Annotated in this window: 66 protein-coding genes (1 of these 66 running past the window's edge); 26 read left to right on the plus strand and 40 right to left on the minus strand. The window is 63.2% G+C overall.

All coding sequences use genetic code 11. The features are described 5' to 3' along the window. The 6 genes from AC2FM3_RS07955 to pip form a co-directional block, all read right to left on the minus strand. Window positions 1-429 (minus strand): translation initiation factor IF-2 associated domain-containing protein (locus AC2FM3_RS07955; protein WP_496680461.1); only part of this gene is annotated, 429 nt, incomplete at its 3' end. Between the two features lie 8 nt (window positions 430-437). Then, complete coding sequence (locus tag AC2FM3_RS07960; RefSeq protein ID WP_496680463.1) at window positions 438-1,061, minus strand: RNA-binding protein; 624 nt, start codon at window positions 1,059-1,061, stop codon at window positions 438-440. Between the two features lie 22 nt (window positions 1,062-1,083). After that, window positions 1,084-2,766 (minus strand): transcription termination factor NusA, encoded by a 1,683-nt coding sequence (gene nusA / locus AC2FM3_RS07965; protein ID WP_496680464.1) that lies wholly within the window; start codon window positions 2,764-2,766, stop codon window positions 1,084-1,086. Beyond that, window positions 2,766-3,356: a ribosome maturation factor RimP gene (rimP, locus tag AC2FM3_RS07970; protein ID WP_149775996.1), complete on the minus strand. Its 591-nt coding sequence runs from the start codon at window positions 3,354-3,356 to the stop codon at window positions 2,766-2,768. The genes nusA and rimP overlap by 1 nt, the downstream gene beginning before the upstream one ends. A gap of 182 nt (window positions 3,357-3,538) precedes the next feature. After that, a complete protein-coding gene (locus AC2FM3_RS07975; protein WP_496680465.1) occupies window positions 3,539-4,360 on the minus strand; it encodes an ABC transporter substrate-binding protein in 822 nt (273 codons plus the stop codon). After that, entirely contained in the window at window positions 4,357-5,334 is a 978-nt protein-coding gene (gene pip / locus AC2FM3_RS07980; RefSeq protein ID WP_496680466.1) for a prolyl aminopeptidase, read from the minus strand. Before pip ends, AC2FM3_RS07975 begins: the two co-directional genes overlap by 4 nt. Window positions 5,335-5,382: 48 nt before the next feature. Between pip and ubiG the strand changes: the two genes are divergently transcribed. Next, the gene (gene ubiG, locus AC2FM3_RS07985) at window positions 5,383-6,129 is read left to right on the plus strand and encodes a bifunctional 2-polyprenyl-6-hydroxyphenol methylase/3-demethylubiquinol 3-O-methyltransferase UbiG (protein ID WP_093963628.1); all 747 of its coding nucleotides are present in this window, start codon (window positions 5,383-5,385) and stop codon (window positions 6,127-6,129) included. Window positions 6,130-6,132: 3 nt separating this feature from the next. Here the strand turns inward: ubiG and AC2FM3_RS07990 are convergent, their stop codons facing one another. The 4 genes from AC2FM3_RS07990 to AC2FM3_RS08005 are packed head-to-tail and all read right to left on the minus strand — an operon-like array spanning window position 6,133 to window position 8,477. Then, window positions 6,133-6,573, minus strand: a complete 441-nt coding sequence (locus AC2FM3_RS07990) for a MarR family winged helix-turn-helix transcriptional regulator (RefSeq protein WP_093963629.1) — start codon at window positions 6,571-6,573, stop codon at window positions 6,133-6,135. A gap of 14 nt (window positions 6,574-6,587) precedes the next feature. After that, window positions 6,588-7,418 carry a carbon-nitrogen hydrolase family protein gene (locus tag AC2FM3_RS07995; protein ID WP_496680468.1) on the minus strand — a complete coding sequence of 277 codons (831 nt, stop codon included), beginning with the start codon at window positions 7,416-7,418 and terminating at the stop codon, window positions 6,588-6,590. Continuing rightward, window positions 7,418-7,675, minus strand: a complete 258-nt coding sequence (gene grxC / locus AC2FM3_RS08000; RefSeq protein WP_005979317.1) for a glutaredoxin 3 — start codon at window positions 7,673-7,675, stop codon at window positions 7,418-7,420. The genes AC2FM3_RS07995 and grxC overlap by 1 nt, the downstream gene beginning before the upstream one ends. 37 nt (window positions 7,676-7,712) lie before the next feature. Further along, window positions 7,713-8,477: a double zinc ribbon domain-containing protein gene (locus tag AC2FM3_RS08005; RefSeq protein WP_496680469.1), complete on the minus strand. Its 765-nt coding sequence runs from the start codon at window positions 8,475-8,477 to the stop codon at window positions 7,713-7,715. Between AC2FM3_RS08005 and AC2FM3_RS08010 the strand changes: the two genes are divergently transcribed. Next, window positions 8,458-9,288, plus strand: a complete 831-nt coding sequence (locus tag AC2FM3_RS08010) for a methyltransferase domain-containing protein (RefSeq protein WP_496680471.1) — start codon at window positions 8,458-8,460, stop codon at window positions 9,286-9,288. The genes AC2FM3_RS08005 and AC2FM3_RS08010 overlap by 20 nt on opposite strands. Window positions 9,289-9,344: 56 nt before the next feature. After that, complete coding sequence (gene hemH, locus AC2FM3_RS08015; RefSeq protein ID WP_496680472.1) at window positions 9,345-10,394, plus strand: ferrochelatase; 1,050 nt, start codon at window positions 9,345-9,347, stop codon at window positions 10,392-10,394. Window positions 10,395-10,468: 74 nt separating this feature from the next. Here the strand turns inward: hemH and AC2FM3_RS08020 are convergent, their stop codons facing one another. Further along, entirely contained in the window at window positions 10,469-10,651 is a 183-nt protein-coding gene (locus tag AC2FM3_RS08020; RefSeq protein WP_010442520.1) for a hypothetical protein, read from the minus strand. A gap of 140 nt (window positions 10,652-10,791) precedes the next feature. Further along, complete coding sequence (locus tag AC2FM3_RS08025; RefSeq protein WP_496680473.1) at window positions 10,792-11,391, minus strand: L,D-transpeptidase; 600 nt, start codon at window positions 11,389-11,391, stop codon at window positions 10,792-10,794. Between the two features lie 167 nt (window positions 11,392-11,558). Between AC2FM3_RS08025 and dalA the strand changes: the two genes are divergently transcribed. Continuing rightward, on the plus strand, window positions 11,559-12,077 hold the full coding sequence (gene dalA, locus AC2FM3_RS08030) for a divisome-associated lipoprotein DalA (RefSeq protein ID WP_496680474.1): 519 nt from the start codon (window positions 11,559-11,561) through the stop codon (window positions 12,075-12,077). A 51-nt stretch (window positions 12,078-12,128) separates the two neighbouring features. Here dalA and ptsN read toward each other — a convergent pair whose 3' ends face one another. From ptsN to AC2FM3_RS08065, 7 genes are all read right to left on the minus strand, one after another. Continuing rightward, complete coding sequence (ptsN, locus tag AC2FM3_RS08035) at window positions 12,129-12,593, minus strand: PTS IIA-like nitrogen regulatory protein PtsN (protein WP_496680476.1); 465 nt, start codon at window positions 12,591-12,593, stop codon at window positions 12,129-12,131. A gap of 59 nt (window positions 12,594-12,652) precedes the next feature. After that, window positions 12,653-13,216, minus strand: a complete 564-nt coding sequence (gene hpf / locus AC2FM3_RS08040; protein WP_496680477.1) for a ribosome hibernation-promoting factor, HPF/YfiA family — start codon at window positions 13,214-13,216, stop codon at window positions 12,653-12,655. Window positions 13,217-13,468: 252 nt separating this feature from the next. Next, window positions 13,469-14,227: an LPS export ABC transporter ATP-binding protein gene (lptB, locus tag AC2FM3_RS08045; protein WP_496680478.1), complete on the minus strand. Its 759-nt coding sequence runs from the start codon at window positions 14,225-14,227 to the stop codon at window positions 13,469-13,471. After that, window positions 14,227-14,718, minus strand: a complete 492-nt coding sequence (locus AC2FM3_RS08050) for an LptA/OstA family protein (RefSeq protein ID WP_496680479.1) — start codon at window positions 14,716-14,718, stop codon at window positions 14,227-14,229. The genes lptB and AC2FM3_RS08050 overlap by 1 nt, the downstream gene beginning before the upstream one ends. Before the next feature lie 3 nt (window positions 14,719-14,721). Further along, entirely contained in the window at window positions 14,722-15,321 is a 600-nt protein-coding gene (gene lptC, locus AC2FM3_RS08055; protein WP_496680480.1) for an LPS export ABC transporter periplasmic protein LptC, read from the minus strand. 12 nt (window positions 15,322-15,333) lie between these two features. Next, entirely contained in the window at window positions 15,334-16,302 is a 969-nt protein-coding gene (locus AC2FM3_RS08060; RefSeq protein ID WP_496680482.1) for a KpsF/GutQ family sugar-phosphate isomerase, read from the minus strand. Next, window positions 16,299-16,913, minus strand: a complete 615-nt coding sequence (locus AC2FM3_RS08065) for a ribonuclease D (protein WP_496680484.1) — start codon at window positions 16,911-16,913, stop codon at window positions 16,299-16,301. Before AC2FM3_RS08065 ends, AC2FM3_RS08060 begins: the two co-directional genes overlap by 4 nt. 230 nt (window positions 16,914-17,143) lie before the next feature. Here AC2FM3_RS08065 and AC2FM3_RS08070 point away from each other — a divergent pair, with 230 nt between their 5' ends. The 7 genes from AC2FM3_RS08070 to AC2FM3_RS08100 all read left to right on the plus strand — a co-directional run bounded on the left by AC2FM3_RS08070 (window position 17,144) and on the right by AC2FM3_RS08100 (window position 24,049). Continuing rightward, window positions 17,144-18,463: an MFS transporter gene (locus tag AC2FM3_RS08070; protein ID WP_496680485.1), complete on the plus strand. Its 1,320-nt coding sequence runs from the start codon at window positions 17,144-17,146 to the stop codon at window positions 18,461-18,463. 56 nt (window positions 18,464-18,519) lie between these two features. Then, window positions 18,520-18,948 carry an Lrp/AsnC family transcriptional regulator gene (locus AC2FM3_RS08075; protein WP_496680486.1) on the plus strand — a complete coding sequence of 143 codons (429 nt, stop codon included), beginning with the start codon at window positions 18,520-18,522 and terminating at the stop codon, window positions 18,946-18,948. A 70-nt stretch (window positions 18,949-19,018) separates the two neighbouring features. Beyond that, window positions 19,019-19,726 carry a lytic transglycosylase domain-containing protein gene (locus tag AC2FM3_RS08080; RefSeq protein WP_496680487.1) on the plus strand — a complete coding sequence of 236 codons (708 nt, stop codon included), beginning with the start codon at window positions 19,019-19,021 and terminating at the stop codon, window positions 19,724-19,726. A 63-nt stretch (window positions 19,727-19,789) separates the two neighbouring features. Further along, the gene (flhA, locus tag AC2FM3_RS08085) at window positions 19,790-21,817 is read left to right on the plus strand and encodes a flagellar biosynthesis protein FlhA (protein ID WP_496680582.1); all 2,028 of its coding nucleotides are present in this window, start codon (window positions 19,790-19,792) and stop codon (window positions 21,815-21,817) included. Next, window positions 21,814-22,587 (plus strand): flagellar biosynthetic protein FliR, encoded by a 774-nt coding sequence (locus AC2FM3_RS08090; protein WP_496680488.1) that lies wholly within the window; start codon window positions 21,814-21,816, stop codon window positions 22,585-22,587. Before flhA ends, AC2FM3_RS08090 begins: the two co-directional genes overlap by 4 nt. After that, window positions 22,584-23,672: a flagellar type III secretion system protein FlhB gene (gene flhB, locus AC2FM3_RS08095; RefSeq protein WP_496680489.1), complete on the plus strand. Its 1,089-nt coding sequence runs from the start codon at window positions 22,584-22,586 to the stop codon at window positions 23,670-23,672. Before AC2FM3_RS08090 ends, flhB begins: the two co-directional genes overlap by 4 nt. 29 nt (window positions 23,673-23,701) lie before the next feature. After that, the gene (locus AC2FM3_RS08100; protein WP_496680491.1) at window positions 23,702-24,049 is read left to right on the plus strand and encodes a hypothetical protein; all 348 of its coding nucleotides are present in this window, start codon (window positions 23,702-23,704) and stop codon (window positions 24,047-24,049) included. Window positions 24,050-24,079: 30 nt separating this feature from the next. On the opposite strand, the gene AC2FM3_RS08105 is transcribed toward AC2FM3_RS08100, so the two are convergent. From AC2FM3_RS08105 to AC2FM3_RS08145, 9 genes are read right to left on the minus strand one after another with little or no spacing between them, the layout of a single operon-like run. Next, window positions 24,080-24,622: a flagellar basal body-associated FliL family protein gene (locus AC2FM3_RS08105; protein WP_496680492.1), complete on the minus strand. Its 543-nt coding sequence runs from the start codon at window positions 24,620-24,622 to the stop codon at window positions 24,080-24,082. Window positions 24,623-24,634: 12 nt separating this feature from the next. After that, a complete protein-coding gene (flgH, locus tag AC2FM3_RS08110; RefSeq protein ID WP_496680493.1) occupies window positions 24,635-25,360 on the minus strand; it encodes a flagellar basal body L-ring protein FlgH in 726 nt (241 codons plus the stop codon). Window positions 25,361-25,362: 2 nt separating this feature from the next. Next, window positions 25,363-25,779 (minus strand): flagellar basal body P-ring formation chaperone FlgA, encoded by a 417-nt coding sequence (gene flgA, locus AC2FM3_RS08115; RefSeq protein ID WP_496680494.1) that lies wholly within the window; start codon window positions 25,777-25,779, stop codon window positions 25,363-25,365. Next, the gene (gene flgG, locus AC2FM3_RS08120; protein ID WP_496680495.1) at window positions 25,779-26,564 is read right to left on the minus strand and encodes a flagellar basal-body rod protein FlgG; all 786 of its coding nucleotides are present in this window, start codon (window positions 26,562-26,564) and stop codon (window positions 25,779-25,781) included. The genes flgA and flgG overlap by 1 nt, the downstream gene beginning before the upstream one ends. 24 nt (window positions 26,565-26,588) lie before the next feature. Then, complete coding sequence (locus tag AC2FM3_RS08125) at window positions 26,589-27,299, minus strand: flagellar hook-basal body complex protein (protein WP_496680496.1); 711 nt, start codon at window positions 27,297-27,299, stop codon at window positions 26,589-26,591. Then, on the minus strand, window positions 27,299-27,571 hold the full coding sequence (locus tag AC2FM3_RS08130) for a flagellar biosynthetic protein FliQ (RefSeq protein ID WP_496680497.1): 273 nt from the start codon (window positions 27,569-27,571) through the stop codon (window positions 27,299-27,301). The genes AC2FM3_RS08125 and AC2FM3_RS08130 overlap by 1 nt, the downstream gene beginning before the upstream one ends. 3 nt (window positions 27,572-27,574) lie before the next feature. Next, window positions 27,575-27,865, minus strand: a complete 291-nt coding sequence (gene fliE / locus AC2FM3_RS08135; protein ID WP_496680498.1) for a flagellar hook-basal body complex protein FliE — start codon at window positions 27,863-27,865, stop codon at window positions 27,575-27,577. 12 nt (window positions 27,866-27,877) lie between these two features. Then, window positions 27,878-28,264: a flagellar basal body rod protein FlgC gene (flgC, locus tag AC2FM3_RS08140; RefSeq protein WP_496680499.1), complete on the minus strand. Its 387-nt coding sequence runs from the start codon at window positions 28,262-28,264 to the stop codon at window positions 27,878-27,880. A gap of 10 nt (window positions 28,265-28,274) precedes the next feature. Then, window positions 28,275-28,664, minus strand: coding sequence for a FlgB family protein (locus AC2FM3_RS08145; RefSeq protein ID WP_496680501.1), 390 nt, complete (start codon window positions 28,662-28,664; stop codon window positions 28,275-28,277). An 87-nt stretch (window positions 28,665-28,751) separates the two neighbouring features. On the opposite strand from AC2FM3_RS08145, the gene AC2FM3_RS08150 reads away from it, so the two are divergent. From AC2FM3_RS08150 to AC2FM3_RS08175, 6 genes are all read left to right on the plus strand, one after another. Continuing rightward, on the plus strand, window positions 28,752-30,095 hold the full coding sequence (locus tag AC2FM3_RS08150; RefSeq protein WP_496680503.1) for a FliI/YscN family ATPase: 1,344 nt from the start codon (window positions 28,752-28,754) through the stop codon (window positions 30,093-30,095). 85 nt (window positions 30,096-30,180) lie between these two features. After that, complete coding sequence (locus AC2FM3_RS08155; protein WP_496680505.1) at window positions 30,181-31,020, plus strand: flagellar motor protein MotB; 840 nt, start codon at window positions 30,181-30,183, stop codon at window positions 31,018-31,020. Window positions 31,021-31,117: 97 nt separating this feature from the next. Then, on the plus strand, window positions 31,118-32,413 hold the full coding sequence (locus tag AC2FM3_RS08160; RefSeq protein ID WP_496680507.1) for a flagellar hook protein FlgE: 1,296 nt from the start codon (window positions 31,118-31,120) through the stop codon (window positions 32,411-32,413). Between the two features lie 32 nt (window positions 32,414-32,445). Beyond that, window positions 32,446-33,897 carry a flagellar hook-associated protein FlgK gene (flgK, locus tag AC2FM3_RS08165; RefSeq protein ID WP_496680509.1) on the plus strand — a complete coding sequence of 484 codons (1,452 nt, stop codon included), beginning with the start codon at window positions 32,446-32,448 and terminating at the stop codon, window positions 33,895-33,897. Between the two features lie 2 nt (window positions 33,898-33,899). Beyond that, window positions 33,900-34,907 carry a flagellin gene (locus AC2FM3_RS08170; RefSeq protein ID WP_496680511.1) on the plus strand — a complete coding sequence of 336 codons (1,008 nt, stop codon included), beginning with the start codon at window positions 33,900-33,902 and terminating at the stop codon, window positions 34,905-34,907. Continuing rightward, window positions 34,904-35,998, plus strand: coding sequence for a flagellar basal body P-ring protein FlgI (locus AC2FM3_RS08175; RefSeq protein WP_496680513.1), 1,095 nt, complete (start codon window positions 34,904-34,906; stop codon window positions 35,996-35,998). The genes AC2FM3_RS08170 and AC2FM3_RS08175 overlap by 4 nt, the downstream gene beginning before the upstream one ends. A gap of 48 nt (window positions 35,999-36,046) precedes the next feature. Here AC2FM3_RS08175 and AC2FM3_RS08180 read toward each other — a convergent pair whose 3' ends face one another. Together AC2FM3_RS08180 and AC2FM3_RS08185 are read right to left on the minus strand one after the other, a co-directional pair. Further along, window positions 36,047-36,691 (minus strand): DUF1523 family protein, encoded by a 645-nt coding sequence (locus tag AC2FM3_RS08180; RefSeq protein ID WP_496680515.1) that lies wholly within the window; start codon window positions 36,689-36,691, stop codon window positions 36,047-36,049. Between the two features lie 10 nt (window positions 36,692-36,701). Continuing rightward, window positions 36,702-36,968: a hypothetical protein gene (locus AC2FM3_RS08185; protein WP_496680516.1), complete on the minus strand. Its 267-nt coding sequence runs from the start codon at window positions 36,966-36,968 to the stop codon at window positions 36,702-36,704. A gap of 240 nt (window positions 36,969-37,208) precedes the next feature. On the opposite strand from AC2FM3_RS08185, the gene AC2FM3_RS08190 reads away from it, so the two are divergent. Then, window positions 37,209-38,684, plus strand: coding sequence for an NAD-dependent succinate-semialdehyde dehydrogenase (locus AC2FM3_RS08190; protein WP_496680583.1), 1,476 nt, complete (start codon window positions 37,209-37,211; stop codon window positions 38,682-38,684). A gap of 136 nt (window positions 38,685-38,820) precedes the next feature. On the opposite strand, the gene AC2FM3_RS08195 is transcribed toward AC2FM3_RS08190, so the two are convergent. From AC2FM3_RS08195 to AC2FM3_RS08220, 6 genes are all read right to left on the minus strand, one after another. Further along, window positions 38,821-39,288 carry an Hsp20 family protein gene (locus AC2FM3_RS08195; RefSeq protein ID WP_005979400.1) on the minus strand — a complete coding sequence of 156 codons (468 nt, stop codon included), beginning with the start codon at window positions 39,286-39,288 and terminating at the stop codon, window positions 38,821-38,823. A gap of 121 nt (window positions 39,289-39,409) precedes the next feature. After that, window positions 39,410-40,228, minus strand: coding sequence for a trypsin-like serine peptidase (locus AC2FM3_RS08200; RefSeq protein WP_496680518.1), 819 nt, complete (start codon window positions 40,226-40,228; stop codon window positions 39,410-39,412). Continuing rightward, window positions 40,225-41,016 carry a trypsin-like serine peptidase gene (locus tag AC2FM3_RS08205; RefSeq protein WP_496680520.1) on the minus strand — a complete coding sequence of 264 codons (792 nt, stop codon included), beginning with the start codon at window positions 41,014-41,016 and terminating at the stop codon, window positions 40,225-40,227. Before AC2FM3_RS08205 ends, AC2FM3_RS08200 begins: the two co-directional genes overlap by 4 nt. Before the next feature lie 120 nt (window positions 41,017-41,136). Continuing rightward, entirely contained in the window at window positions 41,137-42,459 is a 1,323-nt protein-coding gene (gene glcF, locus AC2FM3_RS08210) for a glycolate oxidase subunit GlcF (RefSeq protein ID WP_496680521.1), read from the minus strand. A gap of 4 nt (window positions 42,460-42,463) precedes the next feature. After that, window positions 42,464-43,564 (minus strand): FAD-binding protein, encoded by a 1,101-nt coding sequence (locus AC2FM3_RS08215; protein ID WP_496680523.1) that lies wholly within the window; start codon window positions 43,562-43,564, stop codon window positions 42,464-42,466. 25 nt (window positions 43,565-43,589) lie between these two features. Then, a complete protein-coding gene (locus AC2FM3_RS08220) occupies window positions 43,590-45,038 on the minus strand; it encodes an FAD-linked oxidase C-terminal domain-containing protein (RefSeq protein WP_496680524.1) in 1,449 nt (482 codons plus the stop codon). Window positions 45,039-45,119: 81 nt separating this feature from the next. Here AC2FM3_RS08220 and AC2FM3_RS08225 point away from each other — a divergent pair, with 81 nt between their 5' ends. Beyond that, window positions 45,120-45,830 (plus strand): DUF599 domain-containing protein, encoded by a 711-nt coding sequence (locus AC2FM3_RS08225; protein WP_496680525.1) that lies wholly within the window; start codon window positions 45,120-45,122, stop codon window positions 45,828-45,830. Between the two features lie 35 nt (window positions 45,831-45,865). Then, entirely contained in the window at window positions 45,866-46,213 is a 348-nt protein-coding gene (locus AC2FM3_RS08230) for a hypothetical protein (RefSeq protein ID WP_496680526.1), read from the plus strand. A 3-nt stretch (window positions 46,214-46,216) separates the two neighbouring features. On the opposite strand, the gene AC2FM3_RS08235 is transcribed toward AC2FM3_RS08230, so the two are convergent. From AC2FM3_RS08235 to AC2FM3_RS08250, 4 genes are all read right to left on the minus strand, one after another. Beyond that, window positions 46,217-46,702 carry a flavodoxin family protein gene (locus AC2FM3_RS08235; RefSeq protein WP_496680527.1) on the minus strand — a complete coding sequence of 162 codons (486 nt, stop codon included), beginning with the start codon at window positions 46,700-46,702 and terminating at the stop codon, window positions 46,217-46,219. Window positions 46,703-46,707: 5 nt separating this feature from the next. Next, window positions 46,708-47,178, minus strand: a complete 471-nt coding sequence (gene rlmH, locus AC2FM3_RS08240; RefSeq protein WP_496680528.1) for a 23S rRNA (pseudouridine(1915)-N(3))-methyltransferase RlmH — start codon at window positions 47,176-47,178, stop codon at window positions 46,708-46,710. A 44-nt stretch (window positions 47,179-47,222) separates the two neighbouring features. Continuing rightward, complete coding sequence (rsfS, locus tag AC2FM3_RS08245) at window positions 47,223-47,582, minus strand: ribosome silencing factor (protein WP_149775947.1); 360 nt, start codon at window positions 47,580-47,582, stop codon at window positions 47,223-47,225. 164 nt (window positions 47,583-47,746) lie between these two features. Next, window positions 47,747-49,060, minus strand: a complete 1,314-nt coding sequence (locus AC2FM3_RS08250; protein ID WP_496680584.1) for a mechanosensitive ion channel family protein — start codon at window positions 49,058-49,060, stop codon at window positions 47,747-47,749. 157 nt (window positions 49,061-49,217) lie between these two features. Here AC2FM3_RS08250 and AC2FM3_RS08255 point away from each other — a divergent pair, with 157 nt between their 5' ends. The 6 genes from AC2FM3_RS08255 to AC2FM3_RS08280 all read left to right on the plus strand — a co-directional run. Further along, window positions 49,218-49,316: an isopropylmalate isomerase gene (locus AC2FM3_RS08255; protein ID WP_496680530.1), complete on the plus strand. Its 99-nt coding sequence runs from the start codon at window positions 49,218-49,220 to the stop codon at window positions 49,314-49,316. A gap of 51 nt (window positions 49,317-49,367) precedes the next feature. After that, window positions 49,368-50,771: a 3-isopropylmalate dehydratase large subunit gene (gene leuC / locus AC2FM3_RS08260; protein WP_496680531.1), complete on the plus strand. Its 1,404-nt coding sequence runs from the start codon at window positions 49,368-49,370 to the stop codon at window positions 50,769-50,771. A 38-nt stretch (window positions 50,772-50,809) separates the two neighbouring features. Continuing rightward, entirely contained in the window at window positions 50,810-51,355 is a 546-nt protein-coding gene (locus AC2FM3_RS08265; protein WP_496680532.1) for an HdeD family acid-resistance protein, read from the plus strand. 43 nt (window positions 51,356-51,398) lie between these two features. After that, on the plus strand, window positions 51,399-52,004 hold the full coding sequence (gene leuD, locus AC2FM3_RS08270; RefSeq protein WP_496680533.1) for a 3-isopropylmalate dehydratase small subunit: 606 nt from the start codon (window positions 51,399-51,401) through the stop codon (window positions 52,002-52,004). A gap of 328 nt (window positions 52,005-52,332) precedes the next feature. Further along, the gene (locus tag AC2FM3_RS08275) at window positions 52,333-53,163 is read left to right on the plus strand and encodes a hypothetical protein (protein ID WP_496680535.1); all 831 of its coding nucleotides are present in this window, start codon (window positions 52,333-52,335) and stop codon (window positions 53,161-53,163) included. Then, a protein-coding gene (locus tag AC2FM3_RS08280) for an endonuclease/exonuclease/phosphatase family protein (protein ID WP_496680537.1) crosses the window boundary here: on the plus strand, window positions 53,160-53,627 show its 5' end (the start). It continues 591 nt past the right edge of the window; only the first 468 of its 1,059 coding nucleotides appear in the window; the start codon lies at window positions 53,160-53,162; the stop codon falls past the right edge of the window. Before AC2FM3_RS08275 ends, AC2FM3_RS08280 begins: the two co-directional genes overlap by 4 nt.

A 53,627-nucleotide genomic window follows, 5' to 3' on the forward strand; every position in this document is an offset into this window, starting at 1 on the left:
CGTCTCGGCCTCTTTGCGCTGGCGCTCTTCTTCTTCCGCCTTCTGGCGCGCTTTTTCTTCGGCCTCGCGCTGTTCGCGCTCCTTGGCCTCCTGTTCGGCGCGACGGCGCTCGCGCTCTTCGGCGCGCGCCTTTTCTTCGGCCTCACGCTTGGCGGCCTCTTCGGCCTCGCGTGCCTTTGCGGCCTGCAACGCCTTCAGGCGCCGCGCCATTTCGGCGTCGGAAATCCCGGCCGGCCGACGCGAAGGATCACCCGCCGGCGCAGCGCCGCCGCTGGGTTTGGTCGCTCCCGGCTTGGGAACCACCACGCGTTTGCGTTTGGTTTCCACCACGACATTCTTGGTCCGTCCGTGGCTGAAACTCTGTTTCACGTTCCCGGGGCGTGCCCCGCCACGCAGACCCAATGTCTTTTTGCCGTCACTATCGCTCATAAAGCTTCTTACCCTTCCGCGCGGCTCTTGCCGCCGTCATCCGTTTCGCGCAAGCCACGCAGGCGCTGCGCTTCCTCTACAACACGTTTGGCGAGTCCGCCAGAGGCGAGCGCCGCATGAATCACCGTTTGGCGCCCAAATGCCTGTCCAAGCTCGTCCGCGGTCAGCCAGCCGATGTATTTGCCGAAATGCGGCGTGCTCAGCTTGGACTTGCCGCGCCCCGACCCGTCAACCGCCTGGATCAGCACCCAGGCCTGTTCCCGGTCCAGCCAGGTCTTGACCTTTTCATAGCCCGCGACCGCGTCACCCGACTTGCGCGCCAGACTGATCAGCTCGACCACCCGGCGCGACAATTGTCGTTCGACCTCGTCCACCAGGTTCTGCGGCACGGTGACCTGCGCCTTGAACCCGCGCGCGAACAGCTTCTTGCCGACAGCCGTATCCAGCGCCTTGCGGTCTGCCGAGACATAGACCCCACGCCCCGGCAGTTTTGCCGCGACGTCCGGAAACACCTGACCGTCCGGGCCGGTTACAAAGCGGATCAGGCCGAATTTCGGCTGCACCTCGCCCGTGGCGATGCATTTCCGCTCTGGCCCGTCGGACCGATCTTTATGGACGCCACCGCGACTCATTCACGTCATCCGAGGCCCGAGATCAGGCCTCGGCCTCCTCTTCCACCGTTTCGCCCTCAGCGTCTTCCTCGGTCTGCTCCAGCTCGGCGGGATCGACCCAGCCCAGCATGACCCGCGCGGTCATGACCAGATCCTGCGCCTCTTCCAGCGACACGCCGAAGGGTTCCAAGATACCGTCATCTTTGACCCGCTGGCCATCAACCGTGGTCCAGCCGCCGGCCAGTTCCCAATCGGCGCAGGTGGCGAAGTCCTCGAGCGTTTTCACGCCGTCCTTGGCCAGTGCCTCAACCATCTGGGGTGTCAGGCCTTCGAATTCAATGAGGCTGTCCTCGGCGCCCAGCGCGCGGGCGTTGTCCAGCGCCGCCTTGGCCTGGGCCTCGATAACGTCGCGGGCGCGTGCCTGCAGCTCATGCGCGGTGCCTTCATCGACGCCGTCGATCACCAGCAGCTCGTCCAGTTCGACATAGGCGACCTCTTCGAGGTTGGTGAAGCCTTCCGAAACCAGAAGTTGGGCAAAGAATTCGTCCAGGTCGAGGCTGTCCATGAACAGCTTGGTCCGCGTCTCGAACTCCTTCTGGCGGCGGGCCGATTCCTCGGCCTCGGTCATGATGTCGATGTCCAGGCCGGTCAGCTGGCTGGCCAGTCGCACGTTCTGACCACGCCGGCCGATCGCCAGAGACAGCTGTTCCTCAGGTACGACGACCTCGATCTTGCCGGCTTCCTCGTCCAGAACCACCTTGGAAACCTCGGCCGGCTGCAGCGCGTTCACCAGGAAGGTCGGCTGATCCTCGTTCCACGGAATGATGTCGATCTTTTCGCCCTGCAGCTCGTTCACGACGGCCTGCACGCGGCTGCCGCGCATACCGACGCAGGCACCGACAGGGTCGATGGAATTGTCATACGAGATCACGGCGATCTTGGCGCGCGATCCGGGGTCGCGGGCCACGGCCTTGATCTCGATGATGCCGTCATAGATTTCCGGCACTTCCATCTTGAACAGCTCGGCCATGAACTCGGGCGCGGTGCGCGACAGGAAGATCTGGTGACCGCGCGGTTCGCGACGGACCTCCTTGATGTAGGCGCGCACCCGGTCATTGGGGCGATAGCTTTCGCGACCGATCTTGTCGTTGCGGCGCAGAACCGCCTCGGCCCCGCCCAGATCGACGATCACGTTGCCGAATTCCTCGCGCTTGACGGCGCCGTTGATGATGGTGCCGACACGATCCTTGAAGTCTTCGTACTGGCGGTCGCGCTCGGCCTCACGGACCTTCTGCAGGATGACCTGTTTGGCCGACTGCGCGGCGATCCGGCCCATTTCCACGGGCGGAACCTCTTCCTGGAACACGTCGCCCACCTGCGGACCGGTCGAGAAATCCTCGATCGGCTGTCCGTCGCGCAGCCAGACCGCGCGGCCATCCTTGCTGGGCTCGAAATAGGCGCGCGCCTGATCGACGGTCATCTCGGCCTGATAATTCTCAAGCTCTTCCTCATCGACCACGGTGCGGACGCGGGTAAAAGTCGCCTTGCCGGTCTTGCGGTCGATCGACACGCGGATGTCCATCTCGGCACCGTATCGGCTCTTGGCGGCGCGGGCGAGCGATTCCTCCATCGCTTCGACGACCAGACCGGGGTCGATCATCTTTTCGCGGGCCACGGCCTCGGCGGTCTGCAACAGCTCAAGCTGGTTTGCTGAGGTGATTGCCATCAGTTCGTCTCCTCTTCGGACCCTTCGGTCTCAATCTCGTCGAAAGCGTTTTCGTTCAGGGCGCCGGCATCCTTGCGCTGGCGCAGCATTTCCTTGATCAGGTCATCGGTCAGAACCAGCTTGGCATCGCTCAGCCAGTCGAATTGAAGACCGATGGTGACGGTCTCTTCGCCGTTGGGGATGTTGATCAGAACCTCGTCCCCCTCGACGCCGGCCAGTTCCCCCTTGAAGCGGCGGCGACCGTCGATCAGTTCGGTGGTTTCCAGCTTGGCCTCGTAGCCCTCGAACGTCTCGAAATCCTTCAGCCGCGTCAGCGGGCGGTCGATGCCGGGGCTGGACACCTCGAGCGTGTAGGCGTCAAGGATCGGGTCCTCGACATCCAGCGTGGCGCTGACCGCGTTCGAGATCTCGGCGCAATCATCCACCTCGATGCCACCATCGGGCTTGTCGGCCATGATCTGCAGCGTGGTCTGCTTGCCGCTCATCAGGCGGATGCGGACCAACTCATACCCCAGATCCTCGATCACCGGAGTTATGATCTCGGCCAATCGTCGGTCGATCGCCGCCTTGGCTATCAGGTCGTTTGTCATATGGTGCTCTACCCTTCGATCGGGCACAAAAAAACGGGCGCGCGGCCCGTCGAATTTTCCGGTGGAGCCTCGGACCAGAAGTCCGACACGCCGCTGTTGCAACTGCATATACGCAGGACGACCCGAGTCTGCAACCCCTGCCGTCAACCAACCGACAATCGGCGTCGGTTTTCAGGCCGGGTTCAGGCTATCCACCAGCGTTCCGCGATTCGCCCATCGTCCAATGGCGCGCCCCGCCCGATCCGGCGCGGCAGGCCTACGGAGCCGGAGATTGCCAGCGACATTTCCGATTCGCTGGGGAAGAACCGCACATCACCCAAACCACGCAGCCCTTGCGCCGCCGGCAGCACCGACACGTCCACATAACGGTCGCGCAGCGCCTCGGCGCGCACGGCCGGGTCTGGGATCACGATGATGTCGACCGCCTCCAGCCAGCCGGCATGACCATCCTTGTAGTGGCTATCTACCCGGCGCCCGCGGAAATGGCGCCCGTCTTCGGCGCGTTCGACCCGGTAACACCCGGTGCCGTTCGCCTGCTGCAGCGGCGAAACGCTCTGCCCGTCGCGGGTGATGACAAACCGGGTATCGGCCAGCAGGAAGGGCAGGCCGGGGTTGGCCTTGGCCAGTTCGATCTGGATGCGGTCCGGCGCCAGGGCTTCGGTGCGCCCGACCTCGGACAGGACCGCAAGAACATCCTCGGCCGTAAGTGCCGCACCGTCGTGAAACACCGCATCCGCACGCAGGTCGAACGTCCAGACCCGGACCTCGGAATCGGTCTGCCAAGCGGTTGCCAACTCGCCGCGCAGAGTGCCGTCCGGCGCGATCTCGGTCAGGGTGTCGAACACCGCACCCCGGGCCAGCCGGTCCAGGCTGTCGTCACGCGGCACGGCGATGCGCAGCACGCCGCCCAATTTCGGCGTATCCGCCAGCGAGGCCCCCGTCGCGGCCAGCAGGGCTGCGGCGGCACCCGAAGTGAACAGAGCACGGCGGTCGATGCGGGTCATGCCACCTCCTGCGCGGCTCGGTCCATGATGCGCACCAGTTCGGCGCTGATCCCGGGTTCCGACAGGGCGTGACCAGCCTGCCGCACCATCTTCAGCTCTGCCTCGGGCCATTTCTCGGCCAGGCTCCAGGCCGCCTGCGGGGGGCAGATCATATCGTAACGGCCCTGCACGATATGGCCGGGAATATGCGCGATCCGGTCCATCTGATCCAAAATCTGACCGTCATGTTCCAGAAACGCCTTGTTGATGAAATAGTGATTCTCGAGCCGCGCGAATGTGCGGGCATATTCGCCGGGGCTTTCACCGACGGCCCCGTTCGTGTGGATCGAGGCCAGCGCGTTTTCCCAATGCGACCAGGCGCGGGCGTACAGTATCTCGGTCGCCCGATCGCCCGAAAACAGCCGCTTGTTGTAGGCGCCGATGGTGTCGGACAGCTCCGAGTCGCGCAGCAGCGAGGTGAAGCGCGCCCATTGTTCGGGCCAGAACTTGCCGGCTCCGCCGCCATAGAACCAGTCGAGTTCCGCCTGCGTGGCCAGAAACACGCCGCGCAGAACCAGGCGGGTCACCCGGTCGGGATGGGTTTGAGCATAGACCAGCGCCAGCGTGGCGCCCCAGCTGCCACCGAATACGATCCAGTCGTCGATCTCGAACAGTTTCCGCAGACGCTCGATATCGGCCACCAGGTGCCAGGTTGTGTTGTTATCGACCGAGGCCGTGGGCCGCGACCGGCCGCAGCCGCGCTGGTCGAACAGAATCACCCGGTAGACCTCGGGGTCGAAATAGCGCCGCATGGCCGGGCTGCAGCCGCCGCCGGGGCCCCCATGCAGAACCACCACGGGAATCCCGTCGGGATTTCCGCATTGTTCCACATAGATGCGGTGCCCGTCGCCCATATCCACCACGCGCTGGTCGAACGGATCGACCGGCGGGTAAAGATATTGCACTGCGCGCTTTTGGTCCGGGTATTTGTCCATTATGGCCCTATATAGTCCTTCAGCGTAAAAGAGCACACGGAGACAGGAATGCAAGCGCATCCGAACACGGTTGACCCGTCCGAGATCGCAAAATTCGAGGCCATGGCCGCCGAATGGTGGGACCCGCACGGGAAATTCAAACCTCTGCACATGCTGAATCCGTGCCGCCTGGACTATATCACACAGCAGATCGCGGGCGAATTCGACCGGGACCTGACGGCAGCGAAACCGTTCGAGGGCCTGCGCTTGCTGGATATCGGCTGCGGCGGCGGGCTGCTGAGCGAGCCGATGGCGCGGCTGGGCGCCGATGTCGTAGGCGCCGACGCGGCCGAGCGCAACCTGCCCGTGGCCCGAATCCATGCCGAACAATCCGGCCTGCAGATCGACTATCGCCACACCACCGCCGAGGCATTGGCCGACGCGGGCGAACAGTTCGACGTGGTCCTGAACATGGAGGTGGTCGAGCATGTGGCCGATCCGCTGGCCTATCTGACCGCCACGCAACAGCTGCTGAAACCCGGCGGGCTGGAAATCTGTTCCACCATCAACCGCAACCCGAAATCCTATGCGATGGCGATTTTCGGGGCCGAGGTCGTCATGCGCTGGCTGCCGCGCGGCACGCATGAATGGTCCAAGTTCATCACCCCGGACGAGCTGTTCGATCTGCTGCGCCAGGCTGGTCTGGACCCGGTGGACCGCAAGGGGTTCGTGTTCAACCCGATCACCTGGAGCTGGTCGATCTCGGACCGGGATCTGAGCGTGAACTACGTCACCGCCAGCGTGAAACCGGGCTGAGGCCTATTCCTCTTCCAGTTTCATGCGCAGGTCGCGCAGAACCGGCAGGGTCGCGCGCACACGCTCAAGGCCCAGCTCGCCCACAACCCGGTTGATCAGAGGTGCGATAGCCGAGATCGCCTGATCACGCGCCCGTCGGCCTGCGGGGCTGATCGCCACCATCTTGCGGCGGGCATCGTCCCAATCGGGGCGGATGTGGATGTATCCGGCCCATTCCAGTTTGGCCAAGGTGTTGGTCATCGCCCCACGGGTCACATGGAATGTGCGGGCCAGTTGGGCAGGCGTCCGCTCGCCCCCCACGAACACCAGGTGGTTCAGCACCGAGAAATGCGAGATTTCCATTCCCTTGGGCAGAACCCGGCTCAGCCGGTTCCGCAGCAATTGGTCCGCAGTCAGGATCTCGCTGAACAGCGCGACCGCCAGGGCGTTGGTTTCGTCAGTCATTACCCGGCTCTGGATCAGGGCCCGTCGAACGGGCGAACATGTGTCAGGGACGGCACGCGCCGCCGTGCCTCTGTAACAGACCTATCATCCAGATCAAAAAAGTGAATGCCGGTCTGAGTGCCTGCGTCGATCAGCACCTCGCCCCAGGGCGATACGACCATGCTGTGCCCGTGGGTATGGCGCGTTTTGCCCCGGGTTTTGGGGTGTTCTCCGGTCTGCGCGGGGGCAATGACCCAACAGCCGGTCTCGATGGCGCGGGCGCGCAGCAGCGGTTCCCAATGGGCCGCGCCGGTCACCGGAGAGAACGCCGCCGGAACCGTCAGGATCGTGGCCCCGCCCTGTGCCAGCGCGGCGTGCAGATGCGGGAACCGGATGTCATAGCAGATGGTCATGCCGACCTTGCCGAAAGCGGTCTCGGCGATCACCGCCCGCGACCCGGGGCGATAGCTGGCCGATTCGCGAAAGGTCTCAGTCTCGGTGACCTGCACGTCGAACATGTGGATCTTGTCATAGCGCGCCACGATCCCGCCCTGCGGGTCGATCATGAAGGACCGGTTGGCGAACCGCCCGTCGGCGTCATGTGTCTTCAGCCCCAGCGATCCGATCAGCAGCCATACGCCCAATTCCGCCGCCTGTTCGCGCAGGCCCGCCAGGGTGATGTCGTCTTCTTTGTGCTGCAGCACCTCGCGCTGGCGCGTTGCGCTGGTCGAAACGCAGTTGGTGACCTCGGGCGTCAGGATGAACCGCGCGCCCCGGTCCGCGGCCTCGGCCATCATGGCACGCACCATGTCCAGGTTCGCGGCCGGGTCGTCCGACGAGGTGATCTGCAGCAGGGCGGTTTTCATCAGGCGGCCAACAGCGGGTCCAGCTTGCCGGCCTGTTCGAGTTCGTACAGGTCGTCGCAGCCACCGACATGGGTGTCACCAATGAAGATCTGCGGCACCGTGCGCCGTCCGCCCGCCCGCTGGATCATCTCGGGCTTGCGTTTGGGGTTCATCAGAACGTCGATCTCCTCATAGGCGACGCCTTTCTGATTCAACAGCCGTTTGGCCGCGTGGCAAAAGCCGCACAGCGGCGATGTATAGATGACAACCGGTTTCATGGTCCGTTCCCTTGGATTTCGCGCAATCTAGGGGGAATTAGGCATCCTTGGCAACGCGCGCCAGTACCAACACGGAAATATCATCCGCCCCGGCCACCCGGCAGGCGCGGGCGCAGGCCGCCAAGGTCGCGCCCGATGTCATCACGTCATCGACCAGCAGCACGTGGCGCCCTTTCAGGCGGTCCGCCCGCCTCGGATGCACGGTGATCGCATCGCGCAGCGTTTCGGCCCGCTCGGCGGCCGTTTTCCCTTCCAGCGCAGGGGTGCGCCGGCTGCGTAACAGCAGGTCAGGGCAAACCGGCAGCCCGACCGTCTTGCCCAGATGCTGCGCCAGCAGCGCCGACTGGTTGTACCGACGCTTCAACAGGCGCGACCAGTGCAGTGGTACCGGCGCAATCAGCATGCCCGGCCGGACCAAGGCCCGCCCGGCCCCGGCCATCCATTGCGCCGCGGGTCTGGCGAGTTCCGTCCGGTCGCCATGTTTCAGTGCCAAAACCAGCGCCCGCGCCTTGCTAGCGTACAGCAGCGCGGCGCGCCCCTCGGACCAGGGCGGCGGCTGGCGCATGCAGTGATCACACTCGACCCGGAGGCCTTCGTCCTCGCCCGGCAACGGGACGCCGCAGCTGGCACAAACCATCCCCCCGATGAACGGCGTCTCGCGCCAGCATGGCCCACACAGCCCGAAATCCGACTCGGTCATCGCGCCGCAACCGATGCAGCGCGGTGGGTACACGACCTCGATGGCGGTTTGAATCCGCTGCCATATGCGATAACTGCGCCCTATGGACCCATCCGCAGCCAAGACACCCTCATTGTTTGACCGATCCGCCCTGGCCGCGCATCGCGCCCGGGCCCGGGACGACGCCCTGTTCCTGCACCGCGCCGCCGTCGACGAGGTGCAGGATCGCCTTGCCGTGGTTAATAAAACCTTTACGGCGCCCGCGATCGTAACCCCTTTTGCCCAGGTATGGGCAGGCGTTCTGAACGGCGCGCGCATCGTGCCTGATGACGAGGTGCTGGACCTGTCCTCGGGCGCGCATGATCTGGTGATCCACGCCATGGCTTTGCATTGGGCCAATGACCCGGTTGGACAGCTGATCCAATGCGCCCGCGCCCTGAAACCGGACGGGCTGTTGCTGGTGGTCTGTCTGGGCGGCGAGACGCTGCACGAATTGCGGGCAGCGCTGGGTCAGGCCGAGATTGAGGTGACCGGCGGGCTCAGCCCCCGTGTCGCGCCGATGGCAGAACTGCGCGACCTTGGTGCCCTGCTGCAACGCGCCGGGCTGGCCCTGCCCGTGGCCGACCGGGTGCCGCTAACGGCGACCTACCGCGACCTGTGGCACCTGATGGCCGACCTGCGCGCCATGGGCGAGGCCAACGCGATGACCGAACGGTTGAAATACCCCACGCGCCGGACCGTGTTTCAACGCGCACAGCAGATCTATGCCGAAAGCTTCACCGCCCCCGACGGGCGCCTGACGGCAACTTTCGAGCTGGTCTGCCTAACCGGCTGGGCACCGGATGCCAGCCAGCCCAAGCCGCTGCGGCCCGGTTCGGCCCAGGTCAGCCTCGCCCAAGCCTTAGGCACGAAAGAAGGCAAACTGTCCGATTGACCCCGCGGTCGATCCGATTAATTCAGGCACTTACGGAAAAACTCAGGAAAGCCACCATGTTCGATGCCATCCGCCCCGCGCACGCGCCCGCAGATCACCCCAAGATCAAGATGGGCCGTGTCGGCATCCTGCTGGCCAATCTCGGCACGCCGGACGATTACAGCTATTGGCCGATGCGCCGCTATCTGAACGAGTTCCTGTCCGACCGTCGGGTGATCGACTATCCGGCCTGGAAATGGCAGCCGATTCTGCAGGCGATCATCCTGACCAAACGTCCTTTCAGCTCGGGCGCGGCGTACAAATCGATCTGGAACCACGACAAGGGCGAAAGCCCGCTGATGACCATCACCAAGGACCAGACCGCCAAGCTGCGCGCGGCGATGCAGGACCGCTATGGTGACAAGGTCATGGTGGATTTCTGCATGCGCTACGGAAACCCCTCGACCAAGTCTAAGGTCCGCCAGATGGTGGCCGAGGGCTGCGACCGCATCCTGTTCTTCCCGCTCTATCCGCAATATGCGGGCGCCACGACCGCCACCGCGAACGACCAGTTCTTTCGCGCGTTGATGGAGGAGGCCTGGCAGCCCGCCAGCCGCACGGTGCCGGCCTATTTCGACGAGCCGGCCTATATCGACGCCCTGGCGCAGTCGGTCGAGCGCGCCTATGCGGCCATGGAGACCAAGCCGGACGTTCTGGTGTGTTCCTATCACGGCATGCCGGAACGCTATCTGATGCAGGGTGATCCGTACCACTGCCAGTGTGCCAAGACATCACGACTGCTGAAAGAGCGGCTAGGCTGGGCGGATGATCAACTGGTGACCACCTTCCAGTCACGATTCGGACCCGAGGAATGGCTGAAGCCCTACACCGTCGACCACGTCGCGGAACTGGCCCGGCAGGGCAAAAAGAACATCGCCGTCATTGCCCCGGCGTTTTCGTCGGACTGCATCGAAACGCTGGAAGAAATCAACGAGGAGATCCGCGAGAGCTTTGAAGAGGCAGGCGGCGAGACCTTCACCTATATCCCCTGCCTGAACGACGAGGACGCGCATATCGCGGCCTTGGGAAAAGTGATCGCGGACAACCTGAAAGGCTGGCTGGACTGAACCGGCCTCGGAAAACGCATGAAAAAAGGCGGTGGAAATCCACCGCCTTTCTTTTTTGTCTTTGTCCGCTGGACTTAGCTTGCGGCAACAGCTGCTGCGACGACGACCAGCAGGATCAGCGGCAGGATGATGCCCTGCGACGAGCCCTGGGTTTCTTCGACAACAACCGGTGCTTCCACAACCGGCTCTTCCAGGTTGCCGGCATATGCGGTCGAAGCGGCAGCGGTCAGAGCAGCAGCGAGAACGAGTTTCTTCATGTTAACCTCCAAAGTTTGCGTGGCCCCGGGATACTGGAGCCCCGCACCTATGACTTACCTCGTGGTTTTTTCTAAGCAGCAAAGCGTCGAGAATGCAATTGCAACTTGTGCCACCGGCGGGTTGGCGCGCGAAAATGTCGTCAAATTAGCAACACTTGCGTGCCGACCTTGGTCAAAGCGTACAATTCGGCGATATGTTCGTTGAACAGGCCGATGCACCCGTTCGACGACCGCCGCCCGATCTTGCGCGTGTCGTGGGTGCCGTGGATGCGGTAATATTTCCAGCTCAGATACAAAGCATGCGTTCCCAGCGGGTTGTCAGGTCCCGGCGGGATATAGTCGGGCCATTCCGGGTTTCTCTTCTTCATCGAAGGCGTCGGCGACCAACTGGGCCCCACAACCTTGCGGATGACGCTGGTACGGCCACGGCGGGTCAGTTCCTCGGTCAGCGGAACGGAGGACGGGTACAGCTTGTACACCGTCTGATCCTCGGACCAGTAGTGCAACGCGCGCGAAACCGTATCGACCAGAATCGCCCCGTTTCGGATGTTCGAGAAATAGGGCTGCCACTCCATGGCGCGAAACCCGGAAACATTGCGCCGGACCGGCGGTTCGGGTTCGGGCGCGGGGCGCAGTGGATCGCCGGGGATGAACTGCGCGATCGCCGGGCTGGCCAACAGGGACGTGCCCCCGGCCAGGAACCCGCGGCGCGAAGTCAGGTGAATGTTTTTCTTGGCCATGCCAAAAGGTCCTTTGATAATCAGTATTGAAATTCGCAGGCAGTTTATTGCCAGAATGCTTCAGTCGCAAATCAAACCGGCAGAAATACGCGAACATCGGCAATTGGGCCTTTGCGCAATGCGCGCACGCAGGCTATCCCTTTTCGGAACAACGAACTGGGCCTATGATGACGCGTATCTTTTCCTTGCTGCTGATCTGTCTTGTCGCGCTTGCGGCATGTACTGAAACTTCGGGCACTTCGTCGCTAGGGGCGGACGGACGACCGCTGCCCAAGGCCTACAAGATCCGCGGCAACCCCGAGAAGCTGCAGTTCCGCATGCTTGATTCCGTCAACGCGCTGCGCCAGGCCTCTGGCCTGCAGCCCGTTCAACTGAATGCTCAGCTGAACGCGGCCGCCGCAACCCACGCCAAGGACATGGCGCGCCAGAATCGCCCTTGGCACTTTGGGTCCGACGGGTCCTCGCCGCTGGACCGCGCGGTGCGCGTCGGCTATCTTGGGACGTTTCGCGGCGAGGCCATCTCGGAGACCTACGAGACCGAAACCGAGACCCTGGCCGCCTGGATGCAGGAGCCCGGCCCGCGGTCGGTCATAATGGATCCGAAGGCAACGCAGATGGGCTTTGCCTGGCACCAGGAAAAGGGCGGAAAGCTCTGGTGGGTTCTGGAAATGGGCACCGGCGGCTGACCTTGCCGCGCGCGGTCAGCCCACGAGGGCCACACCGCCACGTCAGCGGGGTCAGGCCGCCTGCACCGATTGCGCAGTGGTCAAAATCGCATACAGCTTGACCGGATCAGGATTGGCCCGCAGCTTGCTGCAGACAGATGTGTCACGCAGCGTCCGTGAAACCAAGGCCAGCGCCTTGAGGTGCTCGACACCGGCATCCTCGGGGGCAAACAGGGCAAAGGCCAGATCCACAGGCTGCCGGTCGACTGAACCGAAGTCGATCGGCTTTTCCAGCATCACGAACACGCCCGCCACGGCGTCCAGGCCCGACAGACGGGCATGCGGCAGCGCCACTCCGTGTCCGACACCGGTCGGGCCGAGGCTCTCACGCTCGAGCAGATTATCGACCACGGTCTGAGCATCCAGCCCCAAGGCGCTGGCGGCGACTTCCCCGATTTCCTGAAACAGTCGCTTCTTGCTGGATGCGGCGGACAACACGCGCACCGCTTCGGGCTTCAATATGCTCGAAAGCTCCATTATCTTGCTCCACGACAATGCCCCCGCCGGTGCGGAGGCAGTGCCTTCATCCTTGCCTGTTACGGATCGATCCAGCCGATGTTTCCATCGTCGCGACGATATACGACATTCAATCCGTCCTTGTTTTCGTTCCGGAACACCAGCACCGGCGCGCCCGCGAGTTCCATCTGCATGACAGCCTCACCAACGCTGAGCGATGGGATCTTGGTTTCCATCTCGGCAACGATGATTGGCTGCAAGGAGTCGGGTTCCTGCTCCGGCTCCGAATCGTTCGAGGCGAGGATATAGGACGACGCCCCGAAGAGTTCAACCGGCTCGGACCGCTCGCGGTGGTGGTCCTTCAGGCGGCGCTTGTAGCGGCGCAACTGCTTCTCCATCTTGTCACAGCACGCCTCGAATGCCGCGTAGATCTCGGTGGCATGGGCCTTGGCCTGAGCCGTCAGGCCGGTGGACAGATGCACGGTGGTTTCACACACATATTCATGCGCTGAACGGGAAAAGACGACGTTGGCGTCCGTTGCGCGCTGGGCATATTTGCCCACAACCTCGCCCAGTTCGGTCTGCACGTGGGTCTGCAGGGCCGCACCGATGTCGATCTGTTTGCCGCTGATTTGGTAACGCATGTGATCTCCTTCACAATTCACACCCCTGTTTGCGCCGCATCATGCGGCAGGCTTGTTGTTATGGGGTGGGGGGTCGAGACGCTGTACGGGGTTGCCGATCATCGCGCCCTTCAACGAAGGGGGATCGAGATCCAGACTGAATCCACGCAAGCGCCATATCCCAATTCAGCCAACAGGCGGCAGCAGAGTCAATCAAAACACGAGCACAGATTCGAGAAAACTGTCGCGGAATCCCTCCGTCATCCGACAAGTTTATGAAATTCTGAAGTTTTCGCCCAAATAGACGCGGCGCACGTTCTCGTTCTCGACGACCTCGTCCGGGGTGCCCGACATCAAAACCTGCCCGTCATGCAGGATATAGGCGCGATCCACGATTTCCAGGGTTTCGCGTACGTTGTGGTCGGTGATCAGCACGCCGATTCCCCGCTTTTTCAGATCGGCCACAAGATGGCGGATGTCCCCTACGCTTATTGGGTCCACCCCCGCAAACGGTTCATCCAGCAGCAGATATTTCGGATCGGCCGCCAGGCAGCGGGCGATTTCGACCCGCCGCCGCTCGCCGCCCGACAAGGCCAGCGCCGGCGCCCGCCGAAGGTGCTCGATCGAAAAATCCGACAGCAGTTCCTCCAGCCGCTCCTTACGCCGATGCGCATGTTTGACCGAGATATCCAGAACCGCGGCGATGTTGTCCTCGACGCTGAGACCGCGGAAGATCGACATCTCCTGCGGCAGATAGCCGATTCCCATCCGCGCCCGCCGATACATCGGCAACGTTGTGACGTTCTGACCGTCCAGCGTCACCGAGCCAGCCTCGGGGAAGACCAGCCCGGCCACGGAATAGAAGGTCGTGGTCTTGCCCGAGCCATTCGGCCCCAGAAGCGCCACGACTTCGGACCGGTCCAGCGTCATCGACACATCCCGGATCACCGTCTTCTTGCGATAGGATTTCCGCAGCTTGTCGATCTTCAGCCCGGACGCCCCTTCAGCAACGGACAGTTTCGGCCCCGCCATCAATCACCGCCCGACTTGAGGATTGTCTTGACCCGGCCGGTCATGGTCGCGGTTCCGTCCGCCAGATTCGCGACCATCCGATCGCCGCTGATCGTGCTGGGCCCCTGGCTGAGCAGAACGTTGCCTGTCATGACGACAACCCCGCTGTCGATCGTGTATTCCGCCCAATCCCCCTCGGCCGCATCCGGTGGGCTGACCAGCAGAACGTTGTCGGACGCCTCGAGGCGCTCGATCCCCGAGCGGTCCTCGTTGTAGATCACCAGAACCCGATCGGCCGACAGGCGCATCTGGCCCTGCACGACGACGACATTGCCCAGAAACTCGGCCGACCCGTCCTCCTGGTTGACCTTGAGCGTCTCCGACGTGACCTCGACCGGCAGGCTGGGGTCTGCTGCGGCTGCCCCGAACGCCACCTGGGCTTCCTGGGCGCCCGCCGGGGCCACCCCAAAGGCCAATGCGGCACACAAAGGAACTATTCGAAAATCAAACACGGGTTATCTTTCGGTCTTTTTCGGCTCGTATATCAGCTTCACGCCGTCTGTAAAAACAATATGGACGGGGCCGTCGGAATTTTCGGCACCGAAGGTCATCCGCCCGGCCGTGAAGTTGCCGATCGGCCCGGTCCCTGCAACCTGCCCTGGGGTGTCGCCTCGAATCTCGTCTAGCGAGGTGTTCAGAAGATCGGTCGTGACCCGGATACCATCGGTCGTGGTGATGACCACATCGTCGGAGAAGGTCGCCGTGCCCTTGTCGGGGCGGATCAGGCCGGTGTTGGAATCAAGGGTGATGACGCGGCCGCCGTTCAGGCCAAGCTGCCCCTTGAACTCGGCCGCCGTGGGCGCCTCGTCCGCGGTCCCGCGGCTGGCGCGGACGGCTTCCACCTGAATATCCTCGCCCTTGCGGGTGACGCCGCGATAAATTGGCTGCGTCACAAGCTGATTGTTCAGGCGTTCGTCGATATCCTGCTGCGAAAACGGAACCGCCACCTTTGTCTCGATGCTGCGCGACAGCAGAAACACCATCGACAGCAGCAGGATGGCCGCCAGCGGCAGCAGAACCTTGAGGAACTGCACCATGCGCGAATAGCGATCCATCCCGGCCCTCACTCAACCCAGCCCGACGCGCAGGCAGTCGTGGATGTGCAACAGCCCCTGCGCCCGGCGCGGCTGCTCCGGGTCCACTACAAACAACGAGGTGATCTTGCGCGCGTTCATGATCGCCACCGCCTCTTCGGCAAGCGCGTCGGGCGCGATGGTCGTGGGGTTGGCAGTCATGACCTGGGCCGCCGTGTTGTTCAGCAACCCGTCCATATGCCGGCGCAGGTCGCCGTCGGTGATGATGCCGACCAGGGTGCCCTCTGCATCGGTCACGCCGACCACGCCAAAGCCCTTCTGGCTGATCTCGATCAGCGCGTCGCTCATCGGGGTGTCGGCCGACACCAGCGGCAGTGCGTCGCCGCCATGCATCAGGTCGCGCACCGCGCTCAGCTGCGCACCCAGCTTGCCGCCGGGATGGAAGGCGCGGAAATCCTCGGGCTTGAAATCGCGGTATTTCATTAACGCGATCGCCAGCGCATCGCCCATAGCCAGTGTCAGCGTGGTCGAGATCGAGGGCACCATGCCGTATCCGCAAGCCTCGCCCAGCGCGGGGATCAGCAGATGCACGTCAGCCTGCTTCATCAGCGTACTGTCCAGCCGGCTGGACAGGCCGATCAGCGGAATCCCGAACCGCCGGGTAAAGGCCAGCAGGTTGGCCAGCTCGGGCGCCTCGCCGGAATTCGATATCGCCAGCACCACGTCATCCTTCGACACCATGCCCAAGTCGCCGTGGCTGGCCTCGGCCGGATGCACGAAATAGGCGGGCGTGCCGGTGCTGGCCAACGTGGCCGCGATCTTGTGCCCGATATGGCCCGACTTGCCGATGCCGCTGACGATCAGCCGGCCCTTGGCCTGCAGGATCAGCCGCACCGCGTCGGCGAAACGGTCATCCAGCCCTTCGGCCAGAACCTCGAGCGCGCGGGCCTCGTCGGTGACGACCTGCCGGGCGGTTTTCAAAAAGGAGTCGGTATCGGTCATGAGTGCGCAAAAATGTCGGTTTCGGGCCAGCCCGCCAGATCCAGCCTGGCGCGCATCGGCAGGAAGTCGAAACAGGCCTGCGCCATCTCGGTCCGGCCCTCGCGTTCGAGCCGCGCATCCAACGCCGCGCGCAGCTGGTGCAGGTACAGAACGTCCGAAGCGGCATAGTCCAGCTGCGCCCCGGTCAGGGTCTCGGCACCCCAGTCGCTCATCTGCTGTTGTTTCGAAATGTCGATGCCCAGCAGCTCTTGGCACAGGTTCTTCAACCCGTGCCGGTCGGTATAGGTGCGCACCAGGCGGCTGGCGATCTTGGTGCAATAGACCGGCGCCGCCAGCGCGCCGAAAGCGTGGTACAGCGCGGCGATGTCAAAGCGGCCGAAGTGGAACAGTTTCAGCACCTCGGGGTTTTCCAGCATGGCGCACAGGTTCGGGGCCTCGGTCTGACCCTTTTCCACCTGCACGATGTGGCTGTGGCCGTCGCCGCCCGACATCTGGATCACGCACAGACGGTCGCGATGCGGGTTCAGGCCCATGGTTTCGCAATCGATGGCCACGACGGGGCCCAGGTCCAGCCCGTCGGGCAGGTCGTTCTTGTAAAGGTAGTTCGCCACGAATGTTTCCTTTGCACGGTGGTGTCACCGAAATAGGGTGTTTGACCCGCAAACTCAACGCCATCCGCCCCATGGCGGTACTCGGGTGTCATTGCGGTTGAGGCATCTACGTCCGGCGCATAGGGTCGGGTCATGACTCAACCGTCCTGTGCCTCGTCTGAACAAACTACCGCCCGCCCGAGCGACGGTGGCCCCCACGACGCGCGCCGGGCCGTTTCAGGGTTTGCGCGGTGCTGAACATTCTGCGGAACCGGACGTACCGTCACCTTCTGGCCGCGCAGGTGGTGGCGCTGCTGGGCACCGGGCTGGCGACCGTGGCGCTGGGGTTGCTGGCCTATGATCTGGCCGGCAAGTCCGCCGCGATGGTGCTGGGCACGGCCCTGACCATCAAGATGATCGCCTATGTCACGATTGCACCCATCGCCGCGGCTTTTGCCGAAAGGCTGGACCGCCGCCGCATGCTGGTGACGCTGGACATGGTGCGGGCCGCGGTCGCGCTGTGCCTGCCTCTCGTGACCGAGGTCTGGCAGGTCTATGTGTTGATCTTCGTGCTGCAATCGGCCTCGGCCGGGTTCACGCCCGCGTTCCAGGCCACGATACCCGATGTTCTGACCGACGAGCAGGATTACACCAAGGCCCTGTCGCTGTCGCGACTGGCCTATGATCTGGAGAACCTTGTCAGCCCGATGCTGGCAGCGCTGCTGCTGCTGGTCGTCAGCTTCGACAGCCTGTTCTGGGGAACGGCGCTGGGCTTTGCGGCCTCGGCCTTGCTGTTGGTCTCGGTGGTCCTGCCCTCGCCCACGCCCCGTCAGCCACGTGGGGTCTTTGACCGAACAACACGCGGTATTCGCATCTATCTGCGGACACCGCGCCTGCGTGGCCTTTTGGCGCTGAGCTGGACCGTCGCCGCCCTCAGCGCGATGGTTCTGGTCAATACCGTGGTGATCGTGCGCAGCGACCTGAGCCTGCAGGACAGCGCCGTGGCGATCGCCCTGGCCGGGTTTGGCGGCGGGTCGATGCTGGCGGCTTTCTTGCTCCCGGCGCTGCTGGAGCGTCTGCCGGATCGCCGCGTGATGCTGGCCGGCGCAACGCTGGCGACCGCGACCATGGCTACCGCTGCGCTGCTGTCCGCGGTGGTGCCGATGTCGCTGGCGATGCTGACCACGCTTTGGGCGCTTGTGGGTTTCGGCTATTCCTGCACGCTGACCCCATCCGGGCGGTTGCTGACCCGATCCGCCCATCCCGAGGACCGCGCGGCCGTGTTCGCCGCCCAGTTCACCCTGTCACATGCCTGCTGGCTGGTTCTGTATCCGCTGTCGGGCTGGCTGATGACGCAACATGGGGCGACAGTGGCGATGGCCGCGCTGACCGTTATGGCCTTGGGCGGCCTGATGCTGGCCGCCTGGACCTGGCCCGCATTCCAGCCGCGGTCCATCGCGCATGACCACCCGGACCTGCCGGCCGATCACCCGCATCTGTCCGGGCCCGATCCGCATGCGCACCCAATTATCATCGACGACCTGCACCCCCGATATCCGCACAAACCTTGAGGGCGACCGCCCTATTGCCGTAGACCCGAACCACTCGACCGACAGCCGAAAGCCCCATGGACCAGCTTGACCGCCGCATCATCGCCGCCCTACAGCACAACGCGCGCGCCTCGACCACGCAGATCGCGGCGCGTCTGGGCGTGGCCCGGACCACCGTGCACGAACGTATCCGTCGCATGGAGGAAACAGGCGTGATCGCGGGCTACTCGGTCCTGCTGGGCCGGACCGACGACACGCCCAGGGTGCAGGTCGTGGTGCTGCTCGAGGTGCAGCAGAAAGAGACATCGCGCATCATCAAGCGGCTGGAAGCCTATCCCGAGGTCAAGCTGTGCCTGTCGATCAACGGCGAATTCGACCTGCTTCTGTCGGCCGAAGCCCCCCGGATCGAGGATCTCGACATCTTGGTGGACGAGCTGGCCAAGATCCCCGGCGTGCTGCGCACCAATACCAGCGTCGTGTTCGGTCGCAGGATCGACCGGAGCTGATCGGCGCTAACCCTCTGTAAACCGAAAGCTGGCTAGCTTGGCCCGGTCAGAAGAATCCCGGACCGGCAGAATGCCAGAACTCAAGATCGTTTTCCTCTCGCTGTGGGTGCAGGCCATGGTCGCCACGGTGGCCTTGGCCATACCGGACATGCGCACCGCCGACATCTGCGACCAAGCGGCCCGGCGTGCCGCCCGGGCCGAGGGTGTCCCGCTGGATGTCATGCAGGCCATCACACGGGTGGAAACCGGGCGCCGCGTCGATGGCAGCCTGCACCCCTGGCCCTGGACCGTGAACCTGGAAGGCAAGGGATACTGGTTCGGGTCCGAGGCCGAGGCTAAGGCCTATGTGTTCGAGGTGTTCAAATCGGGCGCCCGCAGCTTTGATGTGGGCTGTTTCCAGATCAATTATCGCTGGCACGGCAAGGCGTTCCGGTCAATCGACGCGATGTTCGACCCCGATCAGAATTCTACCTATGCGGCGCAGTTTCTCAAACAGCTTTATGCTGAACATGGCGACTGGTCGGCCGCTGTCGGCGCCTATCACTCACGCACCCCAGAATATGCTCGCAGATATGTCACCCGGTTCCAGACGGTTCTGGCCGCGCTGTCCGACACGCCCGAACCGGCCGCCCGTCAGGCGGTCGACCCGTTCCACCGCTCCGCGCTGCCGTTGATCCCGCTCGGCCCCTCCCCCGCCAAGGTCGACCGCCCCGCCCTGGGATCACTTGTTCCGGTATCCGGGACCGCAGTGGCCTTCATAACGTTCGATCAGGAGTGACGCGTGCCGAAACTTGACCCAAGGACCTTGTTTTCACCCACGGTTCTTCTGGCGCTGGCGCTGATGACCGTGATCGTGATGATGATTCTGCCAATGCCGTCCTGGGTGCTCGACATCGGGCTGGCGGCCTCGTTCGCACTGGCGATTTTGATCTTCACCCTGACCCTGTTCATCGAGCGCCCGCTGGATTTTTCGTCCTTCCCGACGATCCTGCTGGCCTCGCTGATGCTGCGGCTGTCGCTGAACGTGTCCTCGACCAAGCTGATCATCGGGCAGGGCCACACCGGCCCCAACGCCGCCGGCGACGTGATCGAAGGCTTTGCCCAATTCGTGATGAGTGGCAGCATCTTCCTGGGTCTCGTCGTGTTCGGTGTGCTGCTGATCGTGAATTTCATGGTCATCACCAAGGGCGCCGCGCGCATGGCCGAGGTCGGCGCAAGGTTTGCGCTGGACGGGATGCCGGGCAAGCAACTGGCCATCGACGCCGACATGTCGGCCGGTGCGATCGACCACCAGCAAGCCAAGGAACGGCGCGAGCTTGAACAGCAGGAAACCACGTTTTTCGGCTCGCTGGACGGGGCGTCGAAATTCGTCAAGGGCGATGCGGTCGCCGGGCTGCTGATCACTCTTCTGAACCTCCTGATGGGGCTGATCATGGGGGTGATCGTGCATGGCATGCCGGTTGCATCGGCGTTCGAAACCTATGCCATCCTGACCGTGGGCGACGGGTTGGTGTCGCAGATTCCAGCCGTGATCATCTCGATCGCATCGGCCCTGTTGCTGGCGCGCGGCGGCACGCAGGGCGCGACCGACAACGCGTTGTTCTCGCAACTGGGCCGGCATCCGGCGGCGCTGGGCACGGTTGCGGTGCTGATGGCGCTGTTCGCGCTGGTGCCGGGCCTGCCCTTCCTGCCCTTCATTCTGGGCGGGGCGGTCCTGGGTTATGCCGCCTATCACGTTCACAAGAAACAGAAGGCCGAGGCCCTGGCCGCGCAATCGCCGGCACCCGAAACCCAGGCGCCGTCCGCGCAGGCGATCGGCGATGTTCTGGACCTGGACGATGTGCATTTGGAGTTCGCGCCCGATCTCGTCAGCATGGTTCTGAACCCCGGAACCGGTCTGGATGCGCGGATCGCCAACATGCGGACCTATGTCGCCTCGAGCTTCGGCTTGATCCTGCCCGAGATCCGCCTGACCGACCGTGCCGATCTGCCGATGGGCACCTATGTGATCAAGGTGCAGGGGGTCGAACAGGCCCGCGGCGTGCTGCACCCCGACCTGATCCTGGCGCTTGTGCAGGAAGGCGCTGATCTTCTGCCCGACGGCAATGATGTGACCGAACCGGTCTATGGTGCCCCGGCCCGGTGGATCCTGCCCAAGGACCAAGAGGCCGCCGCCCTGAGCGGTGCCACCATCGTGACCCCACCCGAGATCCTGGCCACACACCTTTTAGAGATCATCAAACAGAATTTCTCGCGCCTGCTGACGCTCAAATCCTTGCGCCGCCTGCTGTCCGAGATGACCCGCCTGAGTGATCCCGCACGGGCTGAGGCCAACCGCAAACTGCTGGACGAACTGATCCCCGACAAGGTTCCGATCGACACGCTGCATGCGGTGCTGCGGCTGCTGCTGGACGAGCGGGTCTCGATCCGCAACATGGCGCTGATACTCGAAAGCGTGGCCGAGGCGCGGATGACCACGACCCAGCCCGAAGCCATCTGCGAAATTGTGCGCCAGCGGCTGGGCTTCCAACTGGTGGCCGAACTAAAGCGCACAGACGGCTCGATACCGCTGATCCAACTGGCACCGGAATGGGAAGAGACCTTCGCGACCTACCAGATCGACGCGCCTGGCGCCGGATTGGATGTGGCGCTGCCGCCCAACCTGTTCAACAAACTTGCGGACGGAGCCGTGCAGGCCTTGGCCAGAACTGCGGATCAGGGGTTGTATCCGGCCCTGGTCACATCCACCCGCCGCCGCAGATTGTTGCGTACAATCCTGCAGGCGCGCGGCGTGTCGAACCCGGTTCTGTCGTTCGAGGAAATCGGGCTCGAGGCGCGGCCAGCATTGGTCGGGACGGTGCCGGCATGATCGCCCTGCCTCCGGCGCTGCTCGACCAGCTGGGAGCCGGGCTTTGGCTGGCTTTCGTCGTGTTTCTGCGCGTTTCGGCCTTTGTGTCTCTGCTGCCCGCCTTCGGCGAGCGCAGCATTCCCCCCCGAGTCAAACTGGGCGCAGCCATCGCCTTCACCCTGCTGATCGCTCCGGCGGTACCGGGGCCGGAAGTTTCTGCAGGCCTGCTGCCGCTGGTGAAGGCAATCCTGACGGAGACCCTGATCGGGCTGTTTCTAGGTTTTGGTCTGCGGTTGTTCGTGCTGGCGTTGCAAACCGCCGGTTCGATCGCGGCCCAGGCAACCTCGCTGTCCCAGATCCTGGGGGGTGCTGCGGCCGAGCCGGTGCCCGCCATGGGGTATCTGATGACACTGGCCGGGCTGGCATTGGCGACGGTGATGGGCCTCCACATCCGCGCGGCGCAATTCCTGATCTACAGCTACGCGCTGTTTCCGATCGGCCGCGCACCCGCAGCATCAGATCTGTCGCAATGGGGCGTGGCCCAAATTTCCCGCAGCTTTTCCCTGGCCTTCGGGCTGGCAGCCCCATTCGTCATCGCCTCGCTGATCTACAACCTGGCCCTGGGTGTCATCAACCGGGCCATGCCCCAGTTGATGGTTGCCTTCGTGGGAGCGCCCGCGATTACCTTCGCCGGCCTGTTTCTTCTGTTTGCCGGAACGCCCATCATCCTGTCCACCTGGAGCGACGCCATGCTCGCGTTTCTCAACGACCCGGTCGGAGCCAGCCCATGAGCAGCCAGGACGACGACAGCGACAAGTCGTTCGAAGCCACACCGCAGAAGCTTCGGAAGGCACGCGAAAAAGGCGAGGTGGTCAAGTCCAATGACCTGTCCGCCGTGGCGGCCTATGCCGGGCTGACGATCGCACTGATCGTTGTCGGCCACTACTCTGCAGAGCACTTGGGCTCGGCCTTCGTCGTTTTGATCGACCAGTCTTTCGCCCTCGGCCCGCTGCTGGTCACCAGATCGTCCAGCGGGCCGGTGGGAGGATTGATGGCGGTCGTTGCAAGCTCAGCCGGTGCGCTGCTGGCCGTGCCCGCCATCGTGGTACTTCTGAGTCTTCTGGCGCAAAGGGCGCTGGTCTTTGCCCCCAGCAAACCGAAGCCGAAACTGTCACGCGTTTCCATCCCGTCAAACGCAAAAAACAAGTTCGGCCGCGGAGGTTTGTTCGAGTTTGCCAAAAGCTTTGCAAAACTGGTCATCTACAGCGTCTGCCTGGCATTATTTCTGCACGCAAACCTGTCCCAGATCCTGTCGGCCGCAGCGGCGCCGCCCAAGGCGTCGATCATTTTGCTGATGAACCTGCTGCTGCGCTTTCTCTTCATCGTGGTTGCCGTGACGCTCGCGATCGGCGCCATCGATTATCTTTGGCAATACGGCGAACACATGCGAAAGAACCGGATGTCGCGAAAGGAATTGCAGGACGAAACCAAAGAGTCCGAAGTCGACCCCCACCTGAAGCAGCATCGCAGACAGCGCGCGCAGGAAATCGCGACCACGCAAATGATGGCGAACGTACCAAAGGCCGACGTGGTCATCGTCAACCCTACGCATTATGCCGTTGCACTGAAATGGTCGCGCGCGCCCGGAACGGCGCCCGCCTGCGTGGCCAAGGGGGTCGATGAAGTTGCGGCGACGATCCGAAAAACCGCGATCGAGGCCGGCGTTCCCATCCATTCCGACCCGCCGACGGCGCGCGCGCTGCATGCGACGGTCGAAATCGGTCAGGAAATCCCTGAAAATTACTATCGCCCCGTCGCCGCGGCCATCCGCTTTGCCGAAGCCATGCGCAAACGCGCCAGGAAAGGTATCCGATGAAGGCAGACAAGCTCTCGGACCTTGTTGCGGTGACCGCTGCCGCCTTTGAAAAGGAACATCAAAAGCTGCGCCCGATCCTCGAACAGGAGGCCCGTGTTCGAAACCGGATCTCGCAACTGGACGCACAGCTGGCACAGGTCCGTTCGACGGCCGCCGACGCGACGGGCTACAGAATGGCCGGCGCCGACGTCATTTGGTACGGCTGGGAGGCATCAACACGCAGGCAACTGAACGCCGAGCTGGCTCGGATCCGGTCGCAGAAGCTTGCGATGATGGACGGGTTGCGCCAGGCCTTCGGGCGGAAACAAGCATTGGAAAATCTCGTGGAACAGCAAGCGACCGCGCTGCGGCGCGCGCACCTGCGAAAAACCGATTGAGGCGACACCGCCACGACTGGAGAGGAGCCGTCAGGTATCCTGACGGCTCATGCTGACGATCAACACGCGGTTGACTTCATCCCCAAGGTCTTTCCTGGCGGCCTCCAAAAGAGATCGGCGCAAGGTTTCCATGTTGTCCGAATGGGTGAACGCCCCGTCAAACCCCCCCATGTTCGCATGGTCGAACAACACCTGAAGGAACGCGTCACGTAACTTCGGTTCGAGCCTGTAGAACGTGTCTTCGTTGCCGGGCTGGGCTTCGAGGCTGAGCGACACAGTGACCAGGGCGGAAATCCTGTCATCCTCCACCAACGGCACAACGAACTGCTTCGTCAGCTTGAGGTACTCATAGCTCGCTTCCTCGCCTTTCTTCCCGTGCGCATTGTCATCACGGGAACCCGCCAGCGCAGTTTGGGTCTGTGGTATTTCCTCTTCGGCTTGGGGGGGGGCCTTCTTTGCGCTCTCTCCATTTCCCTGGGCTTCAGCCGACTTGTTCGGCGCAAGGAAAAGGCCGGCTGCGGCGCCCGCGCCCAGCCCCACAACCAAAAACACGATGGGCACCAGTTTTTTCATCTCGCGTCACTTTCAAAACGGCAACAGGGCGTCCAGAACCTGCTGCCCGTACCTGGGCTGCTGGACATCGGTGATCTGGCCGCGGCCACCGTAGGATACGCGGGCCGAGGCGATCTTGTCGTAGGTGATCTCGTTCTGGCGCGAGATATCCTGCGGTCGCACATAGCCCGAAACCAGAAGTTCCCGCAGTTCGAAGTTCACCCGCAACTCCTGTGACCCGGAGATCGACAGAACGCCGTTGGGCAGCACATCCACGACGGTTGCAGCCACGCGCAGCGTCAGCTTTTCCTTTCGCTTGACCGATCCCTTCCCCTTGCTTGAGGATGCCGAGTCGATGGAAACGGCCTCATCCAGGGATGCGCCCTCGGGCAAGTGACCGGCCGCCCGCTGCGGCAGGCCGAACAGGCCCGGTATCTTCAGCTCGTCCGACCCGCTGCGCGAGCGGCTGGTGTCATTCGAAATTTCCGCTTTTTCGTCCAATTCGATCACAACCGTGAGGATATCGCCCTTTTTCATCGCACGTTGGTCACCCAGCAATGATTGCTGACCACCGCTCCATAGCGACGCACGATCGACCGCGCGCTGCGGTTGCGTGTGCAGAGGCAGGCCGGGCCACAGCATGGCGACATGTTCAGGCGATTCCGTGTTGGGCGACAGGCTTGGCGGCTTGCCCAGATGGTCCAGACGCCCGCAGGCGGCCAATGCCAGGATGGCAAGAAGCAGTGTTGAGACTTTCATGATCAGTTCACCTCGATTTGGCCATCCGGCTGGATTTCGCCCGACACCGTCGTGCGGGATGACAGGTTCATGACCCTGATCCGCTCGCCGGCGGCCCCCCGACCCAAAGCTCGGCCCTCCGCGGCAATGGTCAGGCCGTTCCGGGAAAACTTCAGCGTCACCAGGTCATTTCGGTCCACGATTGCCGGCGTGCCAACGTCAGATGGGTGAATCGGACGACCCGGATAGAGCGCTGTTCTTGCCTCTTTCCCGACCAACTGTTCCAAGGACCGGGCTGCACCGGCCACATCGCCCGGCTTGGTCTGCAGATCCGTTTCCGCGATGATTTCCTTGGGCCGGATCGTTCGGGTCGGCACGACGATATCGGCGAACGCGGAAAGCGGGCTGAGCAAACACAGGGAAAGAAGCACCACCTTCATCAGCGCACCTGCGTCGTCGCGCCCATCATCTGATCGACGGCCGAGATCACCTTGGCGTTCATTTCGTATCCACGCTGTGCTTCGATCAGTTCGGTCACTTCGCGCACCGCATCCACCGAACTGTCTTCCAGATAGCCCTGCCGAAGCGTACCCAGACCATCTTCGCCCGGTGTTCCCACGATCGGCGCACCCGAAGCTTCGGTTTCCTTGAACAGGTTGCTGCCGATCGCTTCGAGCCCTTTGGCATTCGAAAAACTCGCCAGCGTGAACTCGCCCAATAACTGCCCTTCGGCGGTGTCGTCGAAATAGGCATAGACCTCGCCGGCGGCGTTGATCGAGATTGACCGGGCATCGTCCGGAATGGTGATTTCCGGTGCGACGGCGAACCCGTCCGATGTGACGATCAACCCTTCGGCCGAACGCTTGAGGCTGCCATCGCGGGTGTAGGCCGATTGCCCGTTGGGCAGCGTCACTTCCAGATATCCACGCCCCTCGATGGCGATGTCCAGATCGCTGCCCGTCGCCGAGAGCGCACCCTGGGCCAGTTGCACGGTGACCGCCGCCGGACGAACCCCCAAACCCAGTTGGATTCCCGTCGGCAAAACAGTTCCGTCCGAGGCGTTGACCGTTCCGGCCCGCGCCATCTGTTGATAGTGCAGATCCGCGAACTCGGCGCGCCGTGCGTTGTAGCCGGTGGTGTTCATGTTCGCCAGGTTGTTCGAGATCGTCTCAACCCGCATCTGCTGGGCCGACATTCCGGTCGCGGCAATCTTGAGAGCTCGCATTTCACATTCTCCTGCTGCTTGAGATCAGCGCATCAAGGTTTTAAGTGCGCCGCGGACTCGGTCGTCCTCGGCCTCGAGAAAACTCTGGCCCAGTTCGTAGGCACGCTGAATCTCGATGAGCTTGGTGACCTGATCGATTGCATTGACATTCGACCCTTCGAGAAACCGGTTCAGCACCACTGGTTCCTCCACCGGCTCGACTTCGCCTTCAGGCCGAAACAGTGTACTGGCTTCGCGCACCAGCCGCGTCCCGTCCGTGGGGCGGTAGACCCCGATCTGGCCCAACAGCTGCCCATCGACGCTGAGCGTTCCATCGCCCCCGACATCGATCGTCGCTGCGTCGGGCGGAATGAAGACAGGCGCCCCGTTGCTGTCCAGAACTCGATACCCGTCGGGGGTGACCAGATCTCCGTTGGCGTCGGGCGCAAAGCTGCCCGCGCGGGTCAGACGGTTGCCGGACGGGGTTTCGATCAGGAAGAAACCGTCACCCTTGATGGCAAAGTCGAACTGACCGCCAGTTTCCGTCAGAATCCCCTGCTGGAACGAAGTGTTGCGCACCTGCGCGCGACTCATGGACAGCGACGGGCCGCCCGACATATCCCGAACGAACTCGGAGAACACCAGCCCTTGCTGGCGAAAGCCGGTGGTATTGGCGTTGGCGACGTTGTTCGCCACGATGCGCATTTCGCTCATCAGCCCCGACTGCCGGGACAAAGTAACATAGGCGGTATCCATCAGCGGCCTCCTGTAATCAGCGGAACCAGTGTCGAGGTGAAGAAGGTGACCAGCGTCTGGGTCATGAACCCCATCGAGATCCAGAAGACGATCACGATGGCCACCAGTTTCGGAACGAAGGTCAGTGTCATTTCCTGGATCGAGGTCAGCGCCTGGAACAGGCCAACCGCCAGGCCGGTGACCAGCGCCACCGTCAGGATCGGAACCGAGGTGATCACCGCGATCCACAAGGCCTGGCGCACGATGTCATAGAACAAACCTTCGCTCAGCATGGCTCAGACCGGCATCCGAAGGATTTCCTGGTAGGCCTCGACCACCTTGTTGCGCACGACGACCGCCGTTTCCACGGCAAGTTCGGTCTGGGCCAAAGCCTGCACCAGCGCATGTGGATCCGCATGGCCGACCATCGCGTCCTTCGCCACGCTTTCGCTGTGTTTCAGCGTCGCGGCAAAATCCTGGAAGGTGGTCCGCAACCCTTGCGCGGCGCCGAACCGCTCCGGGTCGGCCTGTGTGGCCGGACGGGCGTGAGCATAGTTCTGTGCGGCGTTGATCGTTCGGATATCCATTCTGGTCGTCCCTTATTTTCTCAGCAATTCCATCAGGCTGGATGACATCTGTCGCGCCTGATCGAACATCTTCAGGTTGGCCTCGTAACTGCGCTGCGCTTCGCGCGCGTCAGCGATCTCGATCATCAGATCCACGTTCGACCCCTGATAGTGGCCGCTTGCATCCGCCAGCGGATGGCTGGGGTCATAGATCTGCGACAGCGCTTTCTGGTCCAGCTGGACGCGCCCGGTTCGGACCAGATCGACACCTTCGTCGTTCACCGCCTCGAACGAGACGGTCTTGCGGCGATAGCCCGGCGTGTCCGCGTTCGAGATGTTCTCGGACACATGCCGCAGCCGCGCCGACTGGGCCCGCAATGCGCTGGCCGTCACTTTGAGGGAATCCGAAAAGTCACTCATCTCCCGCTCCTCATGCTTTGCCCAGGCTGGTGCGCAGGATGCCGATCGACGATTTGTAGATGGCCAGAGCCCGGTCATGCTGGCGCTTGACCTCGACGGCCTTCAGCATCTCCTCCTCAAGCGAGACGCCGTTGCCGTTGGGGTCGACGGCCCCCGCGCGGACCTGTTCGGCCCACAGCCTGCCATCCATACCCACGCCGTTCAGGTGGCCAGGCCGTGTGGCGACCATCGCCGGCGTGGATGACGTGTTTTCGAATGCTTTGGAAAACGGCTCGATATCGCGGGCCCGATAGCCGGGCGTATCCGCGTTGGCCATGTTGCGCGAGACCACGGCCTGCCGCTGACCGGCATGGGTTGCCATGGCGTACGCAACTTTAAAGACGTTCAGGTCCGAGAACATCGGGGCTTCTCCCTCGATCAATTTCAATCAAGGCTTAACCCCGATTCCTTTAGAAACCGTTTTCAGAAACCAGTTGGAGCCAACACCATGTCAGACCTCGATCCGTCGATCCTGAAGCCCCTGTTCGACCGGCTTTCACCGGCGCGGCGCATGGGTCTCGTCAACGGTGTCACCCGCGGAGTGATCGAAATCGAGGGTCTGGAGAACGCGGCCCGAATCGGTGACCACCTCACCTTGCAGCGGCAACCCGGTCCGGATCTGGCGGGTGAAGTGCTGCGGGTCGAAAGCGGCGTCGTTCACATGCTCCCCGCCGGCGCGCCCGATGGCGTCCGCCTGGGCGATCGCGTGTTTCTCGAGCCGACCCCGGTCTTTGCCCCCGGTATGCACTGGCTGGGCCGGGTCGTGGACCCGTTCGGGCAGCCGCTGGACGGCAAACCGCTGTTGCCGGGCACGACCCCACGCGACATCATGGCCGCGCCCCCGCCGGCGGTCGATCGCAAGCCGCTGGGTGAACGCATGGCAACCGGGCTGGCCGTTCTGAACACGGTTCTGCCCATCGTACGCGGGCAGCGCATCGGCTTGTTCGCGGGATCCGGTGTCGGCAAATCGACTTTGCTTGCCACCATGGCCAGATCGATGCAGGCCGACGCGGTGGTCGTGGCCCTGGTCGGCGAGCGGGGTCGCGAGGTCAACGCGTTCGTCGAGGAGGCCCTTGGGGCGGACGGGCTGAAGAGATCGGTCGTCGTGGCCGCGACATCGGACCAGTCGGCCCTGGCCCGGCGCCGCTGCGCCTGGTCGGCCATGACCGTTGCCGAATATCTGCGCGATCAGGGGTTGAACGTTCTGTTTCTGGCGGATTCCGTCACCCGTTTTGCCGAAGCCCACCGCGAGATCGCCGCCGCCATGGGCGAGGCGCCATCGTTGCGCGGTTTCCCGCCCTCGACCACACCCCTGATCGCTGGCCTGTGCGAACGGGCCGGCCCCGGCACCGCGCAACAGGGGGACATCACCGCCGTTTTCAGCGTGCTGGTGGCCGGGTCAGACATGGAAGAGCCGGTGGCCGACATCCTGCGCGGGGTTCTCGACGGCCACATCGTCCTGAGCCGCGAAATCGCGGAACGTGGACGTTTCCCGGCCATAGATCTCAGCCGCTCGGTGTCGCGGTCACTGCCGAACGCCGCAACGGACGAGGAGAACCGGATGATCGCCGAGACCCGCAGCCTGGTGGGCAGCTATGAACAGTCCGAGGTTATGATCAAGGCCGGGCTGTACACGCCGGGCACCGATCCCCTGCTGGATCAGGCGGTGCGCGCCCATGACGAGCTGGATGGATTCTTCGCCAAGCCGGACCCCGACGGGATCCAGAACAGCTTTGACCGCCTGGCCGTCATCCTGCGCCGCGCCAAGGCCGGAACTGCGCTCCAGCACTGAGACCGTTTCTTAGAATTTTAATTGTTAAGAGGACCTTAAGCCCTTTCCGATAGTTCTGAACACTGGGTGAAAAAGGGTGGTGGAGATGGGTGCGCAAACGAATGCGCCGCCGATCATCATCAAGAAGAAGCGCGCATCAGGTGGCGATGGCCACCATGGCGGTGCCTGGAAAGTCGCGTATGCCGACTTTGTCACGGCGATGATGGCCTTCTTCATGTTGATGTGGCTGCTGAACGCAACAACCGAAAAACAACGCAAGGGACTGGCGGACTATTTCTCGCCGACGATTCCGGTGCACCCGGTGTCGGGCGGTGGCGACGGCGCCTTCGGGGGCGAGAACATGTTTTCGGAGAAGACCATGGTGATGGATGGCTCCGGGGCAACGAACAAGAATCCGACCGAAGCGAAACGGGCCCGCGGATCGACCGGGGTCGATTCCCTTGGCGACGGGCGCGGCGCCTTCGAGGATTTTTCGACGCTCGAAGCGCAGTTGTTGGGCCGGGCCGGTGAGAGCCTGGTCTCGAAGAAGGCTCTCAAACACATCGTGACGCGGGTCACCGATGAAGGCCTGGTCGTCGAACTTTTCGCGACCGAGTCCGAACCGCTGTTCGAACCGGGTACCGACACGCCGACGCAGATGATGCGCGCGTTGATCCTGCTGGTCGCGCGGTCCTCGGATCTTGTGACCAATGCGATTGCGGTGGACGGCCATGTCCGATCTGCTCCGGTGGTTCTGGCCCAGGATCCTGCGTGGGATCTTTCCACGTCCCGCGCGCAGGCGGTCCGCAAATTGCTGCAGGACGATGGTGTCGATGCCCGCAGGCTGGACCGCGTGACCGGCCATGCCGACCGGGAACTGGCCGTCGAAAACCCGATGGCCCCGCGAAACGACCGGATCGAGATCGTGTTCCTGCGCGACCCATGACCGGAAATGATGCGTGGCATTTTACCTGTTAGCGCGCTGTTAAGGCCCGGCGCGTTAGCTGTTGCGGAAAGATTAGACGCAACAGAAGGGCGTGCCGATGACAATTTCTTCTTCGCTGAATGCCGGCGTGGCCGCATTGAAGGCCAATGCCAACCGGCTTGCGACCATTTCGGACAACATCGCCAACTCCTCGACCTACGGATACAAGCGGGTTGAAACGGATTTTCATTCCATGGTCACGTCCGGACAAGGCGGCAGCTATTCCGCCGGCGGCGTGCGCACGACCAGCCAGCGCCTGATCGACCAGCGCGGGTCGCTCGTAACCACCAACAATTCCACCGATCTGGCCGTGCGGGGCCGCGGCATGCTGCCGGTTCGGTCCGGCTCTCAGATCGGCACATCGTCAAACGAGATGCTGCTGACCACGACCGGATCGTTCCGGACCAATGCCGAAGGTTACCTTGTTACCGAATCGGGGCTGGTACTGCTGGGCTGGCGGGCCAATCCCGACGGTTCGATCCCCAACGTCTCGCGCGACACGCCCGCCGCGCTGGAGCCGGTGCAGCTGAGCGTCAATCAGCTGTCGGGCTCGCCAACGACCGAAATGAACCTGCGCATGAACCTGCCGGCAACGGCCACCGATGCTGGTGCGCCCGGCGATCCACAGCCCCTGTCGGTCGAATATTTCGACAACCTCGGCAAGCCCGAGACCGTGGATATCGAGCTTGTGCCGACCGTCCCGACCACTGGCTCCAGCAACCTATGGACGATGACCCTGCGGGACTCGGCTTCGGGCGGGGCGATCATCGGAGAATACGTTCTGACCTTCACCGACAGCCGCACCGCAGGCGGAACCCTGGCCAGCGTCACTGCGGTTTCGGGTGGGGCCTATGACCCCGCGACCGGAAGCTTCGTGGTCAACGTCGCGGGCGGGCCGATGGAGGTCAATGTCGGGCTGATCGGCGACCCTGACGGCATCACGCAATTGTCCGACACGTTCGCCCCGGTCTCGATCACGCGCGACGGTTCCGCCGTCGGCACGATGTCGAGCGTGCAGGTTGACGAAAATGGTTATGTCTATGCGCTGTACGATACAGGAGTGACGCGGCGGATGTACCAGATCCCGCTGGCGGATGTTCCAAACCCCAACGGCCTGACCGCGCTGGACAGCCAGACCTATGCCCCCTCGCGCGAAAGCGGCACCTATTTCCTTTGGAACGCGGGCGAGGGCCCGACCGGTGAACTGATTTCCTTTGCCCGTGAAGAATCGACGACCGATGTCGCCACCGAACTGACATCGATGATCCAGACGCAACGCGCCTATTCGTCCAGCGCCAAGGTGATCCAGACCGTGGACGAGATGCTTCAGGAAACCACGAACATCAAACGCTGAGCCTGACCTGAGCACCTGAAAGGAGCGGTCCCATGAGCATGTCAACGGCATTGAACAACGCCCTGGGCGGGCTGAGCGCGGCCAGCCGTGGCGCCGCCGTCGTATCCGGCAATATCGCCAACGCGCTGACCCCCGGCTATGCCAAGCGAACGCTGGAATTGGCCACAAGTCAAATCTCGGGAAACGGGGTGCAGGTTGTCGGTGTCACCCGGCACCACGACCCGGTTCTGGCCGCCAATCTTAGGGCAGCGGATGCCGATCTGGCACTGAATTCGGCCATCGCCGATTTTCACGCTGCTTTTGAAACGCTGGTCGGCAAACCCGGCGACGCGGCCTCGGTATCGGCGCGGCTGGTCGGCTTCGAAAACAGCCTGATCACTGCGGCCAGCAATCCCGGCTCGGCCGAGCGGTTGGATCAGGTCGCGCGCGCCGGCGACGATCTGGCCCGGGCTCTGAACGCTGCGTCAGAGGGGCTGCGGGACATGCGATCCGATGCAGACCGCAAGATCGGAAGCTATGTCGATACGCTGAACGCCACTCTGAAGGACATCGAAGACCTGAATGCCCGTATTCCGGCCGTTCAGAACGCCGGCGGCGACATCAATGGCCTTCTGGACCGACGGCAGGTTCTGATCGACCAGGTCAACGAGCTGATTCCCGTGAACTTGGTGGCACGGGACAACAACCGCGTGTCCTTGTACTCGGACGGAGGCCTGATCCTTCTGGAAGGGCGCGCAGCCGAGTTCACGTTCACGACGACGGGCGACACCAAACCCCACATGACGATTGGCAACGGGCTGTTGTCCGGCCTCGAGATGAACGGGCAACCGGTCCGCACCAGCGGCGAAACCGCGCAGATTCGGGGCGGCGCTCTCATGGCTCAATTCCAGATCCGGGACGAGCTTTCGATCGAAGCGCAGGCCCAACTCGACGCCGTTGCTCAGGACTTGATTGAACGCTTCGAAACGCCAGGCCTGGACCCGACGGCCCTAGCAACCGATCCTGGCCTGTTTACTGACGACGGGGCCCGGTACTCCGCAACCGCGCCCGCAGGATTGGCCTCGCGCCTTGAATTGAACGCCGCGGTCGATCCAGATGCAGGGGGGAACAGTTGGAAGCTGCGCGCGGGTCTGGGTGCCGCCGCCCCGAACAATCCCGGCGACGCCACGCAACTGCAGGCCTTCAGCGCAGCGCTGAACCAGGCGCGCCCGGTCTCCACGCCGGATTTCGGCACCGGCAATCTGCGCGCGGCCGAACTGTCCGAGGCGCTGCTGTCCAAGGCCGGCACGAATGCGCAAACGGCCCAGTCCCGTCAGACCTATGCGGCCAGCTTACACCAGCAGATGGAACAGTTGGTCGCGGAACAAGGCGTGGACAGCGACGCCGAGTTGCAGCGGATGATGCAGATCGAACAGGCCTATGCCGCCAACGCCCGGATCATCTCGGTCGTCGATGAACTGATGGAAATGCTGCTGAGGATGTGAACATGACATTGAATGCCATCGGCGATCTGGCGCGCGGCCTGACCCTTAGGACCCGCAGCACCGAGATCAAGTCGCAGATTGAAACGCTTTCCTACGAAATGTCTACCGGCCAAGTGGCGGATGTTTCCGGCCGGCTCGGCGGAGACTATTCTCACCTTCTGGATCTGGACCGGAAGATCGCGCAGCTGGGCGCTTTCTCGATTGCCACCTCCGAGGCCCGCCTGTTCTCGGACGCAATGCAGCTAAGCCTATCGACATTCAGCGATTCGCTGGGCGAAGTATCCGGGTCTCTTCTGGCGTTCGGCACGTCGAACCAAGCCGTGACGCATGCCCAGGCCGCGGATCAGGCGCGCAATGAGCTGGACAGCATGATCTCGGCGCTAAATACGCGGGCCGGGGGGCGCAGCCTGTTCGCCGGCACCGCCACGGACGCGACGCCGCTGGAATCAGCCGAAACCCTTCTGAGCGCGTTGCGCACGCAACTGGCCGGCTTGACAACTCTGGCCGACATTCGCCAGGCCGCCCAGACCTGGTTCAACGATCCAGTCGGCTTCGAAGCGGTCATGTACCGCGGGTCGAATGCGACATTGGCGCCGATGCAGGTCTCGGAAACCGAGAGGGTCGAATTGCCGTTTACGGCAAACGATCCAGCCATGCGCGATGCCTTGCGCGATGTTGCGGTGGCAGCGTTGGCCTCGGATCCCAGCCTGGGTTGGCCACCGACCCTGCAGACCGCCTTGTTCACTGAACTTGGGGTCGATCTGGCCAACGCAAAAGACGATACGACGACGATGCGTGCCCAGGTCGGCGCGGTCGAGGCCCGGATCGAACAAGCCGCGACGCGCAACTCGGCCGCCAAGACCAGTTTCGAGTACGCCAGAAACGAAATCGTGGCGGCGGACCCTTACGAAACTGCCGCCAAGTTGCAGACCGTCCAGTTCCAGCTCGAGAGCCTCTATTCGGTCACCGTCCGCAATTCAAACCTTTCACTGGTGAACTTCCTGAGATGAGACTCCTGGCTTTTGTTTTGATGCTGCTTCCTTCCGTTGCATTCTCGGGTGCCGTGCGCCTCAAGGATCTGGTCGATTTCGATGGAGTGCGCGGCAACGATCTGGTGGGGTACGGCCTGGTCGTCGGGCTGAACGGCACCGGGGACGGTTTGCGCAATTCCCCGTTCACCGAAGAGATCATGTCGAACATTCTCGAACGGTTGGGCGTCAACGTGAATGGCGAGGATTTTCGGCCAAAGAACGTGGCCGCGGTTCTGGTGACCGCGACACTGCCCCCGTTTTCGCGGGTCGGAAGCCAGATCGATGTCACGGTTTCGGCCATTGGCGATTCCAAAAGCCTTTTGGGCGGGACCCTTGTGATGACCCCGCTGAACGCCGCCGACGGACAGATCTACGCGGTGGCCCAGGGGACGGTGCTGGCCGGTGGAGCCGTGGCCGAGGGCGAGGCCGCATCCGTCACCCGAGGAGTGCCGACGTCGGGTGTGATACCCTCGGGTGCCCGGGTCGAACGCGAAATCGACTTCCAGCTCTCGGGCCTGACGCAACTGCGCCTTGCTCTTCGCGAGCCGGACTTCACGACCGCCGGCCGCATCGAGGCGGCGATCAACCGCGAGTTCAACCGCCCGGTCGCGATCATGCGCGATTCCGGCACCGTCGAGCTGAGCATCGCCGAAACCCGCGCCGCATCGACCGCCCATGCGATCGGTCAGATCGAAAACATCCTGATCGAGCCCGAGTCCAAGGCACGGGTCGTCGTGGACCAGCGTTCGGGAACCATCGTCATGGGGCAGGATGTCCGCATTTCACGTGTTGCCGTCTCGCAGGGCAACCTGACCTTGCGGGTCGAGGAGGCCCCGATTGTCGTTCAACCCAACCCCTTCGCCGAGGGTCGGACGGTCGTGGTTCCGCGCACCGTTGCCGGGCTTGAGGAAGAGGAAGGCACTAGCTTGGCCGAGATTCCCGAGGCGACCACTTTATCAGAGGTGGTCGCGGGTCTGAACGCGCTGGGCGTTTCACCGCGCGACATGATCGACATTCTGAAAACGATCAAGGCCGCGGGCGCGCTCCATGCCGAATTCGTTGTCAGATGAACTCTGCCGGTTTTCCTGTCGCGCCGACACCGCTGGACTGATCGAACCCTATTTCGATTTCCGTCCCTCCCGCCAGCGACGCAGGCCGGAACGCCGTTCCTCGATCGCGTCGCCCACGGCATAAAGCCCATCCTCGGCTTGCTCAAGCAAAGGGTCTATCCGCGCTTCGCGGAACCGCCGCCAGCGTACCCAGATTGCCCAAACGAGGCCAAAGAAGACTGTCAGGAAGACAATGTTGAACCAGGGGATGATCCGCACGTCGGGGCCTTCGACATCTTTGATCGAGATGGCATTCGGAAAGATCGTAAGAAACTCGTTCCGCCATCCGTAGTGGGTCACGACGACCCATTCCGGATCGTCCTTTGAAGAAATCGCATCATTGGCTTCGGTATACAGGTTCGCGGTATCGAACTTGAAATAGGGCGGCCACCCCCACCCTGTGTCCTCATTTCGGTAGACGATCGGCCTGCCGTTCGCCCGCACGGCCTGAATGAACTGGACATCCCTGCTCGAGAGGTTGGTAGATTGATCCTCTGGCTCGGACCAGAACATACGTGTCCAATCGTTCAGATCCTGCCGCTCTTCATAGGTGTTCACGATGCGCACGATGTCATGCTGCGGCAGGGCGTAGTGAAGAATGGCGCCGACAGTGGCCCAAAAAACCACGATGATTGCCCATTTGGCATAGACCATTCCCAAGACCTCACAAGTAGTTCACGACATAGATTACGGCAGCGATGGCGACCCAGGGTACAATATAGACGCCGAGGATCAATTTGCGGCGGAAAGACCTGTCATAGGCCCTCAGTCCACGTTCGACGAAAGCCTCCTTGCCGCCCGTCTTTCCCTTTTCGTCCCACCTTTCCTCAAGCTTGCGTCGACGGGCCCGTCGCGCATACAGCGACAGCACCGTATAAGCAATCGTCTGTACCACGAGCAGACCGACAAACAGGCGCAAAGCTCCGATCATTTCACCCTTTCCCGCCCGCAACCCGTGCCGACACCAGGCCGCCTGTCCCCTCGGTTCCCGAACGAACTGTGCAGCACCCGATCCGGCATTGTCCACCGCATTTCGCGGTTCCGCACGCCGCACTGAATTCGTATTTTTGATCAAATCTGGATTGATCGACTCGTGCCGGTGGCGCTAGACATGACCAGCGCCACCTGTTTGGGTATGCGCAAACCCTATCCCTGCGCCGGAGACCGCCCCATGCTGGACACCACGACCGACCTGAAATCGCTGTTGAAGAACCCCGACCTTTTGGTCACCAAGGCCTATATCGGCGGTAAATGGGTCGATGGTGACAACGGCACCTTTGTTGTCACCAACCCTGCCCGCGGCGACGTGATCGCCGAAGTCGCGGATGTCAGCCGCGCCCAGGTGGCTGGCGCAATCGCCCAGGCCGAGGCGGCACAGAAGGAATGGGCCAAGCTGACCGGCAAGGAACGCGCCGCGATACTGCGCCGGTGGTTCGACCTGATGATGGAAAACGCCGAGGACCTTGGCAAGATACTGACCGCCGAACAGGGCAAACCCCTGGCCGAGGCGGTGGGCGAGATCGCCTATGGCGCTTCTTTCATCGAATTCTTCGGCGAAGAGGCCAAGCGGGTCTATGGCGAGACCATCCCCGGCCATCAGCGCGACAAACGGATCATGGTGCTGAAACAGCCGATCGGGGTGGCGGCCTCGATCACGCCGTGGAACTTCCCCAACGCGATGATAACACGCAAGGCAGGCCCGGCACTGGCCGCCGGCTGCGCCTTTGTCGCGCGCCCGGCCACCGAAACGCCCCTGTCGGCGCTGGTGCTTGCGCTGCTGGCCGAACAGGCCGGCATTCCGGCGGGCGTGTTCAACGTGGTCCCCTCGACGCAGGCCAGCGAGATCGGCAAGGAGTTCTGCGAGAACCCCGGTGTGCGCAAGCTGACCTTTACCGGCTCGACCGAGGTGGGCCGGATCCTGCTGCGCCAGGCCGCGGACCAGGTCATGAAATGCTCGATGGAACTGGGCGGCAACGCACCGTTCATCGTGTTCGACGACGCCGATCTGGATGCCGCCGTCGAAGGCGCGATGCTATGCAAGTTCCGCAACAACGGCCAGACCTGCGTCTGCGCCAACCGCATCTATGTGCAGGCCGGTGTCTATGACGCCTTTGCCGCCAAGCTCAAGGCCGCGGTCGAGGCATTGAAAATCGGCGACGGCCTGTCCGAAGGAACAACGACCGGTCCGCTGATCAGCGACGAGGCGGTGGCAAAGGTGCAGGAGCACATCGCCGACGCCAAGGCCAATGGCGGCGCGATCCTGACCGGTGGCCTGCCGCACGATCTGGGCGGCACCTTCTTTCAGCCCACGATCATCACCAACGTGACCCAGGACATGAAGGTCGCGCAGGAAGAGACGTTTGGCCCGCTGGCGCCCCTGTTCAAATTCGAGGACGAGGACGAGGTGATCGCGATGGCCAATGACACGATCTTCGGCCTCGCCTCGTATTTCTACGCCAAGGATCTGAGCCGCGTGTACAAGGTGGCAGAGGCGCTGGAATACGGCATCGTCGGCATCAACACCGGTATCATCAGCTCGGAACTGGGGCCGTTCGGCGGCGTCAAGCAATCCGGCCTGGGCCGTGAAGGCAGCCATCACGGCATCGACGAATATCTTGAGATGAAATATATCTGCATGGCGGTCTGACCGAACCGGCCATGACACGAAGGGCGCCCGGCGGCGCCCTTTTTCTTCCGACAATCGAAAAACCCCACGCTCCGAAGGAACGCGGGGCTGGCGATAATCGAGGGAGGAAGCGATTATCGGATCGGTCGTAGCGGCCTCAGTTCACGGGCTTGGCGTCGACCACGTCCTTTTCGATGGCCTTGGCCGAGGTGATCGCGATCCGGCGCGGCTTCAGCGCCTCCGGCACCTCGCGTTTCAGGTCGATATGCAGCATACCGTTTTCCAGGCTGGCGCCGGTTACGCGGACATGATCGGCCAAGGCGAAACGGCGTTCGAAGGCACGGGTGGCGATGCCACGGTGCAGATAGGTACGCTCCTTGTCGTCAGCGGCCTTCTTGCCGGCCACGACCAACGCGTTTTCCTTCACTTCGACCGACAGGTCATCTTCGCCAAAACCGGCGACGGCCAGCGAGATGCGATAGGTGTCGGCATCGGTCTTTTCGATGTTGTAGGGGGGATAGCTGGGTTGTGACACTTCGCTGGTCAGAACCCGGTCCATGATATCGGCGATCTGATCAAAGCCGATGGTTGCACGATGCAACGGTGCAAAATCAAAACTGCGCATTGTCGTCATCCTCATGTCAGAGCGATCTACGATTTGCCCTCCATCCGGACGGGCGGTGATGTTCAACGGGCCCCGATATGGCGGCCCGCCAGACATGAGATGGGAAGCGGTTCGGCGCGGTTCAAGACCCGCCCGGGCGGATGAATTTCGCGCCCGAGCCGGATTTGCCCGAGCCGACCTGCAGCCGCTTGATCGAGGCCTTGGGCTGCGGCGCATCACGCCGCAGGATCGCCTTCAGGTCCGTCACGATCCCCGACAATTCCATTCCAAAGCCGATCTTGCCCCGACCGTCGTTGCCCACGGCCGAAACGACCGACAGGATCTGCCAGCGCGGCCCGTTGCGGGCCAGAATGGCCGACCCGGACGATCCGAAGGTGATGTCGCAGTTGAAGGTGATCAAGCCCTGCCGCCGCTCGAGGATCCGGCAGGACCGCTCGCGCGTGATCGCCTCGGACCGGCCCCGGCCATAGGATGCGATGCTGATCTCGTTTCCGGCCACCCGGCCGCTGTGCAGGGCAAAGGGGTTGGCGATGCCATAGGGGATGGGCTCTTCCAGCCGCATCAGGGCCACGTCGGCGCGCACGCTTTCCGGCGACAGGCCCGCCTTGGGGTCATAATCGGGATGCGCGGCGATCTGCACCACCTTGCGTTCGGCCAGCGCGTGGCCATTGCTGAGGCCCGCGCGAAACGTGACCTCGCCCGGCGCATAGGGCTGCCCGGTGGTTCGGTCCATCGCGCAGTGGGCTGCGGTCAGCACCAGATCCTGCGCGATCAAGGTTCCGGTGCAGAACGACCGGGTTCCGATATCCAGGCGCCCGATCGCCTCCCAGCCGTACAGGTCGTCGCGGTCGGTCAGGCGGCGTTTGCCGCTGTCCTGGGCCAGCGCGGCGCCTGCCAGGACACCCAGGCAAAGCGCTGCCCTGAAAATCGCCCCGATCATGGCCGCACGAACCTTGCGCCCAGGTTCTTGCCCGCGCCCGCCGCGCTGCCCGACAGGCCAAAGCCCCGCCCCGCGGACAGTTCGGCCTGCAATACCTCGAGCGACTCTTCCAACGCCGTGCCCAGCGCCACGCGCTTTCCTTCCAGTTCTGCCTTGGCTGAAACGACCGACACGATGCGTGGGTGATCGCCCGAGAAGGAAAAGATCGGCGCCCCCGAGGCGCCGAAATCCACATCGCAGGACATCACCAGAACCCCGGATTGCCGCGCCATGACCGAGCAGACCTCCTGCAGCGAGGGGGCCTCGGCGCGGTCATGCGCATAGGACACGACACCGACGTCCTCGCCGCGCGACGGGCGATACCCGGTCTCGAACGGAATGACAGCGGTGTTGCGGATGGGCTGCCACAGCTCGATCAGCGCGATGTCATGGCGCACACGGGTGACGGTGGCCCTGCCGTCATAGTCATAATCGGGGTGGATTACCGCCTGCCGCGCCGCACGATAGGCCGAGGCGCGCCCCCGCCGCCAACCGGCCAGAAACTCGATTCGCGACGGGTCGATACGTTGGCGCGTGGCCTTGTCGAACAGGCAATGCGCCGCAGTCAGGACAAGAGTCGGGGAAATCAGCGCACCGGTGCAGAACCCGGTGCCGTCGATGTCCAGCCGCCCGACCGCCATCCAGTCGCGCCCCGCCTCCGAGGTCTCGAGGCTTTGCAGCCCGGTATCCTGCGCCATGGCCGCCATCGGCAAGACACACAGCGCAATCGCCCTTATCCATCTGCGCACGCGGTTCTCCGGCTGTTTGGTTTCGGGCCATGGTGGTACGCGCCGCGTTTGGCGAAAATAGGGCAGGGCCGAGCCACGGCGATTCCTCCATCGACTGATGCGCCGACGCACCAGGCCCGCTCACCGCAGGATCGGCACCGTATCCGCAGGCTGTCCGGCCCGGTTCAGCGCGGGAGGCCGAGGCCCGCCCGTGGCCCAGTCCAACAGCTCGACCGTGTGCACGATGGGCAGTCGGGTGCCCGACCCGATCTGCATCATGCAACCGATGTTCCCGGCCGCGATCAGATCGGGGTTCTTGGCCTCCAACGTGCGCACCTTGCGCTGTTTCAGCTTGGCCGAGATCTCGGGCTGCATCAGGTTGTAGGTGCCCGCGCTGCCACAGCACAGGTGGCTGTCGGCGGGTTCGACCACCGTGAACCCCGCCTTTTTCAGCAGATCCTTGGGATAGGTTTTGATCTGCTGCCCGTGTTGCAGCGAGCAGGCCGCGTGATAGGCCACCGTCAGCCCCTTGTCGTCGCCCTGCGGCAAGTCCAGCTGCATCAGGATTTCGCTGACATCCATGGCAATGCCCGACACCCGCGCCGCGTCCTCGGCCAGCGGGTCGTTGCGGAACATGTGCCCGTAATCCTTGACGGTGGTGCCGCAGCCCGAGGTGTTGATGACGATCGCATCCAATCCCTTGCCGTCCATCTCGCGCGTCCATGCGCGGATATTTGCGGCGGCGGTGTCATGGCTTTCGCGGGTCTTGCCCATGTGATGGGTCAACGCCCCGCAACAGCCGGCGCCCTCGGCCACAACGACCTCGCAGCCCAGCCGGGTCAGCAGGCGGATCGTGGCATCGTTGATGTCGGTGTTCAGCGCCTTTTGCGCACAGCCCGTCATTAGAGCCACGCGTTTGATCGCCTGCCCCTTGGGCGCAAAGCTTTGGGGGTCGTCATTGCGGCTGACCGGCGGGATGTGTTTCGGCGCCATGTCCAGCATCGCCTTCAGGCGCGCGTCGGGCATCAGAAAGCGGAACGGCCGCCCCAGCTTGGCCCCGATCAGCGCCCAGCGGAACCGCATCGGATAGGGCAGGATCCGTGCCAGAACCCACCGCAACGCCCGGTCCGAGAAGGGTCGCTTGTACCGGTTTTCGATATACTCGCGGGCGTGATCGACCAGATGCATGTAATGCACGCCCGACGGGCAGGTCGTCATGCAGGCCAGGCAGGACAGGCAGCGATCGATATGCTTGACGGTCTTTTCATCCGGCACACGCTCGTTTTCCAGCATGTCCTTGATCAGGTAGATGCGCCCGCGGGGGCTGTCCAATTCGTCGCCCAACACCTGATAGGTCGGGCAGGTGGCGGTGCAGAACCCGCAATGCACGCAGTTGCGCAAAATCTCGTTTGCGCGGCGGGTGCCGGGGTCTTTCAACTGGTCTTCGGTGAATGTGGTCTGCATCGCCCTATCCCATCAGCCCGGGGTTGAACATGCCGCGCGGGTCGAATTTCTGTCGAATCCCCTGTGTCAGAGCCGCAATGCCCTGCGGTTCCGGCTGAAACCGGCCTAGCCGGGCAAAAGTATCGGCCCCGGCCCGCACCAGCGTGGCGTGGCCGGAAAACGCGCCGATGCGCGCGCGCAGGTCGGTGCCTGCGGGCACCAGCGCCCAGATCAGCCCCCCGCCCCAGTCGAACAAGGTCCGATCAGCCTCGGCCCGCGCGGCGATTTCGGGCGCATCCCCGGGTTTGACCGAGATCCGCCAGACATCGCCTAGCGTGTCGGCAAAATCGACCGCATCGCGGATCCTCTGCCACAGCTCGGCCGATGGCTCGACCAAATCAACCGCGCCGAACTGGCCCAGCAGGTCCTGCAGGCGCCCGGTGCGATACGAGACCGATTCCGCAAACCCCTCGATCCGGATCAAGGCGCGCTGCTGCTGCGGATCATAGGCTGCTCCGGTGACCTCAAAGGGTGATTTCAGCGCCTCAGACAGGATGCGAACCGCAGTCGCGGCGTCCTTAGCGGGTACGGCCAGCGTCGCGCTGGCCTCGGGTTTGGGCAGCACCTTCAGCGACACCTCGGTCAGCACGCCCAGCGTGCCCCAGGACCCGGCCATCAGCTTGACCAGGTCATAGCCGGTGACGTTCTTCATCACCCGGCCGCCATTCTTGATGATCTGCCCTCGCCCGTCGACAAAGCGGACGCCCAACAGGAAATCGCGGCAAGCCCCGGCCTGGATCCGGCGCGGCCCCGAGGCGTTGGCGGCCACGACACCGCCGATCGTGGGCGCGCCCGAGGACCCCAGCAGGCCGCGATGGTCCATCGGCTCGAATGCCAGTTGCTGACCTTCTGCCTCCAATGCCGCCTCGATCTCGGCCAGCGGCGTTCCGGCCTGCGCCACAAGCGTCAGCGCCCCCGGCTCGTAAAGGGTGATCCCGCGCAGCCCCTCGGTGCCCAGCACCCGGTCGGGGCTGGTCACACCGCGCGTGCCGCCACCGAGAACGCGTATCGGTTCGTTCAGGCCGGTCACGATTTCGGCCAGTTCAGACTCTGATTCAGGTCTCATTGCGAGGTCCGTTCTGTCTTGGGATTCATTCCGCCGCCATCGGCACGACGCGTCGGTCCGCGCTGGCATCCAGCGGGAACACCTTGGCGGGGTTCAGCAGCCATTTCGGGTCGAACACGTCCTTGACGGCCATCTGCGCCTCAAGGTCCTGAGGCGCGTATTGATGATGCATCAGGTCGCGCTTCTCGATGCCCACCCCATGCTCGCCGGTCAGGCAGCCGCCGGCATCCACGCACAGTTTCAGGATCTCGGCCCCGAAGGCCTCGCATTTTTCCAGATCGCCGGGCTTGTTCGCATCGAACAGGATCAGCGGGTGCATGTTGCCGTCGCCGGCATGGAACACGTTGCCGACCGCCAGCCCGAATTCCTTGCTCAGTTCGCCGATGCGGCGCAGCACCTCCGGCAGGGCCGACACCGGGATCGTGCCGTCCAGGCACATATAGTCATTGATCTGCCCCATCGCACCAAAGGCCGATTTCCGACCCAGCCAGATGCGGGCGCTTTCCTCGGCCGACTGGCTTTCGCGCAGCTCGACCGGGTTGTGGCGTTTGGCGATCTCGATGATCTTGGCCAACTGGCTGTCGATCTCGGCGTCAGAGCCCTCGACCTCGACGATCAGCAGCGCCTCGCAGTTCGGATAGCCGGCATGGGCAAAGTTCTCGCAGGCCTCGATGCACAGCCGGTCCATGAACTCGATCGCCACGGGCAGGATACCCGACTTGATAATGTCCGAAACGCATTCGCCCGCCACCGCATTGTCATCAAAACCCATCAGGACCGGGCGCGCGCCCTCGGGCTTGCGCAGGATGCGCAGCGTCGCCTCGGTGACGACCCCCAGCTGCCCTTCCGAACCGCAGATCACGCCCAACAGGTCCAGCCCGCCGCAATCCAGATGCGCGCCGCCGATCTCGACCACGCGGCCATCCATCAGCACCATGGTCACGCCCAACAGGTTGTTGGTGGTCACGCCGTATTTCAGGCAATGCGCGCCGCCCGAATTCATCGCGATATTGCCCGCGATGGCGCAGGCCAGCTGCGACGACGGATCGGGCGCATAGAAGAAATCCTGCTCCTCGACCGCGCCGGTGACGCTCAGATTGGTGCGGCCGGTCTGCACGCGGATGAAGCGGTTGCCATAGTCGACTTCAAGCACCTCGTTCATGCGGGCCACGCCCAGGATCACGCAATCGGCGGTGGGCAGCGCCCCACCGGCCAGCGAGGTCCCAGCCCCGCGCGGCACGACCGGCACGCCTTCGTCATGGCAGATGCGCAGAATGTCCGAGACCTCCTGCGTCGAGGACGGCAGAACCGCGATCATCGGCGCGCATTTGTAAGCGGTCAGGGCGTCGCACTCATAGGCGCGGGTTTCGGCCGGGTCCGCGATGATGGCATCTTCGGGCAGGACCTGCCGCAGACGGGCAAGCACGTTAGCCTTGCGGGCCAGAACGTCGGGGTTGGGCTTTGGCATGTCCATGGCGGGTCCTCCAGTTTGGTAAAATAATATTACCAATTTCTGCATCTGGCAAGTTGCCTTCGTCGGACGTACTGTCGCGCCATGACATTGACCGACCGCGCCCTGCTGTTTTCGCCTCTGGACTACGCCGCCGTCCTGTTGTTGCTGATCGCCTGGCAATGGATCGGCTGGCGGATCGAGAACCCCGCGCCCGGCAAACGCTCGGTTGCGGTGATGATGGACGAATTCCGCCGCTGCTGGATGCGCGAAATGGTGACCCGCCAGCCCCGCATGTTCGACGCCCAGGTCGTGGGCACGATGCGTCAGGGCAGCACGTTCTTTGCCTCGACCACAATGATCGCCATCGGGGGCGGGCTGGCCCTTCTGGGCAATACCGAGCGGCTGTCGGGTGTCGCCAAGGATCTGGCCATCGGCAGCGCGCCGGCCATGGTGTGGGAGGTCAAGATCCTGACCGTGCTGCTGTTTTTGTCGAATGCCTTTCTGAAATACGTCTGGGCGCACCGGTTGTTCGGCTACTGCGCGGTGCTGATGGCGGCGGTGCCGAACGACCCCGAGGATCCGCAGGCCTATCCCCGCGCGGCGCAGGCAGCCGAGATCTGCGTGACCGCCGCGCGCAGCTTCAACCGCGCCCTGCGTGCCACCTATTTCGCGCTGGCTTCGCTGGCCTGGATCCTGGGCCCGATCGCGCTGATCATCGGCACGCTTCTGACGCTGGGAGTCCTGTACCGGCGCGAGTTTGCCTCGCATTCCCGCGCGATCCTGCTGAGCCTGCCGCCGGACACGCAGACGTGATCGCGCCCCGCCCGATCAGACCCTAGACTGGCGAGATGCGACACCTGATCCTCTGCCTGTTTCTGGCCGCCCCGGCCCTCGCCGACCCGCCGACGGTCGAAAATGTCACCGCGACGCGCACGGGCGAGACCTGGCGATTCGACGTGACCATCCGCCATCCCGATACCGGGTGGGACCACTATGCCGATGGCTGGCGCGTTCTGGCAATGGACGGGACCGAGTTGGGGATGCGAGTGCTGCATCACCCGCACGAGACCGAGCAGCCCTTTACCCGGTCGCTGGGCGGGGTCGCGATCCCCGAAGGCGCGAACCAGGTCCAGGTCCAGGCCCGGTGCAGTGTCGATGGCTGGAACGCGGACACCACGCTTGTAATGTTGGAATAATCGTCAGAATACGCCCAGCGACAGCCCGGCGCCAAGCGCCGCGCCGATCTCGCGGCATTTGTCCAGTTCATCCTCGGGGATGGTCTTTTCCGCCAATATCGCCTCGGGCGTCTGGGCATGGGTGCAGACAATGAGGGGCGGCTGCACCTCTTTCAGGCGCCAACCGGTGGCGATGCGCGCCAGTTGCCGCGCCGCGTTCTGACCGTCGGACCCGGCGCAGATCATCTGCGCATAGGGCCGCCCCTCGATCCTGCCCAGAACCGGGTAGTAGCAGCGGTCGAAGAAATCCTTCATGACGCCTGACAGCGCTGCCAGGTTCTCGGGCGCGCAAAAGACGTATCCGTCGGCCGCCAACAGATCGTCGGACCCCGCCTGCGCGGCGGGCTTCAGGCTGACCTCGGCCTCGGCGCTGGCCGCCTGTGCGGCCGCCTCGGCCATCTGTCGGCTGCCGCCGGTGCGCGAATGGTAGACGATCAGTAGACGGGCCACAGCGGTCAGGCCCGATGATACGGGCCGCCCGACAGGATCGTCGCGGCACGATAGAGTTGTTCGGACAGCATCACCCGGACCAGCATATGCGGCCAGACCATCGCGCCGAAAGAGATCGAGAAATCGGCTTCGGCCCGTAGCTCCGGGTCGATCCCGTCGGCGCCGCCGATGACAAAGGCCAGATCCTGCCGGCCCATGTCACGCCACCCGGCCAGCTTCTGCGCGAAATCGGGTGACGACATCACCTTTCCTCGCTCGTCCAATGTGCAGATCACCGCCCCGCCGGGCAGCGCCTTGCGCAGCAAGGCGGCCTCGGCGCCCATACCGGCATTCTTCTTGTCTTCGACCTCGATCACGCGCGCAGGCCCCAAACCCAGGCCGCGGCCGGTCCGGTCGAAACGGGTCAGATAGTCGTCAAGCAGGGTTTTTTCCGGTCCGGCGCGCAATCGCCCGACCGCACAAATGCTGATACGCATGTCGCTCTCGCCGCCGACCCTTCAATACGGGCCGGGATGGCGCCTCAGTTGGCCGAGGCGCTACCGCCCTGAGGCAGCCACATCTTTTCCAGCTGGTAGAATTCGCGCACTTCGGGGCGGAAGATATGGACGATCACATCGCCCGTATCGATCAGTACCCAGTCGCCGGCATCCTTGCCTTCGACCTTCGAGGTGAACCCGAATTCCTGCTTTATGCGATCCGTCAGCTTTTCCGACATCGCCGACACCTGTCGAGTCGACCGGCCCGACGCGATGACCATGTAGTCGGCCACCGAGGATTTTCCGCGCAGATCGATCTGCACGACGTCTTCGGCCTTGTCGTCGGAAAGAGAGGAAAGAACGCGCTCAAGCAGCTTTTCGCTGATTGGCTGAGACTGGGCCATCACCGTGGCCCGATCGTCGGCGGGCAAACCCGCCTGTGTATGCAGAGACAGGACATGGTCCTCCTTGATAAAGCGCCGCCAAACCCCGGCGCCGGGGTAGTAATAAGGTAGCAAGCCGATTGCAACAATTCAATGAATCGCGGGCCGTGTGCGCACAGGCGTGATCACTCCGTGTCGATTTGTTGCGCAACCACGCCGGTCTGCCCCTGGCCCAGAAGGCGCACCTCGCGCTGCGGGAAGGGGATCGAGATGCCCTCGGCCTTGAACGCGTCCCACAGCGCCAGATAGACATTGCCGCGGATGTTGGTCAGGCCGGCGGTCGGGTCGCGGATCCAGAACCGCAACACGTAGTTGACGCTGCTGTCGCCGAATCCGGTGATGTGGCAGACCGGTTCGTGCTTGCCGCCGCTCAGCACGCGCTTGACCGTTTTCACCGTCCGCACGGCGGTCTCGCGCACCGTGTGCGGATCGTCGCCATAGCTGGTGCCGAAGGTCAGATCCAGCCGGACGAACTCGTCGGAATGGGACCAGTTCACCACCTGTCCGGTAATCAGATCCTCGTTCGGGATCAGGTATTCGCGCCCGTCGCGGGTGACGACCGAGACATAACGAGCGCCCAGCGCGTTGATCCAGCCGAACGTGTCGCCCAGCGAGATCACGTCGCCCGGCTTGATCGACCGGTCCATCAGGATGATGATCCCCGAGATCAGGTTCGAAACCACCTTCTGCAAGCCGAAACCGATGCCCACGCCCACCGCGCCGGACAGCAGCGCGATCCCGGTCAGGTCGAAGCCCAGCGTGCGGATCCCGACCAGAAAGACCAGCCCGTACAGAGCCACCTGGATGCCCTTGGCCAGCAGAACCTGCATCGAGGGCGAGATGTCGTCGTTGCTTTTCAGCCCCCGTTCAGCCGCCCGGGTGCCCAGTCGAGCCAGAACCAGCAACGTGCCAATCAGCAAGATTGCCTTGAGGATCCCGAGAACCGAGATGTGCATCTCTCCGATCGTGATCGCGACCCCGTCCAGAAACTCGGCCACGTCGTCGGTCAGGCTCAGTGCCACCAGCGTAGCATAGACCCACATCGACCAGCGAAAGATGCGCCGGATCGTGCGGTTGCGTACAAGATGCGACAGCAGCGCAATGACCAGCCACGCGGTTGCCAGCGTTGCCAGAACGCCGATGATATAGCTTCGCGACGGCCATGTGACCTGCTGCATCACCAGGTAGACGCTCCAGGACAGAAGCACGAAATAGACCAATGTCAGGCGCCGCATGAACTGGACCAGAGTCCGTAGCCGCCATTTGGGCCAGCCGCTTCGCGCCCTTGCCCATGTTTCCCATCTGCCAAGTGTGGCGGCCTTCAGAACAAAGGATGCGGCCACCAGAAGCAGCACGATCAACAATTGATACTGACGCCATCCCGGGGTCACGATCAGCTCGATCAGTGCTCCGAACTGAAGCAGGAATGCCTCGACCATTGTATCGAACAGCTCGGAAATCGAGCGGGGGATCAAGTCGTTGTCCAATCGCGCCTCCTGCCTGCCAGATTGACCAGCTATGCGCCGGTATGCAAGGCACTTGGCGGCCACTGGATTGAACCTTGATTGACAGGCGCTCGCGATATATCTGGATCGCATGAGATTAAATCAGGCCCCTGCTCCCAACCTGCAAGACCGCGCGCGCCTGCGTGAACGGTTCTTCGGGGCCGCCCGCACGGTTCTGGCCCGCCTATAATCGGCGCCCAGCCACTCGCCAGCATTTCTCAATACAGACGGGAGAGGACCGATGTCCCCCAAAACACTCTATGACAAGATCTGGGATGCCCATGTCGTGCACGAAGCCGACGATGGTACCTGCCTTCTTTATATCGACCGCCACCTGGTGCACGAAGTGACCAGCCCGCAGGCGTTCGAAGGCCTGCGCATGGCAGGCCGCAAGGTGCGTGCGCCGGAAAAAACGATCGCCGTGCCGGACCATAACGTGCCCACCACACCCGATCGCGTGAACGGGATCGAAAACCCCGAATCGCGCATCCAGGTCGAAGCGCTGGACAAGAACGCCCGCGATTTCGGCATTCACTACTACCCGGTGAATGACATTCGTCAGGGCATCGTTCACATCGTGGGCCCCGAACAGGGCTGGACCCTGCCGGGCATGACCGTGGTCTGCGGCGACAGCCACACCGCCACTCACGGCGCTTTCGGCGCGCTGGCCCACGGCATCGGCACCTCCGAGGTCGAGCATGTTCTGGCCACTCAGACGCTGATCCAGAAGAAATCCAAGAACATGAAGGTCGAGATTACCGGCAAACTGCAGCCGGGCGTGACCGCCAAGGACATCACCCTGGCTGTGATCGGCGAAACCGGCACCGCCGGCGGCACCGGTTATGTGATCGAATATTGCGGCGAGGCGATACGCGACCTGTCGATGGAAGGCCGTATGACCGTCTGCAATATGGCCATCGAGGGTGGCGCACGGGCCGGCCTGATCGCGCCGGACGAAAAGACATTCGAATACGTCAAAGGCCGCCCGCACGCCCCGAAGGGCGCGCAGTGGGAGGCCGCTCTGGCCTGGTGGAAGACGCTCTATTCCGATGACGACGCCCATTGGGATAAGGTCGTCACCATTCGCGGCGAGGACATCGCCCCCGTGGTCACCTGGGGCACCAGCCCCGAAGACGTTCTGCCGATTACCGCCACCGTACCCAACCCCGAGGATTTCGAGGGCGGCAAGGTCGAGGCCGCGCGCCGTTCGATCGAATACATGGGCCTTAAGCCGGGCCAGAAGCTGAGCGACATCGAGATCGACACGGTCTTCATCGGTTCCTGCACCAACGGCCGGATCGAAGACCTGCGCGCCGCCGCCGAGATCCTGAAAGGCAAGAAGATCAAGGACGGCATCCGCGCCATGGTCGTACCCGGCTCGGGCCTCGTCCGCGCGCAGGCCGAAGAGGAAGGCATCGCCGAGATCTTCAAGCAGGCCGGGTTCGAATGGCGCCTTGCGGGCTGTTCGATGTGCCTGGCGATGAACCCCGACCAGCTGCAGCCCGGCGAGCGCTGCGCTGCGACCTCGAACCGCAATTTCGAGGGCCGCCAGGGCCGCGGCGGGCGCACCCATCTTCTCAGCCCGGCCATGGCTGCCGCCGCAGCAATCACTGGAAAGCTGACAGATGTGCGCGAATTGATGTAAGCTTCCCTCATCATTGATTTTTTGAGGGAGAGAATGAAATGAGTGATTGGGTCAAATGGCTCCTGATGGGGCTGCTGTCGATTGTGTTCGGCATCTTCGTTCTGGGTGCGCCCATCGTGGCATCGGTGGCGGTGACCGTGGTCACCGGCGCACTGCTGCTGATCTCGGGCGTGCTTCAGGTCGTGGGCGGGTTCTCGGTGGAAGGCACCGGAAACAAGATCCTGGCCTTCATCATGGGCGCCGTGATGCTATTTCTGGGCTGGTCCTTTCTGGCCCATCCGCTGCAGGGCGTGCTGACGCTGGCCACGGTGGTGATGATCCTTTTCATCGCCGGCGGTCTCGCCCGGATCATCCTGTCGTTCCAGATGCGCGGCACGCAGTATTTCTGGCCCACGCTCATTTCCGGCCTGCTGTCCCTGGCGCTGGCCGCCTACATCATGGCCAATGCCTCGGTCGGACTGGCGCTCAGCCTGCTGGGAATCCTTTTGGGCATCGAGATGCTGTTCAACGGGTTCGGCCTGATCTTCATGGCGTTCTTCGTCAAGAACGCCGGCAACGAAACGACGGAAGCGAAACAAGCTTGAAACGCGGGGCATGGGGCCGGGCCTCTCCCGCAGGAGTGTGAACATGGAAAAGTTTGAAAAAGTCCACGGCGTGGCCGCCCCCATGCCCCTGATCAATATCGACACCGATATGATCATCCCCAAAGTGCACTTGAAAACGATCAAACGTTCGGGCCTGGGCGTCGTGCTGTTCGACGAGATGCGCTATCACGATGACGGGCGAGAGAACGAAGAGTTCGTTCTGAACAAACCCGCCTATCGCAACGCCGAGATCCTGGTGGCCGGCGACAATTTCGGCTGCGGCTCGTCGCGCGAACACGCGCCTTGGGCGATCAAGGATTTCGGCATCAAGGTCATCATCTCGACCAGCTTCGCCGACATCTTCTTTAACAACTGCTTCAAGAACGGCATCTTGCCGATCGTGGTCGAGGACGAACATCATGCCATCCTGATGGAAGATGCCCACAAGGGCGAAAACGCCCGCATGACCGTGGACCTCGAAGAGCAGAAGATCGTCACCTCGGACGGGGTCGAGATCACCTTCGACATCGACCCGCACCGCAAGCACTGCCTGCTGAACGGCTTGGACGATATCGGCCTGACGATGGAGAAGGCGCACCACATCGACCAGTTTGAATCCCAGGTCAGCCAGGCCCGCCCCTGGACGTGACGCGGGCGGCGAATCTGCCGATACTCAACCAGACGGGGTCGCCACGGCGGCCCCGTTCGCGTCTTAGGGGTTGACGGCCAAGCAACCACAACATGTAGTCACACCCGACGAACCAGCGACGATTCTGCGGCGCAATTGATGCAAAGCCGCACCAGTTTCGCCATCATTTTGCCTGAAATCACCTGTTTCCTGCCCATCGGCTTGAGCAAAATGCCGCTTGTCGCTGATGATGGCGCCAATCGGCATCCGCCACTTGGGAATGGGCGGGCACAAGTTGGAATTGAGTCGGCAAAGAAACGACGGGTCCGGTTTGGAAAGGGTTCGGATAGTGATTGCACGCACAACAGGGGCGGCAGTTCGTGGGATTTTAGTAGCGCTTCTGGTGCTGACCCCCGCGCTGTATCTGCCGGTCTCGGCCACCAACGGTACCGAAGTTGTCGTCTTTGTCGCCATCCTGGCATTCATCCTGACCTTTGCCGAATACAACTCGGCCTTCCCCAGCTTCATCGAGTTCCGCGACGCGCCGCCCGTCAACCGGCTGAGGTTCGTCGGGCTGATGTCGATGGTGTCGGTCCTGACCCTGATCTGCAAGAACGTCTACACGCCAACGGATCTGACCAGCGCCGCCTATTCCGTGGGCCTGGCCGTGGCCAATGTCGTCGACTTCCCCTATTCACCGGTCCGCCTGGTGGTCCTGATGCTGCCGGCCGAGGCCAGCGCAATGCTGACCGAACTGGTCCGCATCACCGCAAGCGTCGCCTATGTCGCGGCGCTGGTGACGATCGCCAGCTTCGTCTATGCGGTCAAGGTCCGGGGATGGCCCACGGGGAACGGGGCCTTCAACGTCTGGACCAATCTGCCCCTGTTCGACCCGACCAAGGGCGGAGACGTGGTGACCCGCCTGCAGCGCGACGGGCGCCTGAACATTTCGATCGGCATCCTGCTGCCGTTCCTTATCCCTGCGCTGATCAAGCTGCTGACCAATGTCATCGATCCGCTGACGCTAGCGAATCCGCAGACCCTGATCTGGACCATGAGCGCTTGGGCCTTCCTGCCCGCCAGCATAATCATGCGCGGCATCGCCACGCTGCGAATCGCCGGGCTGATCGTCGAAAAGCGGCGCGCCTATTCCACCTCCGAGGCCACCCAGACCGCATGATCCGCATTCTGGTTCTGGCGCTGCTGCCTTTTGCGGCCCAGGCCGACCCCCTGCGCGTGGCCAGCTTCAACACCGAGTTGCAGCGCGATGGGCCGGGGTTGATGCTGCGAGACATCCGCAAGGAGACACCGCAGGTCCGCGCCGTCGTCGATGTTTTGCTAGCCACGGCGCCGGATATCGTCGCCCTGCAGGGGGTGGACTGGGACCATGACAACCTGGCTCTGTCGGCGCTGACCGATCTGCTGGCGGCTGCGGGTCTGGATTATCCCTATCAGTTCGCCCGTCAGCCCAATTCGGGGCTGATGTCCAACCTCGACCTGGACGGAGACAGCAGGCTTGGCGGGCCGGGCGACGCGCAGGGCTGGGGGCGTTTCACCGGCAATGGGGGAATTGCCGTCCTGTCCCGGTATCCGATCATCGAAAGTCAGATCGCAGACTACTCGACCCTGCTGTGGAAGGATCTG

The organism is Ruegeria sp. BHSB172 (assembly GCF_059613165.1).

Excerpts from the sequence above, each read along its gene's own strand:
- AC2FM3_RS07960 (WP_496680463.1), bottom strand. The coding sequence starts at position 1,061 with ATGAGTCGCGGTGGCGTCCATAAAGATCGGTCCGACGGGCCAGAGCGG.
- nusA (WP_496680464.1), bottom strand. The coding sequence starts at position 2,766 with ATGGCAATCACCTCAGCAAACCAGCTTGAGCTGTTGCAGACCGCCGAG.
- rimP (WP_149775996.1), bottom strand. The coding sequence starts at position 3,356 with ATGACAAACGACCTGATAGCCAAGGCGGCGATCGACCGACGATTGGCC.
- AC2FM3_RS07975 (WP_496680465.1), bottom strand. The coding sequence starts at position 4,360 with ATGACCCGCATCGACCGCCGTGCTCTGTTCACTTCGGGTGCCGCCGCA.
- pip (WP_496680466.1), bottom strand. The coding sequence starts at position 5,334 with ATGGACAAATACCCGGACCAAAAGCGCGCAGTGCAATATCTTTACCCG.
- ubiG (WP_093963628.1), top strand. The coding sequence starts at position 5,383 with ATGCAAGCGCATCCGAACACGGTTGACCCGTCCGAGATCGCAAAATTC.
- AC2FM3_RS07990 (WP_093963629.1), bottom strand. The coding sequence starts at position 6,573 with ATGACTGACGAAACCAACGCCCTGGCGGTCGCGCTGTTCAGCGAGATC.
- AC2FM3_RS07995 (WP_496680468.1), bottom strand. The coding sequence starts at position 7,418 with ATGAAAACCGCCCTGCTGCAGATCACCTCGTCGGACGACCCGGCCGCG.
- grxC (WP_005979317.1), bottom strand. The coding sequence starts at position 7,675 with ATGAAACCGGTTGTCATCTATACATCGCCGCTGTGCGGCTTTTGCCAC.
- AC2FM3_RS08010 (WP_496680471.1), top strand. The coding sequence starts at position 8,458 with ATGGACCCATCCGCAGCCAAGACACCCTCATTGTTTGACCGATCCGCC.
- hemH (WP_496680472.1), top strand. The coding sequence starts at position 9,345 with ATGTTCGATGCCATCCGCCCCGCGCACGCGCCCGCAGATCACCCCAAG.
- AC2FM3_RS08020 (WP_010442520.1), bottom strand. The coding sequence starts at position 10,651 with ATGAAGAAACTCGTTCTCGCTGCTGCTCTGACCGCTGCCGCTTCGACC.
- AC2FM3_RS08025 (WP_496680473.1), bottom strand. The coding sequence starts at position 11,391 with ATGGCCAAGAAAAACATTCACCTGACTTCGCGCCGCGGGTTCCTGGCC.
- dalA (WP_496680474.1), top strand. The coding sequence starts at position 11,559 with ATGACGCGTATCTTTTCCTTGCTGCTGATCTGTCTTGTCGCGCTTGCG.
- ptsN (WP_496680476.1), bottom strand. The coding sequence starts at position 12,593 with ATGGAGCTTTCGAGCATATTGAAGCCCGAAGCGGTGCGCGTGTTGTCC.
- hpf (WP_496680477.1), bottom strand. The coding sequence starts at position 13,216 with ATGCGTTACCAAATCAGCGGCAAACAGATCGACATCGGTGCGGCCCTG.
- lptB (WP_496680478.1), bottom strand. The coding sequence starts at position 14,227 with ATGGCGGGGCCGAAACTGTCCGTTGCTGAAGGGGCGTCCGGGCTGAAG.
- lptC (WP_496680480.1), bottom strand. The coding sequence starts at position 15,321 with ATGGATCGCTATTCGCGCATGGTGCAGTTCCTCAAGGTTCTGCTGCCG.
- AC2FM3_RS08060 (WP_496680482.1), bottom strand. The coding sequence starts at position 16,302 with ATGACCGATACCGACTCCTTTTTGAAAACCGCCCGGCAGGTCGTCACC.
- AC2FM3_RS08075 (WP_496680486.1), top strand. The coding sequence starts at position 18,520 with ATGGACCAGCTTGACCGCCGCATCATCGCCGCCCTACAGCACAACGCG.
- AC2FM3_RS08080 (WP_496680487.1), top strand. The coding sequence starts at position 19,019 with ATGCCAGAACTCAAGATCGTTTTCCTCTCGCTGTGGGTGCAGGCCATG.
- flhA (WP_496680582.1), top strand. The coding sequence starts at position 19,790 with ATGACCGTGATCGTGATGATGATTCTGCCAATGCCGTCCTGGGTGCTC.
- AC2FM3_RS08090 (WP_496680488.1), top strand. The coding sequence starts at position 21,814 with ATGATCGCCCTGCCTCCGGCGCTGCTCGACCAGCTGGGAGCCGGGCTT.
- flhB (WP_496680489.1), top strand. The coding sequence starts at position 22,584 with ATGAGCAGCCAGGACGACGACAGCGACAAGTCGTTCGAAGCCACACCG.
- AC2FM3_RS08105 (WP_496680492.1), bottom strand. The coding sequence starts at position 24,622 with ATGAAAAAACTGGTGCCCATCGTGTTTTTGGTTGTGGGGCTGGGCGCG.
- flgH (WP_496680493.1), bottom strand. The coding sequence starts at position 25,360 with ATGAAAGTCTCAACACTGCTTCTTGCCATCCTGGCATTGGCCGCCTGC.
- flgA (WP_496680494.1), bottom strand. The coding sequence starts at position 25,779 with ATGAAGGTGGTGCTTCTTTCCCTGTGTTTGCTCAGCCCGCTTTCCGCG.
- flgG (WP_496680495.1), bottom strand. The coding sequence starts at position 26,564 with ATGCGAGCTCTCAAGATTGCCGCGACCGGAATGTCGGCCCAGCAGATG.
- AC2FM3_RS08125 (WP_496680496.1), bottom strand. The coding sequence starts at position 27,299 with ATGGATACCGCCTATGTTACTTTGTCCCGGCAGTCGGGGCTGATGAGC.
- AC2FM3_RS08130 (WP_496680497.1), bottom strand. The coding sequence starts at position 27,571 with ATGCTGAGCGAAGGTTTGTTCTATGACATCGTGCGCCAGGCCTTGTGG.
- fliE (WP_496680498.1), bottom strand. The coding sequence starts at position 27,865 with ATGGATATCCGAACGATCAACGCCGCACAGAACTATGCTCACGCCCGT.
- flgC (WP_496680499.1), bottom strand. The coding sequence starts at position 28,264 with ATGAGTGACTTTTCGGATTCCCTCAAAGTGACGGCCAGCGCATTGCGG.
- AC2FM3_RS08145 (WP_496680501.1), bottom strand. The coding sequence starts at position 28,664 with ATGTTCTCGGACCTGAACGTCTTTAAAGTTGCGTACGCCATGGCAACC.
- AC2FM3_RS08150 (WP_496680503.1), top strand. The coding sequence starts at position 28,752 with ATGTCAGACCTCGATCCGTCGATCCTGAAGCCCCTGTTCGACCGGCTT.
- AC2FM3_RS08155 (WP_496680505.1), top strand. The coding sequence starts at position 30,181 with ATGGGTGCGCAAACGAATGCGCCGCCGATCATCATCAAGAAGAAGCGC.
- AC2FM3_RS08160 (WP_496680507.1), top strand. The coding sequence starts at position 31,118 with ATGACAATTTCTTCTTCGCTGAATGCCGGCGTGGCCGCATTGAAGGCC.
- flgK (WP_496680509.1), top strand. The coding sequence starts at position 32,446 with ATGAGCATGTCAACGGCATTGAACAACGCCCTGGGCGGGCTGAGCGCG.
- AC2FM3_RS08170 (WP_496680511.1), top strand. The coding sequence starts at position 33,900 with ATGACATTGAATGCCATCGGCGATCTGGCGCGCGGCCTGACCCTTAGG.
- AC2FM3_RS08175 (WP_496680513.1), top strand. The coding sequence starts at position 34,904 with ATGAGACTCCTGGCTTTTGTTTTGATGCTGCTTCCTTCCGTTGCATTC.
- AC2FM3_RS08180 (WP_496680515.1), bottom strand. The coding sequence starts at position 36,691 with ATGGTCTATGCCAAATGGGCAATCATCGTGGTTTTTTGGGCCACTGTC.
- AC2FM3_RS08185 (WP_496680516.1), bottom strand. The coding sequence starts at position 36,968 with ATGATCGGAGCTTTGCGCCTGTTTGTCGGTCTGCTCGTGGTACAGACG.
- AC2FM3_RS08190 (WP_496680583.1), top strand. The coding sequence starts at position 37,209 with ATGCTGGACACCACGACCGACCTGAAATCGCTGTTGAAGAACCCCGAC.
- AC2FM3_RS08195 (WP_005979400.1), bottom strand. The coding sequence starts at position 39,288 with ATGCGCAGTTTTGATTTTGCACCGTTGCATCGTGCAACCATCGGCTTT.
- AC2FM3_RS08200 (WP_496680518.1), bottom strand. The coding sequence starts at position 40,228 with ATGATCGGGGCGATTTTCAGGGCAGCGCTTTGCCTGGGTGTCCTGGCA.
- glcF (WP_496680521.1), bottom strand. The coding sequence starts at position 42,459 with ATGCAGACCACATTCACCGAAGACCAGTTGAAAGACCCCGGCACCCGC.
- AC2FM3_RS08215 (WP_496680523.1), bottom strand. The coding sequence starts at position 43,564 with ATGAGACCTGAATCAGAGTCTGAACTGGCCGAAATCGTGACCGGCCTG.
- AC2FM3_RS08220 (WP_496680524.1), bottom strand. The coding sequence starts at position 45,038 with ATGGACATGCCAAAGCCCAACCCCGACGTTCTGGCCCGCAAGGCTAAC.
- AC2FM3_RS08225 (WP_496680525.1), top strand. The coding sequence starts at position 45,120 with ATGACATTGACCGACCGCGCCCTGCTGTTTTCGCCTCTGGACTACGCC.
- AC2FM3_RS08230 (WP_496680526.1), top strand. The coding sequence starts at position 45,866 with ATGCGACACCTGATCCTCTGCCTGTTTCTGGCCGCCCCGGCCCTCGCC.
- rlmH (WP_496680528.1), bottom strand. The coding sequence starts at position 47,178 with ATGCGTATCAGCATTTGTGCGGTCGGGCGATTGCGCGCCGGACCGGAA.
- rsfS (WP_149775947.1), bottom strand. The coding sequence starts at position 47,582 with ATGGCCCAGTCTCAGCCAATCAGCGAAAAGCTGCTTGAGCGCGTTCTT.
- AC2FM3_RS08250 (WP_496680584.1), bottom strand. The coding sequence starts at position 49,060 with ATGGTCGAGGCATTCCTGCTTCAGTTCGGAGCACTGATCGAGCTGATC.
- AC2FM3_RS08255 (WP_496680530.1), top strand. The coding sequence starts at position 49,218 with ATGAGATTAAATCAGGCCCCTGCTCCCAACCTGCAAGACCGCGCGCGC.
- leuC (WP_496680531.1), top strand. The coding sequence starts at position 49,368 with ATGTCCCCCAAAACACTCTATGACAAGATCTGGGATGCCCATGTCGTG.
- AC2FM3_RS08265 (WP_496680532.1), top strand. The coding sequence starts at position 50,810 with ATGAGTGATTGGGTCAAATGGCTCCTGATGGGGCTGCTGTCGATTGTG.
- leuD (WP_496680533.1), top strand. The coding sequence starts at position 51,399 with ATGGAAAAGTTTGAAAAAGTCCACGGCGTGGCCGCCCCCATGCCCCTG.